The organism is Sphingomonas sp. PvP056, assembly GCF_040549155.1.
In the GTDB taxonomy this organism is placed as follows: domain Bacteria; phylum Pseudomonadota; class Alphaproteobacteria; order Sphingomonadales; family Sphingomonadaceae; genus Sphingomonas.
Genome location: NZ_JBEPST010000006.1, coordinates 114,690 through 170,128, shown reverse-complemented (window position 1 = coordinate 170,128; position 55,439 = coordinate 114,690). Strand labels below are relative to the sequence as shown.

General features: G+C 66.1%; 57 protein-coding genes and 1 tRNA gene (2 of these 58 cut by a window edge). 29 read left to right on the top strand and 29 right to left on the bottom strand.

Annotated elements, in window-relative coordinates; translation table 11 throughout:
• Positions 1-131: the 3' portion of a hypothetical protein gene (locus ABIC17_RS15145; protein WP_354283123.1), read on the top strand. Its footprint begins 136 nt before the window's first position; 131 of the gene's 267 nt are visible here — the last part of the coding sequence; the start codon falls outside the window, past its left edge; its stop codon occupies positions 129-131.
• Between the two features lie 90 nt (positions 132-221).
• On the opposite strand, the gene dprA is transcribed toward ABIC17_RS15145, so the two are convergent.
• Together dprA and plsY are read right to left on the bottom strand one after the other, a co-directional pair.
• Positions 222-1,319: a DNA-processing protein DprA gene (dprA, locus tag ABIC17_RS15140; protein WP_354283121.1), complete on the bottom strand. Its 1,098-nt coding sequence runs from the start codon at positions 1,317-1,319 to the stop codon at positions 222-224.
• Positions 1,312-1,917, bottom strand: a complete 606-nt coding sequence (plsY, locus tag ABIC17_RS15135; RefSeq protein WP_354283119.1) for a glycerol-3-phosphate 1-O-acyltransferase PlsY — start codon at positions 1,915-1,917, stop codon at positions 1,312-1,314. The genes dprA and plsY overlap by 8 nt, the downstream gene beginning before the upstream one ends.
• Before the next feature lie 112 nt (positions 1,918-2,029).
• On the opposite strand from plsY, the gene murI reads away from it, so the two are divergent.
• Positions 2,030-2,824, top strand: coding sequence for a glutamate racemase (murI, locus tag ABIC17_RS15130; RefSeq protein ID WP_354283117.1), 795 nt, complete (start codon positions 2,030-2,032; stop codon positions 2,822-2,824).
• Positions 2,825-2,895: 71 nt separating this feature from the next.
• Positions 2,896-4,137 (top strand): 5-aminolevulinate synthase, encoded by a 1,242-nt coding sequence (hemA, locus tag ABIC17_RS15125; RefSeq protein WP_354283376.1) that lies wholly within the window; start codon positions 2,896-2,898, stop codon positions 4,135-4,137.
• Between the two features lie 373 nt (positions 4,138-4,510).
• On the opposite strand, the gene ABIC17_RS15120 is transcribed toward hemA, so the two are convergent.
• From ABIC17_RS15120 to ABIC17_RS15095, 6 genes are all read right to left on the bottom strand, one after another.
• On the bottom strand, positions 4,511-4,963 hold the full coding sequence (locus ABIC17_RS15120; protein ID WP_354283115.1) for a DUF3429 domain-containing protein: 453 nt from the start codon (positions 4,961-4,963) through the stop codon (positions 4,511-4,513).
• Positions 4,964-4,973: 10 nt separating this feature from the next.
• Positions 4,974-5,597 (bottom strand): class I SAM-dependent methyltransferase, encoded by a 624-nt coding sequence (locus tag ABIC17_RS15115; RefSeq protein ID WP_354283374.1) that lies wholly within the window; start codon positions 5,595-5,597, stop codon positions 4,974-4,976.
• Between the two features lie 26 nt (positions 5,598-5,623).
• Positions 5,624-6,865 (bottom strand): BtaA family protein, encoded by a 1,242-nt coding sequence (locus tag ABIC17_RS15110; protein ID WP_354283113.1) that lies wholly within the window; start codon positions 6,863-6,865, stop codon positions 5,624-5,626.
• A gap of 265 nt (positions 6,866-7,130) precedes the next feature.
• The gene (locus ABIC17_RS15105) at positions 7,131-7,685 is read right to left on the bottom strand and encodes a fasciclin domain-containing protein (RefSeq protein ID WP_354283112.1); all 555 of its coding nucleotides are present in this window, start codon (positions 7,683-7,685) and stop codon (positions 7,131-7,133) included.
• Positions 7,686-7,794: 109 nt separating this feature from the next.
• Entirely contained in the window at positions 7,795-8,553 is a 759-nt protein-coding gene (locus tag ABIC17_RS15100) for an anti-sigma factor (RefSeq protein ID WP_354283110.1), read from the bottom strand.
• A complete protein-coding gene (locus ABIC17_RS15095) occupies positions 8,550-9,161 on the bottom strand; it encodes a sigma-70 family RNA polymerase sigma factor (RefSeq protein WP_354283108.1) in 612 nt (203 codons plus the stop codon). Before ABIC17_RS15095 ends, ABIC17_RS15100 begins: the two co-directional genes overlap by 4 nt.
• Positions 9,162-9,332: 171 nt before the next feature.
• Here ABIC17_RS15095 and rpiB point away from each other — a divergent pair, with 171 nt between their 5' ends.
• From rpiB to ABIC17_RS15070, 5 genes are all read left to right on the top strand, one after another.
• Positions 9,333-9,785, top strand: coding sequence for a ribose 5-phosphate isomerase B (gene rpiB, locus ABIC17_RS15090; protein ID WP_354283106.1), 453 nt, complete (start codon positions 9,333-9,335; stop codon positions 9,783-9,785).
• The gene (glyA, locus tag ABIC17_RS15085) at positions 9,782-11,098 is read left to right on the top strand and encodes a serine hydroxymethyltransferase (RefSeq protein WP_354283104.1); all 1,317 of its coding nucleotides are present in this window, start codon (positions 9,782-9,784) and stop codon (positions 11,096-11,098) included. Before rpiB ends, glyA begins: the two co-directional genes overlap by 4 nt.
• Entirely contained in the window at positions 11,099-11,569 is a 471-nt protein-coding gene (gene nrdR, locus ABIC17_RS15080) for a transcriptional regulator NrdR (protein WP_010219069.1), read from the top strand. It abuts the gene before it with no gap.
• 100 nt (positions 11,570-11,669) lie between these two features.
• Positions 11,670-12,812: a TrmH family RNA methyltransferase gene (locus ABIC17_RS15075; protein ID WP_354283102.1), complete on the top strand. Its 1,143-nt coding sequence runs from the start codon at positions 11,670-11,672 to the stop codon at positions 12,810-12,812.
• A 79-nt stretch (positions 12,813-12,891) separates the two neighbouring features.
• Positions 12,892-13,137 carry a hypothetical protein gene (locus tag ABIC17_RS15070; protein WP_354283100.1) on the top strand — a complete coding sequence of 82 codons (246 nt, stop codon included), beginning with the start codon at positions 12,892-12,894 and terminating at the stop codon, positions 13,135-13,137.
• A gap of 13 nt (positions 13,138-13,150) precedes the next feature.
• Here the strand turns inward: ABIC17_RS15070 and ABIC17_RS15065 are convergent, their stop codons facing one another.
• Positions 13,151-13,456 carry a chorismate mutase gene (locus tag ABIC17_RS15065; RefSeq protein ID WP_354283098.1) on the bottom strand — a complete coding sequence of 102 codons (306 nt, stop codon included), beginning with the start codon at positions 13,454-13,456 and terminating at the stop codon, positions 13,151-13,153.
• 213 nt (positions 13,457-13,669) lie between these two features.
• Here ABIC17_RS15065 and rpsD point away from each other — a divergent pair, with 213 nt between their 5' ends.
• Positions 13,670-14,284, top strand: a complete 615-nt coding sequence (gene rpsD / locus ABIC17_RS15060; protein ID WP_131532475.1) for a 30S ribosomal protein S4 — start codon at positions 13,670-13,672, stop codon at positions 14,282-14,284.
• A gap of 260 nt (positions 14,285-14,544) precedes the next feature.
• Here the strand turns inward: rpsD and ABIC17_RS15055 are convergent, their stop codons facing one another.
• Positions 14,545-16,521, bottom strand: coding sequence for an alpha/beta hydrolase family protein (locus ABIC17_RS15055; protein WP_354283095.1), 1,977 nt, complete (start codon positions 16,519-16,521; stop codon positions 14,545-14,547).
• A gap of 169 nt (positions 16,522-16,690) precedes the next feature.
• Between ABIC17_RS15055 and ABIC17_RS15050 the strand changes: the two genes are divergently transcribed.
• From ABIC17_RS15050 to ABIC17_RS15040, 3 genes are all read left to right on the top strand, one after another.
• A complete protein-coding gene (locus tag ABIC17_RS15050; protein ID WP_354283372.1) occupies positions 16,691-18,313 on the top strand; it encodes a M28 family metallopeptidase in 1,623 nt (540 codons plus the stop codon).
• A gap of 18 nt (positions 18,314-18,331) precedes the next feature.
• The gene (locus tag ABIC17_RS15045) at positions 18,332-19,306 is read left to right on the top strand and encodes an agmatine deiminase family protein (RefSeq protein ID WP_354283093.1); all 975 of its coding nucleotides are present in this window, start codon (positions 18,332-18,334) and stop codon (positions 19,304-19,306) included.
• Between the two features lie 107 nt (positions 19,307-19,413).
• Positions 19,414-20,493: a metallophosphoesterase gene (locus tag ABIC17_RS15040; protein WP_354283091.1), complete on the top strand. Its 1,080-nt coding sequence runs from the start codon at positions 19,414-19,416 to the stop codon at positions 20,491-20,493.
• A 176-nt stretch (positions 20,494-20,669) separates the two neighbouring features.
• On the opposite strand, the gene ABIC17_RS15035 is transcribed toward ABIC17_RS15040, so the two are convergent.
• Positions 20,670-21,068, bottom strand: coding sequence for a low affinity iron permease family protein (locus ABIC17_RS15035; RefSeq protein WP_354283089.1), 399 nt, complete (start codon positions 21,066-21,068; stop codon positions 20,670-20,672).
• Between the two features lie 49 nt (positions 21,069-21,117).
• On the opposite strand from ABIC17_RS15035, the gene aguB reads away from it, so the two are divergent.
• The gene (gene aguB, locus ABIC17_RS15030; RefSeq protein WP_354283087.1) at positions 21,118-21,969 is read left to right on the top strand and encodes an N-carbamoylputrescine amidase; all 852 of its coding nucleotides are present in this window, start codon (positions 21,118-21,120) and stop codon (positions 21,967-21,969) included.
• A 201-nt stretch (positions 21,970-22,170) separates the two neighbouring features.
• On the opposite strand, the gene ABIC17_RS15025 is transcribed toward aguB, so the two are convergent.
• Positions 22,171-22,839, bottom strand: coding sequence for a uracil-DNA glycosylase (locus ABIC17_RS15025; protein ID WP_354283085.1), 669 nt, complete (start codon positions 22,837-22,839; stop codon positions 22,171-22,173).
• 23 nt (positions 22,840-22,862) lie between these two features.
• Here ABIC17_RS15025 and folK point away from each other — a divergent pair, with 23 nt between their 5' ends.
• The gene (gene folK / locus ABIC17_RS15020) at positions 22,863-23,360 is read left to right on the top strand and encodes a 2-amino-4-hydroxy-6-hydroxymethyldihydropteridine diphosphokinase (protein ID WP_354283083.1); all 498 of its coding nucleotides are present in this window, start codon (positions 22,863-22,865) and stop codon (positions 23,358-23,360) included.
• Positions 23,361-23,377: 17 nt separating this feature from the next.
• Positions 23,378-23,453 (top strand) — tRNA-Lys (locus ABIC17_RS15015).
• Positions 23,454-23,500: 47 nt separating this feature from the next.
• Here ABIC17_RS15015 and ABIC17_RS15010 read toward each other — a convergent pair.
• The gene (locus ABIC17_RS15010; protein WP_502958473.1) at positions 23,501-24,841 is read right to left on the bottom strand and encodes a capsule polysaccharide biogenesis protein; all 1,341 of its coding nucleotides are present in this window, start codon (positions 24,839-24,841) and stop codon (positions 23,501-23,503) included.
• Positions 24,842-25,092: 251 nt separating this feature from the next.
• Between ABIC17_RS15010 and ABIC17_RS15005 the strand changes: the two genes are divergently transcribed.
• The gene (locus ABIC17_RS15005; protein ID WP_354283081.1) at positions 25,093-26,520 is read left to right on the top strand and encodes an LTA synthase family protein; all 1,428 of its coding nucleotides are present in this window, start codon (positions 25,093-25,095) and stop codon (positions 26,518-26,520) included.
• 1 nt (position 26,521) lies between these two features.
• On the opposite strand, the gene ABIC17_RS15000 is transcribed toward ABIC17_RS15005, so the two are convergent.
• A complete protein-coding gene (locus tag ABIC17_RS15000) occupies positions 26,522-27,298 on the bottom strand; it encodes an SDR family NAD(P)-dependent oxidoreductase (protein WP_354283079.1) in 777 nt (258 codons plus the stop codon).
• A 164-nt stretch (positions 27,299-27,462) separates the two neighbouring features.
• On the opposite strand from ABIC17_RS15000, the gene ABIC17_RS14995 reads away from it, so the two are divergent.
• On the top strand, positions 27,463-28,077 hold the full coding sequence (locus ABIC17_RS14995) for a sterol desaturase family protein (protein WP_354283077.1): 615 nt from the start codon (positions 27,463-27,465) through the stop codon (positions 28,075-28,077).
• Positions 28,078-28,103: 26 nt separating this feature from the next.
• Here the strand turns inward: ABIC17_RS14995 and ABIC17_RS14990 are convergent, their stop codons facing one another.
• The 5 genes from ABIC17_RS14990 to ABIC17_RS14970 are packed head-to-tail and all read right to left on the bottom strand — an operon-like array spanning position 28,104 to position 33,403.
• A complete protein-coding gene (locus tag ABIC17_RS14990) occupies positions 28,104-29,297 on the bottom strand; it encodes a glycosyltransferase family 4 protein (RefSeq protein WP_354283075.1) in 1,194 nt (397 codons plus the stop codon).
• Complete coding sequence (locus ABIC17_RS14985; RefSeq protein WP_354283073.1) at positions 29,294-30,931, bottom strand: capsular polysaccharide export protein, LipB/KpsS family; 1,638 nt, start codon at positions 30,929-30,931, stop codon at positions 29,294-29,296. The genes ABIC17_RS14990 and ABIC17_RS14985 overlap by 4 nt, the downstream gene beginning before the upstream one ends.
• On the bottom strand, positions 30,928-31,536 hold the full coding sequence (locus ABIC17_RS14980; protein WP_354283071.1) for a histidine phosphatase family protein: 609 nt from the start codon (positions 31,534-31,536) through the stop codon (positions 30,928-30,930). The genes ABIC17_RS14985 and ABIC17_RS14980 overlap by 4 nt, the downstream gene beginning before the upstream one ends.
• Positions 31,537-31,542: 6 nt before the next feature.
• Positions 31,543-32,406: a 3-deoxy-manno-octulosonate cytidylyltransferase gene (locus ABIC17_RS14975; RefSeq protein WP_354283368.1), complete on the bottom strand. Its 864-nt coding sequence runs from the start codon at positions 32,404-32,406 to the stop codon at positions 31,543-31,545.
• Between the two features lies 1 nt (position 32,407).
• Positions 32,408-33,403, bottom strand: coding sequence for a KpsF/GutQ family sugar-phosphate isomerase (locus ABIC17_RS14970; protein ID WP_354283069.1), 996 nt, complete (start codon positions 33,401-33,403; stop codon positions 32,408-32,410).
• A gap of 155 nt (positions 33,404-33,558) precedes the next feature.
• On the opposite strand from ABIC17_RS14970, the gene kdsA reads away from it, so the two are divergent.
• The 3 genes from kdsA to ABIC17_RS14955 all read left to right on the top strand — a co-directional run bounded on the left by kdsA (position 33,559) and on the right by ABIC17_RS14955 (position 37,094).
• Complete coding sequence (kdsA, locus tag ABIC17_RS14965; protein ID WP_354283067.1) at positions 33,559-34,407, top strand: 3-deoxy-8-phosphooctulonate synthase; 849 nt, start codon at positions 33,559-33,561, stop codon at positions 34,405-34,407.
• A 13-nt stretch (positions 34,408-34,420) separates the two neighbouring features.
• Positions 34,421-34,735, top strand: a complete 315-nt coding sequence (locus tag ABIC17_RS14960) for a hypothetical protein (RefSeq protein ID WP_354283065.1) — start codon at positions 34,421-34,423, stop codon at positions 34,733-34,735.
• Between the two features lie 175 nt (positions 34,736-34,910).
• On the top strand, positions 34,911-37,094 hold the full coding sequence (locus tag ABIC17_RS14955; RefSeq protein WP_354283063.1) for a TonB-dependent receptor: 2,184 nt from the start codon (positions 34,911-34,913) through the stop codon (positions 37,092-37,094).
• 143 nt (positions 37,095-37,237) lie between these two features.
• Here ABIC17_RS14955 and galE read toward each other — a convergent pair whose 3' ends face one another.
• Positions 37,238-38,233: a UDP-glucose 4-epimerase GalE gene (gene galE / locus ABIC17_RS14950; protein ID WP_354283061.1), complete on the bottom strand. Its 996-nt coding sequence runs from the start codon at positions 38,231-38,233 to the stop codon at positions 37,238-37,240.
• A 62-nt stretch (positions 38,234-38,295) separates the two neighbouring features.
• On the opposite strand from galE, the gene msrA reads away from it, so the two are divergent.
• Positions 38,296-38,838 (top strand): peptide-methionine (S)-S-oxide reductase MsrA, encoded by a 543-nt coding sequence (msrA, locus tag ABIC17_RS14945; RefSeq protein WP_354283059.1) that lies wholly within the window; start codon positions 38,296-38,298, stop codon positions 38,836-38,838.
• A gap of 217 nt (positions 38,839-39,055) precedes the next feature.
• On the opposite strand, the gene ABIC17_RS14940 is transcribed toward msrA, so the two are convergent.
• Positions 39,056-40,129, bottom strand: coding sequence for an L-threonylcarbamoyladenylate synthase (locus ABIC17_RS14940; protein ID WP_354283057.1), 1,074 nt, complete (start codon positions 40,127-40,129; stop codon positions 39,056-39,058).
• A gap of 38 nt (positions 40,130-40,167) precedes the next feature.
• Here ABIC17_RS14940 and ABIC17_RS14935 point away from each other — a divergent pair, with 38 nt between their 5' ends.
• Entirely contained in the window at positions 40,168-41,898 is a 1,731-nt protein-coding gene (locus ABIC17_RS14935) for an acyl-CoA dehydrogenase family protein (protein ID WP_354283055.1), read from the top strand.
• Entirely contained in the window at positions 41,895-42,731 is an 837-nt protein-coding gene (locus ABIC17_RS14930) for an arylamine N-acetyltransferase family protein (protein ID WP_354283053.1), read from the top strand. The genes ABIC17_RS14935 and ABIC17_RS14930 overlap by 4 nt, the downstream gene beginning before the upstream one ends.
• Before the next feature lie 160 nt (positions 42,732-42,891).
• Here ABIC17_RS14930 and ABIC17_RS14925 read toward each other — a convergent pair whose 3' ends face one another.
• Both ABIC17_RS14925 and ABIC17_RS14920 read right to left on the bottom strand, forming a co-directional pair.
• Entirely contained in the window at positions 42,892-43,248 is a 357-nt protein-coding gene (locus tag ABIC17_RS14925) for a GntR family transcriptional regulator (protein ID WP_242139790.1), read from the bottom strand.
• Positions 43,249-43,287: 39 nt separating this feature from the next.
• A complete protein-coding gene (locus tag ABIC17_RS14920; protein WP_354283050.1) occupies positions 43,288-43,866 on the bottom strand; it encodes a nitroreductase family protein in 579 nt (192 codons plus the stop codon).
• Positions 43,867-43,981: 115 nt separating this feature from the next.
• Between ABIC17_RS14920 and ABIC17_RS14915 the strand changes: the two genes are divergently transcribed.
• The 3 genes from ABIC17_RS14915 to ABIC17_RS14905 all read left to right on the top strand — a co-directional run bounded on the left by ABIC17_RS14915 (position 43,982) and on the right by ABIC17_RS14905 (position 47,387).
• The gene (locus ABIC17_RS14915) at positions 43,982-45,775 is read left to right on the top strand and encodes a peptide MFS transporter (RefSeq protein ID WP_354283048.1); all 1,794 of its coding nucleotides are present in this window, start codon (positions 43,982-43,984) and stop codon (positions 45,773-45,775) included.
• A 15-nt stretch (positions 45,776-45,790) separates the two neighbouring features.
• Positions 45,791-46,486, top strand: a complete 696-nt coding sequence (locus tag ABIC17_RS14910) for an NnrU family protein (RefSeq protein WP_354283046.1) — start codon at positions 45,791-45,793, stop codon at positions 46,484-46,486.
• A 64-nt stretch (positions 46,487-46,550) separates the two neighbouring features.
• A complete protein-coding gene (locus tag ABIC17_RS14905) occupies positions 46,551-47,387 on the top strand; it encodes a Rossmann-fold NAD(P)-binding domain-containing protein (protein ID WP_354283044.1) in 837 nt (278 codons plus the stop codon).
• Here the strand turns inward: ABIC17_RS14905 and ABIC17_RS14900 are convergent.
• The 4 genes from ABIC17_RS14900 to lepB all read right to left on the bottom strand — a co-directional run bounded on the left by ABIC17_RS14900 (position 47,297) and on the right by lepB (position 51,532).
• Positions 47,297-48,226, bottom strand: a complete 930-nt coding sequence (locus tag ABIC17_RS14900) for a DMT family transporter (RefSeq protein WP_354283042.1) — start codon at positions 48,224-48,226, stop codon at positions 47,297-47,299. The genes ABIC17_RS14905 and ABIC17_RS14900 overlap by 91 nt on opposite strands.
• Positions 48,223-49,224: a threonine aldolase family protein gene (locus ABIC17_RS14895; protein ID WP_354283040.1), complete on the bottom strand. Its 1,002-nt coding sequence runs from the start codon at positions 49,222-49,224 to the stop codon at positions 48,223-48,225. The genes ABIC17_RS14900 and ABIC17_RS14895 overlap by 4 nt, the downstream gene beginning before the upstream one ends.
• A 794-nt stretch (positions 49,225-50,018) precedes the next feature.
• Positions 50,019-50,684, bottom strand: coding sequence for a ribonuclease III (rnc, locus tag ABIC17_RS14890; protein WP_354283038.1), 666 nt, complete (start codon positions 50,682-50,684; stop codon positions 50,019-50,021).
• Positions 50,681-51,532 carry a signal peptidase I gene (lepB, locus tag ABIC17_RS14885; protein WP_354283036.1) on the bottom strand — a complete coding sequence of 284 codons (852 nt, stop codon included), beginning with the start codon at positions 51,530-51,532 and terminating at the stop codon, positions 50,681-50,683. Before lepB ends, rnc begins: the two co-directional genes overlap by 4 nt.
• A gap of 113 nt (positions 51,533-51,645) precedes the next feature.
• Between lepB and pgi the strand changes: the two genes are divergently transcribed.
• From pgi to gorA, 3 genes are all read left to right on the top strand, one after another.
• Entirely contained in the window at positions 51,646-53,136 is a 1,491-nt protein-coding gene (gene pgi / locus ABIC17_RS14880; protein ID WP_354283034.1) for a glucose-6-phosphate isomerase, read from the top strand.
• Positions 53,133-53,507 carry a DUF4174 domain-containing protein gene (locus tag ABIC17_RS14875; RefSeq protein ID WP_354283032.1) on the top strand — a complete coding sequence of 125 codons (375 nt, stop codon included), beginning with the start codon at positions 53,133-53,135 and terminating at the stop codon, positions 53,505-53,507. The genes pgi and ABIC17_RS14875 overlap by 4 nt, the downstream gene beginning before the upstream one ends.
• 90 nt (positions 53,508-53,597) lie before the next feature.
• Positions 53,598-54,947 carry a glutathione-disulfide reductase gene (gorA, locus tag ABIC17_RS14870; RefSeq protein WP_354283030.1) on the top strand — a complete coding sequence of 450 codons (1,350 nt, stop codon included), beginning with the start codon at positions 53,598-53,600 and terminating at the stop codon, positions 54,945-54,947.
• Positions 54,948-54,960: 13 nt separating this feature from the next.
• Here the strand turns inward: gorA and ABIC17_RS14865 are convergent, their stop codons facing one another.
• Together ABIC17_RS14865 and ABIC17_RS14860 are read right to left on the bottom strand one after the other, a co-directional pair.
• Entirely contained in the window at positions 54,961-55,251 is a 291-nt protein-coding gene (locus ABIC17_RS14865) for a type II toxin-antitoxin system RelE/ParE family toxin (RefSeq protein ID WP_354283028.1), read from the bottom strand.
• Positions 55,244-55,439, bottom strand: partial view of a ribbon-helix-helix domain-containing protein gene (locus ABIC17_RS14860; protein WP_354283026.1) — the 3' portion only. Its footprint extends 53 nt past the window's final position; only the last 196 of its 249 coding nucleotides appear in the window; the start codon falls outside the window, past its right edge; its stop codon occupies positions 55,244-55,246. The genes ABIC17_RS14865 and ABIC17_RS14860 overlap by 8 nt, the downstream gene beginning before the upstream one ends.

The following is a 55,439-nucleotide window of genomic DNA, read 5'->3' as shown; positions in this document are numbered from 1 at the left end:
ACTATCTCAAGGGCGAGATGGCGGTCTTGAAAAACGATATTGTGCGTTGGATGCTCGGGTCGCAGGTGATGCTCATCGTGGTGCTCGTTGCTCTTGCTAACTTCACGAAGCTGCTGGCCGCACATTCCTAAGGTTTGATGACAACACCCCACCTGTCCGTTTCGAGCGAAGTCCGAAACGGACGGGAAGGGGGAAGACGACCGCAGACGGGAATTCCCTGGTCAGGTTAGCGCCACCCTGCCCCCGGCATGCCGCTCCAGCCGCCCGGCCAATTCCAGTTCGAGCAGCACTGTTTGAACAATCGCGGGGGAGGCCCCCGATTGCCGGATCAGTTCGTCCATCGCCACTGGCACCGGCCCGAGCAAGCTGGCGATCACGCGCCGGTCGGTGTCGCTTGCATCCTCCGGCGGTGGCGCCCGGAAGGGGTCGCGCGAGCTTTGTACCATCCGCCCGTCGATCGGGCGGACCGTTTCCAGCACGTCGGCGGCGGATTGCACCAGCGTTGCGCCGTCGCGGATCAGCCCGTTGCATCCTTGTGCGCGTGGGTCGAGCGGGCTGCCCGGCACCGCCATCACTTCGCGGCCTAGTTCCCCCGCCAGCCGCGCGGTGATCAGCGAGCCGGACCTGGGGGCCGCCTCGACCACCACGGTTCCCAGCGAAAGCCCGGCGATGATGCGGTTTCGATAGGGGAAGTGCCGCGCGCGCGGTTCCGTGCCCGGCGGTTGTTCGGCGATCAGCAGCCCTTCGCGCGCGATCCGGTCCTGCAGGTTTGCGTTCTCGGGCGGGTATACCACGTCGATCCCGCCAGCGATGACGCCGATCGTGCCGGTATCGATCGACCCGACATGCGCCGCGGTATCGACGCCGCGCGCCAGCCCCGACACGACGACGACGCGCTCGCGCCCGAGTTCGGCGGCAAGCTGGCGGGCGAAGCGGCATGCAGCGGCCGAGGCATTGCGCGCGCCGACCATCGCGATCGGGGTGCGGGCGAGCAACCCGGTGTCGCCGCGGACGATCAGCGCGGGGGGCGCGTCGTCCAGTTGCGCGAGGAGATCGGGATAGTCGGGCTCGCCGAGGAACAGGTAGCGCGCGCCGAGACGGTGCACCGTGGCAAGTTCGCGTTCGACGAGCGCCACGGGGGCAACCGAGGGCGATTTTCCGCCGCCACGCGCGGCAAGCTGGGGCAGGGCAGCGATCGCGGCGTCGGCCGATCCGAACCGTGCGATCAACTGGGCGTAGGTGACGGGGCCGACCTGCGCGGTACGGATCAGGCGGAGCCGCGCGATCGCGTCGCCGCCGATCCGGCCCGGATCAGCCAACCTTTTGCCCGATCCTGGGTTCGGTGCCGCTCAACAGGCGATCGATATTGCCGCGATGCTTCCACAACACGAGCAGCGCGAGCGCGAGCAGCAGCAGCACGATGTCGAACCGTGAGAAATAGGCGGCACACAAGGGGGCGCTGACCGCGGCGACCATTCCGGCAAGCGACGAGATCCGCATCGACGCCAGCAGCGCGATCCACACCGCGGCATAGACCACTCCGATCGGCCAGTGCAGCGCGAGCACGATCCCGAGCAGGGTCGCGACCCCCTTGCCGCCGTTGAAGCGGAGCCACACCGGATAGAGATGCCCGAGGAACACCGCCGCCGCCGCGACCACGCCGTTGCCCCCCAGATACGCATCCGCGATCCACACTGCGACGAACCCCTTGGCGGCATCCAGGAACAGCGTTGCGGCGGCGAGGCCCTTGCGTCCGGTGCGCAGCACGTTGGTCGCGCCTATATTGCCCGAACCAACGGCGCGCAGGTCGCCCGCACCGGCCATTCGGGTCAGCAGGACGCCAAACGGAATCGATCCCAGCAGGTAGCCGATCACCAGCGCTGCCAAGGGAGCGATCCACAGATACTCAGTCTTCACTATCCGTACGCCCCCTCGTTTGCCCTATCGTATCAGCATGTGTGCCATGGCCCAACCCCGGCCTACGCGCCATGATTTTGTAATTCCGGACGGCGTCACTACAGACGATCCCATGGACGAAAGACCAGTTCTATTCTTCGATTCCGGCGTCGGCGGATTGTCGGTGCTGGCCGCGGCGCGCGCGCTGTTGCCGCGGATGCCCGCGGTGTACGTGGCGGATTCCGCAGGGTTTCCCTATGGCACCAAGAGCGAGGCCGAGATCGGCGCGCGCGTTCCCGCACTGCTCGGGCGGCTCGCCGAACGGTACCGTCCGCGGCTGATCGTGATCGCGTGCAACACCGCCTCGACGATCGCGCTGGCGGCGGTGCGCAGCGCGCTCGACCTGCCGGTGGTGGGCACGGTGCCCGCGATCAAGGTTGCCGCCGCGCACAGCCGAAGTCGCGTGATCGGCGTGCTGGGGACCGACGCGACGGTGCGCCAGCCCTATGTCGATGATCTCGCCGCGCAGTTCGCGAGCGACTGCCGCGTGTTGCGCCACGGGTCGGCCGAACTCGTCGCGCTCGCCGAGGCGCGACTGCGCGGCGATCCGGCCGATCCGTCGCGGTATCGGGCAATCCTCGCTGGCCTGTTCGACCAGCCGGGCGGCGACCGAATCGATACGATCGTCAACGCCTGCACGCATTTCCCGCTGGTCGAGCACGAATTGCGCGCCGCGGCACCGCATCCGGTGGCGTTCGTCGACGGATCTGCGGGGATCGCGCGGCGGATTGCGTTCCTGACGGAGGGGCAGGCGTGGCCGGTCATCGCCCCGCCGGGACTCGCGGTGTTTACCGGGGGCGTGTCCGACGCCGCGCGGCTTGGCGACGCGCTTGCAGGGCATGGCCTCACCACGGTCGAGACGCTGTGACGGGCCGGGTCGATCAGAGTGATCGCGCGAAGGTGCTGGAAATTGGCGGGGGCGAGGTCTATTTGGGCGGGATGGACATGGAAACATCCGCGCGCGGAGTCGATTACTCGCGCATCTTCGCGCAGGCGATCGACCGCCTCCATGTCGAGGGACGCTACCGCGTCTTCATCGACATTCTGCGCAACAAGGGTGCCTTCCCCAACGCACGCTGCTTCGCCGGGCATAACGGCCCCAAGCCGATCACCGTGTGGTGCTCGAACGACTATCTCGCGATGGGCCAGCATCCCGCGGTGATCGGCGCGATGGAAGAGGCGCTGCACGACGTAGGCGCGGGCTCGGGCGGCACGCGCAACATCGGCGGCAACACGCATTACCACGTCGATCTGGAGGGCGAACTCGCCGATCTCCACGGCAAGCAGGGCGCTTTGCTGTTCACCAGCGGCTATGTCTCGAACGAGGCGACGCTGGCGACGCTCGCCAAGATCCTGCCGGGCTGCATCATCTTCTCGGACGAACTCAACCACGCGTCGATGATCGCAGGCATCCGCAATTCGGGCTGCGAGAAGCACGTCTTCCGCCACAACGATCTCGCACATCTCGAGGAACTGCTCGCGTCGGTCGACCCGACCACGCCCAAGCTGATCGCTTTCGAGAGCGTCTATTCGATGGAAGGCGACATCGCGCCGATCGCCGAAATCTGCGACCTCGCGGACAAATACAGCGCGCTGACTTATCTCGATGAAGTCCATGCGGTCGGCATGTACGGCCCGCGCGGCGGCGGCATCTCGGACCGCGAGGGGCTCGCGGACCGGCTGACGATCATCGAAGGGACGCTCGGCAAGGCGTTCGGCGTGATGGGCGGCTATATCGCTGCGGACCAGACCATCGTCGACGTGATCCGCTCCTACGCGCCGGGGTTCATCTTCACGACATCGCTATCGCCGGTGCTGGTCGCGGGGGCGCTGGCAAGCGTGCGGCACCTGAAAGCATCGAGCGTCGAGCGCGAGGGGCAGCAGCGCGCTGCGGCAGGGCTCAAGGCGATGTTCGCAGGCGCCGGGTTGCCGGTGATGAACTCGACCACGCATATTGTTCCGCTGATGGTCGGCGATCCGGTGAAAGCCAAGAAGATCAGCGACATCCTGCTCGCCGAATATGGCGTGTACGTCCAGCCGATCAATTACCCGACCGTCCCGCGCGGCACCGAACGGCTGCGCTTCACGCCTGGCCCCGCGCACGACGAGGCGATGATGCGCGACTTGACCGATGCGCTGGTCGAGATCTGGAGCCGGCTGGAGTTGCGCAAGGCTGCGTGATTGATGGAGCGCTCGGGCGTCCTTGAACCCGGTTGCATCGCATCTTCGGTGACGTCTGCAAGCTGCGTTATTTCCCCCACCTGTTCGTCATCCCCGCAAAGGCGGAAATCCATACTGGCGGACTGCTATAATAGTCCTGCGCGGCATTAATGGATTCCCGCCTTCGCGGGAATGACGGATGCGGGAGGGGCTTGGTCCTGCGCCCCCAAAGGCGGATTGCCGTCGTGTAGTCGAACGGAACCCCTTTCTATTCAACCCGTTACGTTTCCGTCATCAAGGAGAAAGCGTGATGGGCAAGGGTTGTATTCTGTGGATGGTCGGCGTGCCGATCCCCGTCATCATCGTATTGTATCTGTTGTTCGGCCACTGAGGCTCAGCCAAGCGCCAACAACAGGGTGAGCCCGCCGAGCCCGAGCGACAGCGGCAGGCGCAGGCTCATCCACCACAGCGGCACCAGCCCGCGGCGTGCTAGCAGCAGATCCACCCCGAGCGCGCCGATCAGCGCAAGCCCCAGCAGGATCAGCGACGGCCCCGGCCACGGCGCGCCGACAGCCCAGGGCAGCGCGCTCCCCAGCGCCAAGAGCGACGGAACCACCGCGGCGACCCACAGCCATTCGGGCGAACGATCGGCGGAGGCCGCGACGCCCCACCACAGTCCCCCTAGGAAGCTCAAAATCAACGCAGCATAGGCATAACCCAGCGCGATCGCGGAAAAGTGCAGTGACGCGTCGCCGCCGAACACCACCGCGACTGCGGCGAGTTGCGGCAGCAACCCCGCCAGCCCGAGCCAGCGCGGAAAGACAGGCGGGGTCGTTTGCGTCGTCATCGTCTGCCCCTTATCCCCGGCTCAGCGAGGCGCTCCATGCATAGCCGCGCCGCAGCGATGCAAACCGGCCGGTCAAGCCATTGTCCCGTGCCGCCGCACGAACCGCCTCCGGCAGCGTCGCGCGCGGGGTAACGTCGAACTTCGCGAGCCACGCGAACAGCATCACCTGGAACGGGCGCGGCAACCCCTCCTGCTGCCCAAAATCGACGATATCGAGCCGCCCGCCCGGCGCAAGCTTGCTCGCCCCCTCACGCAACGCGCCCTGCCAGTCGGGGATCATCGACAGCGTATAGCTCTGGAACACGCGGTCGAATGCAGCCACGCCGAACAGTGCGGTCGAATTGAACGCGGTCGCATCGCCCTGCGCGAGCTCGATCCGGTGCGACAGTCCTGCCGCCGCGATCTTGGCGCGCGCGGTCTCCAGCATGGCGGCGGAAATATCGATCCCGAAATAGCGCGCATTCGGAAAAGCGCGCGCCGCCGCGATGAGGTTGCGCCCGGTGCCGCATCCGACCTCGAGCACGGTCCCGCCCGGGGGTGGCGCGATGCCCGCAATCAGCGCGTCTCGCCCGAGCAGGTAATATTTCCGCGTCAGGTCATAGATATGGCGCTGCGACCGATAGATCGCATCCATATGCCCCGCATGGCCGGACGACTGCGTCACGCCAGGACGTAGAGGTGAACGCCGCCGTAGATCGAGGAGCGATCGCGCTTGGTGTAATCGAGCGATTCTTCGGTGCGATAGTCCCACTTGTCGAGGATCGCGTCGGGGACGCGACCGGGCAGGATCGTCGCAACCCCGGCGGTGCGGAACAGCACGCGCGACCCCGGACGCGCGGTGCGCGTGATCTCGGTCCACAGGTCGGTGAGCTGCTCGTCGGTCATCCAGTCCTGCGCATCGAGCAGGATGTAGCGATCCTGCGAGGCATCGTCCTGCACGCGCAGATGCTCGGTGAAATTGACGTGGCGAACCTCGATCCGCTCGGCCCGGTCGACGATCTCGGCATAATGGTCGCGCTGGAGGTACGGCGGGAGCGGCGCGTTCTCGCCCTTGGCATAGCCACGGCCGAACGCCTGCCACGCGAAATAATTGTCCTTGATGTCGAAATCGCACGCGAGCTTCTCCAGCCGCGCGCGGAGCACCACGGCCATCTTCTCGTCGCCCGCCAGCGCGTCATATTGCGCGGGCGGAATGCCGAGGCCGAACAGTGATGCGGGGTGATCGGTGATCCACTTGACCACCGCCTTGTCGAAGAACGGCGCGAACTCGCGGTCGAAGATCTCGCGCTGTTCCTCGATCGACTTGGCTTCGAGCAGCACCTTGGGGTTCACCCCGTTCAACCGCGCGAGCAGATGCGCCACGCCGATGAAATTGCCGAGCAGCCCGCGCTTGTAGACGTTCTTGGAGAAGCCGCCGATCCGGCGTCGCCCGATCATGTCGCGGCCTTCCCAATAGGCCAGCGTCGTCTCGTCGAGATGCGGGCGGATATAGGTGCGATACGCCATGACGTTCGCGCGCGAATTGGCGGTCGCAAAGAAGCGGTGGAACGCCTCGTAGCTCGGCAGATGCCGCGCCGCGACGAGTTTCAGCTTGTTGAGCGCGATATGCGCGGTGTTGAGGTCGACCGCGGTGATCGCCTGCGGGTTAGCGGTCAAATACGACAGCACGTTGCACCCGCCCGACGCGATCGTAACGATGCGGCAATCGGGCGTGATTGCGAGTGCTTCCATGTCGACCTCGGGGTCTTCCCAGATCTGCGCATAGACCAGCCCGCGGAACGCAAAGGTAAAGGCGCGCTCGAGCAGGCCCTGCTTCGACAGATGGTCGTGCCGATGCACGGCACTGGCCACCGCGGTGTTCTTGGATGCGGTATTCTTGGGGGACCGAAGCGCGATGGCCATTTCAACACTCTCCTGCCGGATCGCACGCGGACACTGGGCGCTAGCGGCAGTGCTGCCGCTACGACGATCTGGTGACGCTTCCATGACGATATTGCGATGAGTTGGAAAGGACCTGCCGACAAAAGGGGGCCGGCAGGTCCCTTACAATCAACCATTCGCCGCAAAGGAGGGGATCCAGCGAACGGGTACACGCATCGGCACTGGGCCTAGCACGACCAGATACGAACGATCCGGATTTGGGATGCGTTGGAACGGCGCTATTTTTTTAAGGGAGCATTACCGTGTCGATCACGTGGATCACGCCGTTTGACTGCATCACATTGGCAATCGTGATCTTTCCGCTGTTACCCTTGGCATCGGTGATCGTGTAGCCCTTGCCCGATTTGGCGAAGGTCAGCGTGCCGCCCGCAACCGTGGTATAGGTCGCCTTGCCCATGTTGCCCTTGATCTTGGCGGCGATGTCCTGCGCGGTGACCGTGCCGGGAACGACATGATAGGTCAGCACCGTGGTCAGTTGCGCCCTGTTCTCGGGCTTGAGCAGCGTGTCGACCGTGCCCGCGGGGAGCTTGGCGAAGGCAGCGTTGGTCGGCGCGAAGACGGTGAACGGACCGGGGCCCGACAGCGTCTCGACCAGACCGGCGGCCTTGACCGCGGCGACCAGCGTGGTGTGGTCCTTTGAATTGACGGCATTCTCGACGATCGTCTTGTTCGCATACATCGCGGCGCCGCCGACCATCGGATTGGTTGCGGCGGCGGCGAGGGTGGTGCCGCTGACGGCGATGGCGGATGCGATGATTGCGGCACGGAAAGTGCGGTTCATGACGGCTCTCCTGTCTGCGCGCTCAGCTCGAGCGCGCCGGAGATACGCGATGCGGGAAAGCGCGGATGCACGGTACCGTTGCGGAATCGTAATTATTTCGGATGATCGGTCAGACCGGCGAAAGCGCACCCTTGGCGACCACCGGCCCCGTCGGCGCGCCGGTCTTTGACCCGCCGACCGGCTCGATCGACACGGCCAGCGTCGCACCCGCGGCGAGATAGGCGCGCACCGTCGGGTTGAGCGCAAGCGTCGTTCCACCCGTATCCTGCAACAGGCCCAGCGACCGCGGCGTGCCATCGCCTGGGATCACCCACAATTCGGCGCTGCGGTCGGCGCGGGCGAGCGTCGTCTCGGTCAGCCGCAACGTGCCGCTGCGCTGGTCGTAGACGACGGTCATCGGTGCCTGCTTGCCCTCGGGCTCGAGCGAGGCGACCAGCGTCGGCAGCGGGGCCGCGACCGGCGTTGCGGGCGCGCCCGATGGCGGCGGGACCGTCGGGAGCGACAGCGGCCGGACCAGCAGGATCACGAGCAGGCCCGCCGCCGCAATGCTCGAAAGCGCCGCGAGCGATGGCCACAGACGGCTGCCGCGCGGATGCGGTACGACGGCACCGGTCGTGTCGTTCAGCCGGTCGATCGAGCGTTCGATCCGCGGCAGGATGTCCGGCGCGGCGATCGCGGGCCACAGGTCGAACAGATGCGCGAGATAGCCGCGCCATTGCTCGACCGCGCGCGCGAACCCGGGCTCGGACAGAACGCGACGCACCGCCTGTGCGCGCTCCTCGCCTTCCAGCACGCCGAGAGCGAGCTCGGCGGCCGCCATGTCGGGGCCGGTGCCTTCGGGCGGATCGAGATGCCGTGCGTCGGTCATCGCTCGAGACACTCACGCAGGCGCGCGAGCCCGCGGCGGACCCAGCTTTTCATCGTGCCCAGCGGAACACTCTCCCGCTCGGCGAGATCGGCATAGGTTACGCCGTCGAAGAAGGCGGTGCGGATTGCACTGCGCTGCCGCTGTTCGAGCAGTTCGAGGCATTCGTGGAGCAGATGGCTCTCTTCGTCGTCGAGCAACGTCTGGCTGACCAGCGGCGCGGTGTCGAGGATCGGTGGTGCGTCCTCGATCGGGGTCGAGCGGCGGACCGTTTGCGCACGCTGCCAGTCGATCGCACGGTTCCGCGCGATCGTGGCAAGCCACGTGATCGGGCTGGCGCGCGAGGGTTCATACGCCCCGGCCCGCTTCCAGATCGTGAGGTATACGTCGTGCAACACGTCTTCCGCTGCCTGCCTTTCGCCGCAGATACGGTAGCAAATCCCGAAAAGCTTCGCCGACGTCAGCGCATACAGGTCCCGGAATGCGACACGGTCTTCGTCACCTGTGCGTACCAGTGCCTCGACCAGCCGTGCCCGAGCAATGGCTTCGGGGGATTCCCTGCCTGGCTTCGGGGCGGGGGCTGCTGCAGCATCGGGCGGGAAATCCGTCACAGTTAACGACGTAGCCGGGCAATCTGCGCGCGGCAATCGGTTGTCATGACGATTTGCGCGAATTGTTGCGGCAGTCGTGGTTCGCTGTGGCATTTTGGCGGCTGCCCCGGTAAAGGCGCGGTCATCCAACCCGCCCCGCATCGGGGCTCCTCATTGGGAGCGCGTGCCGCCTTGCGCATCGCCATCGCATCCGATCACGCCGCCTTTGCGCTCAAACAGGGGCTGGCCGGCTGGCTTGCCGACCTCGGCCATGACGTGCTCGACCTGGGCCCCGACAGCGACGCGCGCGTTGATTACCCCGATTACGGTTTCGCGCTCGCGGCCGCGGTCGCCGATGGACGTGTCGAACGCGGGATCGCGCTGTGTGGTTCGGGGATCGGGATCTCGATCGCGGTCAACCGCAACCCGGCGGTGCGCTGCGCTCTGGTGTCCGAACCGTTGTCCGCCGCGCTTGCGCGCGAGCATAACGATGCCGATGTTCTGGCCATGGGTGCCCGTCTCGTCGGCGAGGACATGGCGCGCGCGTGTATCTCCGCTTTTCTTTCCACCGATTTCGCCGGTGGCCGTCATCAACCGCGCGTCGAGAAACTCGGCGCCCCCGCTTTCCTGAGAGAACCGGCATGAGCACCAACCCGACCCAGCTCCACGACGTCCAGCCCGACGGCTTCTTCACGCAGACGCTTGCGGACAGCGACCCCGCAGTGTTCGGCGCGATCGACCACGAACTGACGCGTGAGCAGACCCAGATCGAGCTGATCGCGAGCGAGAACATCGTCTCCAAGGCGGTGTTGCAGGCACAAGGGTCGGTCTTCACCAATAAATATGCGGAAGGGTATCCCGGCAAGCGCTACTATCAGGGTTGCGCGCCCTCGGACGAAGTCGAGCAGCTTGCGATCGACCGCGCGAAGGCGCTGTTCGATTGCGCATACGTCAACGTCCAGCCGCATTCGGGCGCGCAGGCGAACGGCGCGGTGATGCTCGCTCTGGTCAAGCCGGGCGAGACGATCCTCGGCATGAGCCTCGATGCCGGCGGCCATCTGACGCACGGCGCAAAGGCGGCGATGTCGGGCAAATGGTTCAACGCGGTGCAGTACGGCGTCGATCCGGTCAGCCATCTGATCGATTTCGACGAAGTCGCGACGCTGGCGCGCGAGCACAATCCCAAGCTGATCATCGCGGGCGGCTCGGCCTATCCGCGCCAGATCGATTTCGCCAAGTTCCGCGCGATTGCGGACGAAGTGGGCGCGTATTTCATGGTCGACATGGCACATTTCTCGGGGCTGGTCGCCGCCGGGCTGCATCCCTCGCCGCTGCCGCATGCGCAGGTCGTTACCACGACGACGCACAAGACGCTGCGCGGCCCGCGCGGCGGGATGATCCTCAGCAATGACGAGGCGCTCGGCAAGAAGTTCAACTCGGCGGTGTTCCCGGGACTTCAGGGTGGCCCGCTGATGCACGTGATCGCAGCAAAGGCGGTCGCGTTCGGCGAGGCGCTCCAGCCCGGCTACAAGAGCTACATCGCCGCGGTGATCGAGAACGCCAAGATCCTCGCCGCGACGCTGAAAGAGCGCGGCGCGGAGGTCGTCTCGGGCGGGACCGACACGCATCTCGCGCTGATCGACCTGACGCCGCTGGGCGTGACCGGCAAGGACGCCGACGAGGCGCTCGAACGCGCTGGCATCACCTGCAACAAGAACGGCATCCCCAACGATCCGCTCCCGCCGACCAAGACCAGCGGGATCCGCGTCGGTTCGCCCGCCGGCACGACGCGCGGGTTCGGCCCGGCCGAGTTCCGCGAGATCGGCAACATGGTCGCGGACGTGCTGGGCGGTTTGCGCACCCACGGCGAGCATGGCGACCCGCAGGTCGAAGCCAATGTCCGCGAACGCGTCCGCACCTTGTGCGCGCGCTTCCCGATCTATCCCGAGGGCATGTGATTGCGCTGTCCGTTCTGCGGCCATGAAGACAGCCAGGTAAAGGATTCGCGCCCGACCGAAGATGCGGGCGCGATCCGGCGGCGGCGGCAATGCGAAGGCTGCGGCGCGCGCTTCACCACGTTCGAGCGGATCCAGCTGCGCGAGCTGACCGTGGTGAAGAGCGAGGGCGCTGGCCTGAAGCGCGAGCCGTTCGACCGCGAGAAGCTGCTCCGCTCGGTCTCGATCGCGGCGCGCAAGCGCCCGATCGAGGCGGTGCAGCTCGAGAAACTGGTGTCGGGAATCCAGCGCCAGCTCGAGACGCTCGGCGAGAACGAAGTGCGCTCGGGGCGGATCGGCGAGATGGTGATGGAGGGGCTGAAGGGCCTCGACTCGGTCGCCTACATCCGGTTTGCGAGCGTATACAAGGACTTCCGTGAGGCACGCGACTTTGAGGAGTTTGCGGGGAATGTGAGCGAGGTGGGGAAGGGGTAGGAGGCTACCGCTTTCCCCCCCCCCCGTTTTACACACCTCCGTTCGTCCCGAGTAGCCATCGAGCTTGTCGAGATGGCGTATCGAGGGATAGGGCTACGCAATGAGCTTTTGGGTCTACATCCTGCGCTGCGCCGATGGCAGCTATTACACCGGTCATACCGACAATCTCGAGCAGCGCATCGGGCAACACAATGCAGGCGCGATAGAGGGCTATACGCACAGCCGACGCCCCGTGACACTGATGTGGTCGCAGGATTTTCCGACGCGCCTGGAAGCGCTTGAGGGTGAGCGTCAGGTGAAAGACTGGTCGCGCAAGAAAAAGGAAGCGTTGTTCCGTAGCGACTGGGAGGCGCTTTCCGCAGCCGCCAAGAAGCCCGCGCGTTCAATGGTCCCTCGATACGGCGTCTCGACAAGCTCGACACCTACTCGGGACGAACGGGCAGGGGGTGTGCTGGCGGGACAGGAAGCGAACGGGGGGGAGGAGGATCTGGCAGATTTGGCGGAACCGTCGCAATGCGCTGAACCCGCCCCACCCCCCGTCCTAGTCCTCGTCCGCCCACAACTCGGCGAGAACATCGGCAAGGCCGCGCGCGCGATGCTCAATTTCGGGCTGACCGAACTCCGCCTCGTCTCCCCGCGCGACGGCTGGCCCAATCCCGGCGCGGGCCCCGCCGCCTCGGGCGCGGATATTGTGCTCGAACAGGCGCAGGTGTTCGACACCGTCGCCGACGCGATCGCGGATTGCGCGCATGTCTATGCCACCACCGTGCGCAAGCGCGGCATCACCAAGCCCGTCGTCACGCCGGAAGCCGCGGCGCAGGCGATCCACTCGACCCCTGGCCGGTCCGCAATCCTGTTCGGGCCCGAACGCTCGGGTCTCGAGACCGACGACGTCGCGGTCGCGCGCACGATCATCACCGTGCCGATCAACCCCGAGTTCGGCTCGCTCAACCTCGCGCAGGCGGTGATCCTGGTCGCCTACGAATGGTCGAAGGGCGTTGCGCTTGCGAGCCCGCCCGAAGTCGACATGCCGCTCCCCGCCCCGCAGGAGGAGCTCGACGGGATGATTGCACAGCTCGATGCGATGCTCGAGGAAAGCGACTTTTTCTTCCCGCCCGCACGAACGCCGGTGACCAGGCGGACCTTGCGGACGTTGCTCACCAAGCCCGGCTGGTCGACGCAGGAAGTGCGGACGATGCGCGGGGTGCTGAGTTCGCTTGCTGGCAAGAAACCGCGCGCATAGGTCTTGCTCCGACCGAGATAGTTGCGGTATCGTAACATCTCGATTTCGGGGGGTCTTCGTGAAAACACTTGCCTTGTTCTTGCTCCTGTCTGCGGCCAATGCCGTCCCTGCCATTGCGCAGCAGGCCGCGACCACGCCAGCCGGTGGTGCCGTCAAACCGACCGACAAGAAGGTGTGCCGCAGCGAGGAATCGACGGGGTCGGTATTCGTCAAGCGGATCTGCCACACGAGTACGGAGTGGAGCACGATCGACGCGCGGAACTCGGGCGAGTCGGCCCGCTTTCGTGATCAGCAGCGCAACGGGAGTGCCACGCTGATAAAATAGCGTTCCACAGGCGTCAGCGTCGATCGAACGCCGCAAGTTCATAAGCGATCGACGCCTCGACCAGTCGCTCCCACAGATCCGCCACCACCGCTTCGGGTACGCCAGCCGCGCGCGCCGCGGCGCAGGCGTTGCCGATGACCTGTGTCTTGCGTGCCTCGTCGCGGACCGCGCCGCGCTCGGGTTTGATCCGGGCGGCTGCATCCATATAGGCGAAGCGCCGGGCGAGCAGCGCGACGAGCTCGCGGTCGAGCGCATCGACGCCCGCGCGCACCTCGGTCATCGTCGTACAGTCGGGGCCGGGAAGGATCGGATCGGTCATGCGGACAGCCCTTGGCGCGGCATTGCCAGCCTGTCCAGCTTGACTCCTGCGCCATCCCCCGCTACCCGCCCGCCTTCGCAAAAGGCCCCGCACCCCGGTGAAGCGGTGGCCCCGACCAGACCCTCGGGTCAGGTGGAGCGATGACCGGGTATCGATCAGCAAAGCGTACCCCGCAGCGTTGGTCTTGTTATTGGCACTTGCAAGGAATTCATCATGTCGAAGCGTAGCAGCGCAAAGTACAAGCTCGATCGCCGGATGGGCGAGAACATCTGGGGTCGTCCCAAGTCGCCCGTCAACAAGCGTGAATACGGCCCCGGCCAGCACGGCCAGCGCCGCAAGGGCAAGGTTTCGGACTTCGGTATCCAGCTCCGCGCCAAGCAGAAGCTCAAGGGCTATTATGGCGACGTGACCGAGAAGCAGTTCCGCGCCTGCTACACCGAAGCAGCCCGCATGAAGGGCGACACCGGCCAGAACCTGATCGGCCTGCTCGAGCAGCGTCTCGACATGATCGTGTATCGCGCGAAGTTCGCACCGACCGTCTGGGCGGCGCGTCAGCTCGTTTCGCACGGCCACGTCCGCGTCAACGGCGTGAAGTGCAACATTGCGTCGCGTCGCTGCTTCGTCGGTGACGAGATCACGCTGGGCGACAAGGCCAAGGAAATGGCGCTGGTGCTCGAAGCGCAGCAGCTCGCCGAGCGCGAAGTCCCCGATTATGTCGCTCCGGACGGCGCAGCCAAGGTCACCTTCACGCGCGTTCCGTCGCTCGACGAAGTGCCCTATCCGGTGAAGATGGAACCGAACCTGGTCGTCGAATTCTACTCGCGCTGATCTTCTGATCTTTCGCGACGCAAAAAGGGCGGTCCCGTTGGGGCCGCCCTTTTTCGTTGTGCTGCCTTTCCCCCGCCCCGTTCGCCCCATTCCGTTCGTCCTGAGCGCAGTCGAAGGGCCGCCCGCAAACAGGCAAAGCCCGTGGGGAGAGGCGGCTTCGACTGCGCTCAGCCCGAACGGATTTGAGTTTGTTCAGATTAAACGGCCGCGACTTCGCTCAGCCCGAACGGAGTGAGGGTGGGTAGCGAGGACAAGATCCGCTACTGGATCCCCATCGTCGCGCGCAGGAACATGTCGCTGCGATCGAGCAGCGTCGTCCGCGCCTCGGTATCGTCGAGCGAATGCGCGAGGCCCTTGAACTCGACCAGTTCGACCTTCTTTCCCGCGCTGCGCAACCGGTTCGCCATCAGCCGCGATTCGCCGATGCCGACATTCTGGTCGAGGTCGCCGTGGAACATCAGGACGGGCACGGTGATCTTGTCGGCGTTCTGCGCGGGCGACCCCTGGCGGACGTGCGGTCCCTTGCCGATGAAGGCGTCGACGAGGGTAAAGTCCATGTAATTGTCGTGCTCGTGCCGCAGCGTATCGAGATCGGTCACCGGCGCGACCGCGACGATTGCCTTGAATAGCGTCGGATCGAGCACCGCGGACTGCAGCGCTGCATAGCCGCCATAGGACCAGCCAACGATCGCCAGCGTCGATGGCGCGGCGATCCCTTCCTTCACCAGCCAGCGCCCGCCGTCGTTGACGTCGCCGATCGCGGTGCGCCACGATTTGAAGCCGTTCTCGCTGAACCAGCCGTCCCCGTAGCCCGCCGATCCGCGGTAATTGGGCTGGAGCACCGCATAGCCGCGCGCGGCGAAGAATTGCGCGAGCCAGTCGAACCCCCATTCGTCTCGGGCGCTGGGGCCGCCATGCGGCATGACGATGGCGGGCAGGTTCTTCGCGACCGGACCGACCGGCAGCGTCAGATAGGCCGGGATCGGCGTACCGTCCGCCGCCGGGAAGGTGACCGCCTTGACCGGCGCGAGCGTGATGCCTTCGAGCGGCGGGCGCGACCGGAGCAGTTCGTCGAAGTGCCGGGTCTTCTTGTCAAACAGCGCATAGCCGCCCGGGTCGATGTCGCTCCCGGTCCATAGCAGCAGTTTCGATTCGTCCGCGCTCGCATCGACGAAGCGAACGAGCGGTTGTTTGGGCAGCGCCTTGGCGAGGCTCGCCTGGAGCTTCTTCAATTCGGGGTCGAAGAATTCGACCCGCCGGCGATCGGTGACATAGGTCGCGCCGACGACGCGGTGTTGCCGCCCGATCTGCACCAGCCCGGCGACATCGACATCGGGGCGTGCGAACACGAGGTCGCGCTTGAGGCTGCCATCGAGCGCGATCTTGAACAGCGCCTTGCGCCCGTCCTGCACGTCGAACCCGTAGGTGACGTTGAGCGTCGGATCGATCGCATAGGGATCGAAGCCCTGTTCGGTTTGCGAATCGCTCACCACGGTGCTGAGCGGAAGCCAGCCGTTCACGCCGGGCTTGCGATATTGGTAGACCATCTTGGCACCGCTATAGCCGGTGCTAGTCGTCGGCCGCAGGCCCATGATGCGGACGTGGCCTTGCCCGTCGGCGATATATTCGCGCGCGAACGATCGGGGTTTTTCCACGGTCTGGCGGCGGAGCGTGACCGGGTCGACCCGCTCCACGCCCATGCCTTGACCCTCTCCTGCAATATGTGTCCCGGTACCCTCGGTCTCGAGATATTGCCGGGTCATCAATACGGTATTGCCCGTCACGTCGCCCTGCCAGTCGATGATCCCGCCGCCATGCTGCATGATCCCGATCGAATTCATCGACGTCCGCGCGCTGAGCAGTTTCATGTCCTTGCCGTCCGCCCCGAGCGTGACGACGCGGTCGTAGCCGATCATGTCGCTGACGCGCCCGACAGTGACGCTGAACCCGCAGATCAGCCGCGTGTCGTTGGACCATTGGCAGTAATCGAGCTGTTCCTTGTCGCCGGTCGATCCGACCACCGTGGCCGGCGGCGTGGACGAGTCGATCGAGAAGACGACCGCGCGCGACCCACGTTTGGAATCGGTCAGCAACGCCACGAAGCGTTTTCCGTCCGGTGACAGGCTGATCTGCTGGACTTCCTCGCGCGCGCCGAATTTCTTCGCGGCATCGCTTGCCGCATGAAGTGGCATCGCGGTGCAAGCCAGCAACGCTGCCACGACAAAGTGTTTTCTCATCCCCGTATCTCCCCCGCGACGAATGATAGCAGGCAAATCCGGGCCGCCAAGGGACCCCGCGGGTCCGGTTGCACCCGGCGGGCGAGGCTGTCAGAACGGCGGGCGAGCAACAGGGGGTGACGTGCCGGTGAAGACCTTCGAAACACTAGGATTTGGCGTGGCGTTGGCGATGCTGCCGCAAGTGCTCGCGGCGCAGGCGACGAAGCCCGCCCCGACGATTTCGGTCGAGACGCTCAAGACCGTGACCAAGACCCTCTCCTCCGATGCGTTCGAGGGCCGCAAGCCGACCACGCCTGGCGAGACCAAGGCGACCGACTATATCGTCGAACGCTTCAAGGCGGCGGGGCTCAAGCCCGGCAACAACGGCAAGTGGTTCCAGGACGTGCCGCTGGTCGAGCTGACCGCGACCAACGTCACGCCGATGACGTTCAAGGGCGGCAAGACGCCCGTCAGCTTCGCCTATCGCAGCGACATGGTGCTCGCGACCTACCGCGTCACCCCTAAGATCGCGCTGGAGGACAGTCCGGTCGTGTTCGTCGGCTACGGCATCACCGCGCCAGAGCGCGGGTGGGACGATTATGCGGGCGTCGACGTGCGCGGCAAGACGGTCGTCATCCTGGTCAACGATCCTGACTGGCAGACCCCGACCAACACCGGCCTCTTCGAGGGCCGCGCGATGACCTATTATGGCCGCTGGACCTACAAGTTCGAGGAAGCCGCACGGCATGGTGCTGCGGGCGCGCTGATCGTCCACGAGACCGCGCCTGCGGCGTACGGCTGGGGCGTCGTCCAGTCGAGTTGGACCGGGCCGCAGCTCGAGCTCGACGAGAAGGGCGACCATGCCGACCAGAGCCAGGCGATCGGCTGGATCCAGCTCGACAAGGCGCGCGCGCTGTTCGCAAGCGCGGGGCAGGACTTCGATGCGCTCAACAAGGCCGCGAAGGTCAAGGGGTTCAAGGCAGTACCGCTCGGGCTGACCGCGTCGGCGTCGTTCGACAATAGGATCAAGCGGCAGGCGTCGAAGAACGTCGTCGGCATCCTGCCCGGCAAGCCCGTCGCACAGGGTGGGGCCCCTGGCGACTATGTCTTCTACACCGCGCATTGGGACCATCTCGGGCGGTGCGATCCGGTCGACGGCGACGACATCTGCAACGGTGCGCTCGATAATGCGAGCGGGATCGCCGGGCTGGTCGCGCTGGCCGAGGCGAACGTCAAGACGGGGCCAGCACGCCGGTCGGAAGTGTTCCTCGCGGTGACCTGCGAGGAATGCGGGCTGCTCGGCGCGCGTTATTATGCCGAGCATCCGATCTACCCGATGGCGCAGACCGTCGGGGGCGTGAACATGGACGGGCTCAACGTCGTCGGCCGCGCAAAGGACTTCGTCGTAACGGGCGCGGGCAAGTCCGAGCTCGAGGACATGATGAAGACGCTCGTCACCGCGCAGGACCGCGTGATCAAGCCCGAGCCCAACCCCGAGCGCGGCAGCTATTTCCGCTCGGACCATTTCGCGTTCGCGCGGGCCGGCGTGCCGATGTTCTACGGCGAATCGGGCGAGGATCTGCGCGTCGGCGGGACCGCGGCTGGCCATGCCGCGACCGAGGACTATATCGTCCATCGCTATCACAAGCCGCAGGACGAATATAATGCGGCGTGGGACTGGTCCGGTGCGGTCGAGGATCTGACGCTCTATTACGGTCTCGGCCGTGCATTGGCGGATGGGACGCGCTGGCCGAACTGGTACAGCACCGCCGAATTCCGCGCGATTCGCGACAAGAGCCGCGCGGGCAAGTAAACACAGGAAGCATCAGGAATGACACGCCTCGTCCCCCCCGCCGAATGGGCCCCGCATTCCGCCGTCTGGATCGGCTTCCCGAGCCATCCCGAACTATGGGTCGAAGACCTTGAGCCCGCGCGCACCGAGGTCGTCGCGTTTGCGCGCGCGGTCCACGCCGAGGGGCGCGGCGAACGTGTGCTGCTCGTCGCGGCGAACGACGAGGCGGCGACGGCGGCGGAGGCAATGGCGGGCGATTTCGCCGAGATCGTGGTCGAATCGTTCGGCGACATCTGGTTGCGTGATACCGCCCCAATCGTGTTGTCCGACGGCAGTGCGCGCGATTTCGGCTTCAACGGCTGGGGCGGGAAGTATGACCTGCCGGGCGACAGCGACATCGGGCAGCGGCTGGCGGTGGACCGCAAGCTTGCGGTCGAGCGTTGTGACTGGATCCTTGAGGGTGGCGCGATCGACGGCGATGGCACCGGCCTCGTCGTCACGACGGAGCAGTGCCTGCTCAACCCCAATCGCAACCCGGCGTTGAGCAAGACGCAGATCGAGCAGCGGCTGTGCAACGATCTCGGCTTTGCGCACATCCTGTGGCTTGGCGACGGGCTGATGCATGACCATACTGACGGCCATGTCGACAATCTCGCGCGCTTCGTCGCGCCGGGCGTGCTCGCGATTCCCGAGGCGGCGGAGAACGATCCCAACTGGCAGGTGTATCAACAAGCGGCCGCCGCGGCGACGGCGATGCCGGGGGTCGAACTGGTGCGCATTCCGTCGCCCGGCCGCGTGCTGCGCGACGAGGAGATCGTGCCGGCGAGCTACATGAACTTCTACATTGGCAATGCGGCGGTGGTCGTGCCGCTGTACGGCGCGCCCAACGATGCGGCGGCGGTCGCGGCGTTGCAGGCGCTGTTCCCGGGGCGCGAGGTGGTCGGTTTGCGCGCGGATGCGATCCTGACCGGGGGCGGGAGCTTCCACTGCATCTCGCAGCAAATCCCCGCATAGGGTTGGGGGGCGTCAATGCCCCCTGCCGCTGAAGCCCCGTCCCCGAGCGCCGGAAGGAACACCTGATCTTCCACCTGCTTTTCAGCCTGCCATGGCTGTTCGTCACGTTGCGCTTCATCCTGCCGCTCCCGTGGAACCCGGTGGCGAAGGTGATTCTCGCAGGCGTTCTGCTGGTCGGCTCGCAATTCCTGCTGTGGAGTCGGCTATCCTCGGGCTCGCCGTTCGCGCCGGAGATGCCGCGCGGCGTCGTGCTCGCGTTCAACGTCGCCTATGGCGCGATCCTGTTGCTCGCGGTGTTCCAGTTGGTGGTCGATCTCGCGCGCCTGCCTGCGCTTTTGATCGGGCAGGGTGGCTTCGCGGTACCGGTAGCGGTGCGCTACGCGATGGGGTTGATGGCGTTGTTCCTGACCGGCCTGGGGGTGGCGCAGGCGCAGCGGGTGCCGCCGGTGCGGGATATCGACGTCGTCATCCCCGGGCTGCCCAATGCGTTTGACGGCTATACGCTGGTCCAGCTGACCGACCTCCACATCAGCCGGCTGTTCCCGGCGCGCTGGACGCAAGCGGTGGTCGATCGCACCAATGCGCTCCACCCCGACCTGATCGTCGTGACCGGCGACTTCATCGACGGATCGCTCGCGATGCGCCGCGACGATGTCGAACCTTTGCGCGGGCTTCGAGCTGCCGACGGGATTTACGCAATTCCGGGCAACCACGAATATTTCTTCGAATATGACGCGTGGATGGCGCATTTCGCGGGGATGGGGATGCACCTGCTGCCCAACGCGCATGCGGTGTTGACGCGCGGGGACGGGCGGATCGTGCTCGCTGGCGTGACCGACCTGTCCGCGCGCGCAACCGGCCATCCCGCGCCCGATCTCGCCAGGGCGCTGGCAGGTGCCCCGGCGCGCGCGCCGATCATCCTGCTCGACCACCAGCCGCGCATGGCGCGCACTGCGGCGGCTCGGGGCGTGGCGCTGCAGCTGTCGGGGCATACGCATGGCGGGATGATCGTCGGGCTCGACCGGATCGTGGCACGTGCCAATGCCGGGTTCGTTTCGGGGCGCTACGACGTCGACGGGATGACGCTGTACGTCAACAACGGCACCGGGCTCTGGCCGGGCTTTGCGCTGCGGTTGGGTGTGCCCTCGGAGCTGACGCGGATTACGCTGCGGGCAGGGGCGCGTTAGACTGACCTCTTCCGTACGCCCTGAGCGCAGTCGAAGGGCCGCTTGCCGATCCGAGCGGAGCTTGTGGCGCGCGCGGGGCTTCGACTTCGCTCAGCCCGAACGGGTAGAGGGGATCCCATCGCAACGAACGCCACGCGCTTGAAACCGCGAGCGTGCTTGCGGAGGGGAACTGCGCCTCACAATCGCCCCAGCAACCGCTCGATCGAGTCATGGTGTGTCGTATCGTCGCCGCATTCGCGTTCGAGCACATGTTTGATCCGCTCGAGTTCGTCCTGCGTCATATGCTCGATCCCGATGAACTCGTTGCGGGCGGCGGTCGTTGCGCGGATGATCTCGTCGAGCTTGGCTTGGATCGCCGATGCGTCGCGATTCTGTGCATTCTGGATCAGGAACACCATCAGGAAGGTCACGATCGTCGTCGAGGTGTTGATGACGAGCTGCCACGTGTCCGAATAATGGAACACCGGCCCGGTCAGCCCCCACAGCAGCACCACCGTAAAGGCGGTGACGAACGCGATTGGTCGCCCCGCCCAATTGGCGACGCGTTGGGCAATCGTCTCGAACAACCGTTCCATCAGCGATATCCCGTTTGAATCTGGCGCGCGAACCACGATATGGCGGCGCATGACCGAAATCACCGTCGCCGCCCTGCAGCTCGCCTTCTCCAACGATATGGACGCGAATATCGAGCATGTCTCGGAACTCGTGCGCGAAGCCGCGAGCCGCGGCGCGCAGGTGATCCTGCCGCCCGAACTGTTCGAGGGCGAATATTTCTGCCGCGTCGAGGACGAGGGGCTGTTCTCCAACGCGAAACCGGTCGGCGAGCACAAGGCGGTGCTCGCGATGCAGGCGCTCGCCGAGGCGCTCAAGGTGACGATCCCGACGAGCTTCTTCGAGGCGGACGGACCGCATCACTACAACAGCCTCGCCATGATTGGCCCCGACGGCGAAGTGCAGGGCGTCTATCGCAAGAGCCATATCCCGGACGGCCCGGGCTATGAGGAGAAATTCTATTTCCGCCCCGGCAATACCGGCTTCAAGGTGTGGCCTGGTCCTGCGAAGACCACGCTCGGCGTCGGCGTATGCTGGGACCAATGGTACCCCGAGACCGCGCGCGCGATGATGCTGATGGGGGCGGACGTGCTGTTCTACCCCACCGCGATCGGCAGCGAGCCGCACGACACCTCGCTCGATACCGCACGACTGTGGCGGCGCGCGATGGTCGGCCATGCGGTGTCCAACGTCGTACCGATCGTCGCGGCGAACCGCGTCGGCACCGAGCACGACCAGACCTTCTACGGCACCAGCTTCATCGCGGACGAGCGCGGCGACATCATCGTTGAACTGGGGCGCGAGGAGGAAGGTGTGATCACCGCGACGTTCGACCTCGACCGTGTCAAGCGCCACCGGGCGGCGTTCGGCTTTTTCCGGGATCGTCGGCCCGAGCTGTACGGACGGCTGGTTCAGGATATCTGAGCGAGGCTTTGCGGGTCCGCGTGACCCGCGGAGGCGATCGGACTTGGGGGGAGGGCGAAAAGAATCGCCCGGCAGTCTCGATTGCCTCCGCGTATCGGTACGCTACGCTTCACGGCCGCAGCAACACTCCGCGTCAGCCACCGCTGTCATAGCGGAAGCTTCGACAAAGGTCCCTCATCCATTAGTTCAACGGATCCGCCGTTAAGATACCGGGGAATCACGTAGTTCTGCTGCGCGTGCGAACACCGCCTCGAACATCTCGGTCGTCAGGCGACCGGTATTCTGATTGTAGCGCGAACAATGGTAGCTATCGATCAGGATCCGCCCGTCGGGCATGCGATGTTCGGCAAGATGCCCGAACTTGCACTTGGGCAGTCGGCCACCGAGAGCCTTGACCGCGGACTGATGCGCGATCTGTCCTAGCGCCACGAACACGCGCGCCTTCGGAATCGCGGCGATCTGCCCTTCGAGGAACGGGCGACACGTGCGAATTTCTTCGGGCGTCGGCTTGTTCTGCGGCGGCAGGCATTTGACCGCATTGATGATCATCGCGCCCTGCAATTGCAGCGTATCGTCGGGCTTGGCCTCGAAGGTACCCGTCGCGAACCCGTATTTGGTAAGCGTATCGTACAGCAACACCCCCGCGAAATCGCCTGTGAACGGACGTCCGGTGCGATTCGCACCATGCTTGCCGGGGGCCAGCCCGATGATCCCGAGCCACGCCGCAGGGTCGCCGAACGCGTTTACGGGGGCATTCCACCAGGTCGGGAATTCCTCCCGCAATTCGTGGCGAAAGGCGACGAGGCGCGGACAGAGCGGACAATCATGCGGCGGCTCGGAGTCCGCGATCGGGCTGGGTGCGAAGTTCATGAAAAGCCGATAGGCGTGTTTGGGTGTCGATCTCAACCACCTACCCGTCTTATGCGATTGCGATCGGATCGAACCGACGCGGCCGTCATGGTCACCCTCGCGACGAAGTGCGTGCGGCGATCGCGGCATTGCCCGGTGTCGTGGCGGTTTCGCGACTGATCGAGACGGCACCGCTGGGGCCATCGCTGCGGCGTTTCACCAATGCGGCAGTGCTGTTGCACAGCGCCGAATCGCCCCCCGCGATGCTGGCGCGTCTCAAAGCGATCGAGCGCGACTTCGGCCGCCGCCGTGGACAGCGGTGGTCGGCGCGCGTGATCGACCTCGATATTGTGCTGTGGTCGGGCGGCGTCTGGCGCGATTCCGCATTGTGCGTGCCGCATGTGGCGTTCCGGACCCGCGACTTTGTGCTGCGACCGCTCGCGCAAATCGCGCCGCGCTGGCACGATCCGCTGACGGCGCGGACGATCCGGCAACTGGCGACGCGCTTGGACAAGGTTGACCGAACGGCGATCCGCTCCTAACGCGCATCGGCGTGTGTGGGCTCGTAGCTCAGTCGGTAGAGCAACGGACTTTTAATCTGTAGGTCCCGGGTTCGAATCCCGGCGAGCCCACCACGCGATCCCCTCGGCCAACCAGTGAGCGAGCGGAACGCGCGGCTCCGTCAATTCGACAGGATCGCCTGCGTCGATTGCGCGAGCGCAGGGCGTGCCGGTGGGGCATGCAGCAGCGGACTTGCCGCCTCGATCTTCGCGATGATCCCGCTCGTAAGTTTGTCGAGCGCTTCTTCCGAGAAAAAACCGCCCGGGACGAGGCAGCGCTCGATCAGTACGCGGCGAAATGCATCGAACGTCGCGGCGTCCGGCTTCCCGGGGTTCGCCCAGAAATCGTTCAACCGCCCCTGGAAGGTGATGTCCTCGATATCATAGACCGCCTGGCCGAGCGCGATCACCGGGATCCCCTGTGCGAGCGCGAGCGTGCCGCTGGTGCTGTTGATCGTCACCATGCCGCGCGACGCGAGCGAGATCGGTACGATGTCGCCGCCCTCGAGATAGTCGATCCGGTCGGTCACGCCGTGCAGCGCGGCAAGCGTCTTGGTTTCCAGCCGCCAGTCGCGGACGCCATTGTCGAGCGGGTGTTCCTTGATCACGAGGCGCAATTCGCGCGGCGCATGGCTGGCGAACGACGTGATCACCATTCGCAGCGCGTCGGCGATCCCCGCGAACGACGAGTGCAACCGGATCTGCGCGTCCGAGTCGAGCTGCAATGGGAACAGGATATACGGCGCGTTGCGCCGCACCATCGCAGCCTGGACCGCCTGGGCGCGTTGTGCTGCCGCCTTGCGTCGCGTCAGTCGGCGGACCCACCCCATGCCCTCGACCAGCGGATGCCACGGGCGGTGGTTTTCCCAATGCGGATAATGTGACCGGCTGAGCACGTCGGCGGTATTGTAGATCAGCGCCTCGGTCGCGCGGCGTCGGAAGGATGACGGGACGGGTGCATGTTGCGGTACCGGCGGCAGCAGCGCCGCCTGCGCGCGGTACCATGCGGGGTCGCGCGGCAAGGTCGAGTGGCCGTTGACCCCGCCGAGCTCGAGCGTGACCCAGTCGGGCCGGATATAGCCTTCCTCGAAGACATGGACGGGGACGTGCATGTCGCGACAGACCGCAATCGCGGCCATGTGGATCGGGCGGCAGTCGCCGAACAGCAGCACGTCGGTAATCGCCCGGTCGGTGATAATCTGGCGCAGCATCGCGGGCCAATCCTCGAGGCTGCCGCGATAGTCGATGCCGTTGGGCAGGCGCCAGAACAGCCGGTCACCGCCGTTGAAATTGACCTTGTGGACACCGTAGCCGTCCTGTCGCAGGACCTGGCCCAGTCGCCGGAACAACGGGCCCATCAGGCCCTGCAGGAGCAGGATGTTGCGCTCCGCGAGCGGTTGTACCACCGCCGCCGACGCCGTCCGCGGCTGGGTGACGGATTCGTTGGCGATCATGTCCGCCATCCGTAATTCCTTTTGTTTCTCAATGGTGCGGCCCATCGGATCGCACTGGCTTTGTTCGTCCATAGAACTGCACCAGTGATTTTCCAAGCAGCCGAAACCAAACGCCGGGGTCCGCTGCCGGGGTCGTGACAGTTTCGTGGCCGGGGGTTATAGGCGACCGCGTTTCTCTTCTGCCGGACCGATCGTTTCCGTTTCGGCGCTACAGGGATGCAACCCATTCTGTGGCGAACGGCGTGATCCCTTTTCTGACAATGCTGCTTCTTTCGGTGGTGCTCGACGCAGCAGCGCGGCCACGGGCGCGTACGGGGCGCGACTGGCGTGGCGTGGCGCTCCACCTGATGGTCATGACGGGCGTCTTTGGCCTGATCCTCGCGGGCACGGGGAACCCGGCGATTGCGGCGCTGGTGAGTGTCGCGCTCGTGGCGTTGTTCATGGTCGCCTCCAACGCCAAGCGCAAAATGCTCGGTGAGCCGTTGGTCTTTTCCGATCTGGCGTTGCTGGTGGGCGTGGTGCGACACCCGCGTTTCTATTTCTCCGCGCTTTCGGTGGCGCAGCGCTGGATGCTGGGGATCGGTGCGGGGATCGCGGTCATCGCGATCGCACTCTTGTCGTCCGGCGCGGTGCGCCCGCATCTGACCGGGGTGGCGCTTGCCGTGGGAGCCGGCCTCGCGGTTGCGCTGCTATTGCGCAGCCGGGCCCTCGACGGGCTTGCGGCGACTCCCGACCTCGAGGCCGATTTCGCGCGGCTGGGCATGATGGCCTCCTTGCTGCTGTACTGGTGGCGGTGGTGCGGATCGTCGGATCCACAACCGTGCCCTGCGGTAGCGCAACAACCCGAGGCCGACCTGCCCGAACTCGTCGTGATCGTGCAGTGCGAATCGTTTTGCGATCCCGTCGAACTCACCGGCAACCCGCGGGATGCCTTTCCAGGGCTGGAGGCGGCGCGGAAGGCGGCATGGCAATGGGGTACGCTCGATGTCAGCGGGTTTGGCGCCTATACGATGCGGACCGAATATGGCGTGCTGTTCGGACGCAGCGAGGACGCGCTCGGCTTCCGACGCTATGACCCGTTCCTGACGGCAGCGGGCGACGCGACGCACGCGCTGTCCGCGCGATTGCGTGGCGCGGGATATCGCAGCCTGTTCGTCCACCCGCATGATCTGCGTTTCTACAGTCGGGACCGGTTGATGCCCCAGGTCGGCTTCGCCGCGATGATTGGGGAGGAAGGCTTTCCGCCGCGCGGTGCCGGGGCGGGGCGCTACGTCGATGACCGGATGCTCGGTGCCTCGGTGATCGGAATGATCGAGGCAGCCACCGAACCGACGATGATCTACACCGTCACGATGGAAAACCACGGGCCGTGGGACAGCGACACTGCGCGCGATGCCGCCGGGCGGCGCGACGCATATCTCCGCCATGCACGCAGCAGCGACGCGATGCTGCAGGATCTGACGGCGTATTTCGCGCGCGCGGGGAAGTCGGCGCTGCTCGTTTTTTTCGGCGATCACCGCCCGAGTATTCCAGGGGTTACCGCCCCCGGTGGTGCGCGGCATACCCCCTATGTCCTGTTGCGCTTCGGCTCGGACGGGGTGATTGCCCCTGGTACAAGCGGTCCGACCAGTCTCACCCCGGCCGAATTGCACCACACCATTTTGCGCTGCGTGACGGCGCTCCGCTAGGTTATTCGCCGCGCGGGATGAGTGCGGTGAGCAGACGATCGCGCAGCGCCGGCGGCAGCAACCGATCGAACCAGCGCAACACCACGAACGGCCAGGGAAAGATCACATGGCCTTGCCCGCGCGCCGCCGCTGCGGCGATGCGCGCGGCGGCATCGGCTGGCTGGATCTCGAACGGGCGGGGCCCCGCGTTGCTGCGACTCGCTGGGGTATCAATGAAACCGGGGGAAACGACCGTCACGCGCACGCCGTGTTGGCGCACGCTCAACCGCAACGCCTCGCCGAAGCGCAGCAATCCGGCCTTCGACCCGGCATATCCCGCGGCGAAGGGCAGCGCGTGGAAGGCTGCGGCGGACCCGACCAGCACGATTCCCCCGCCCCCGCGCTGCGCCATGCGCCGCGCAAGCGCCGCCGCGATCGCGCTTGGTGCAACGAAATTGACAAGGCCAAGTCGTGCGATCTGGTGTGCATCCTCGACCAGGTCGCCTGCGGCACGCACGTCCCCGGCCCCGGCAACCAACAGCGCCAAGGTGATCGCCCCCGCGTCGTCCTCCTCCTCTACCGCCGCAATCGCAGCCTTGCAGTCGGTCAGTTCGAGCTGACGCAGAACGACTGCGGCACCCGCCTGGCGGCACGTGCTCGCAACCGCCCCCAGGCGCGCGGCATCACGCCCCCACAGGACGAGCGTCCGCCCCGGCGCGGCGTAATGGCGTGCCAATGCGGCCCCCAGACTGCCGGATGCCCCGGTAATGAGGATGCGGTCCGGTGATGGTTTGTTCATAAGTGGCTTTTACTGCTGCAATGATCATAAGGAACGCTGGCTCCGATCCGAGCGACACGTCGCGGCACTCTGCCGCATTGCGGGTTGACAGGAGGGGGCCGGGTCTGACCATAGCAACCTCCATATTTGCGTATTGGACTGTGAATTTGCGAGGCCTGCCTATGATGAATAACAGGTCCGATGTTACCCGCATTCGGCTGTTTCGGAATGATTTCCTAGAACGGTTCACGTTGATTTCGCCGGCGGCCTTCGCCGTCACCTGGACGATCTTTCTCGGTTTTGCGATCTACGCCAGTTGGGGCGTGACGAGCTTCGGCATGTCGATCGCGCTGGTTGCGCTCGGCGTGCTGATCTGGACGCTGTTCGAATACATCATGCATCGCTTCGTCTTCCATCTGAAGTTCACTTCGGAATGGGGGCGCGGGCTGATCTTCATTGCGCATGGCAACCATCATTCGATGCCTGGCGATCCGTATCGCAACATCATGCCGCCGGTCGTCAGCGTGTTGATCTCGTGCGGGGTGTGGTTCCTGTTTGTCCAGATGATCGGCGACGCTGGGTCGGTGCTCTTCGTCGGGTTCGGGATCGGCTACGTCGTTTATGACGTGACGCACTATGCCTGCCATCAGTTTCCGATGCGCGGCCGGATCCTGGGGGCGTTGCGTCAGCATCACATCCGGCACCATTATGCCAAGCAGGAAGGCAATTTCGCGATCACGGCGATCCTGTGGGATCGCGTGTTCGGGACGTATATCCCCAAGAAAAAGAAGCGCGCGTAAACGATCGGGCCAGCGGCCCGGTCCGTTCACCGCTGTAGCGCGTCGATCGCCGCGATGACGATGTCCACATGCTGCGCCCATGTTGGGGGACGATAGGCGGGGATCCGCTCCAGTTGCGCAGCATGCATTGGCCCGGCGTTGAAATGGTCGAAAATGGTCCGCCGCCAGGCCGGCCCATCGAGCGGATCCAGATAGTCCGGCGCCGATCCTCCCGCTTCGCGCAGCGCGGGCAGGTCGCTGCAGATGACCGGCGTGCCGACGGCGAGCGCCTCGGCGACCGGCATGCCGTACCCCTCGGCGAACGACGGCAGCACCAGCGCGCGGGCGCCGCGCAGCAACGCATCGAGATGCTGATCCGAACAGCCGTTGCGCTCCTCGACATGGCCACGGAGCGACGGGCAGCGTTCGAGCATGTCGATCACCTGTTCATTCTCCCACCCGCGCCGACCGACGATGATCAACCGTGGGATCTCGTTTTGCGGCAACGTCTCAGCGAAGGTCCGCCACAGGTTGAGCAGCAGCAGGTGATTCTTGCGCGGCTCGATCGTGCCGACGCAGAGGAAGTAGGGCACATCGGGCACCGCGATCGGCGTGGCGGTCGTGGGCATGACCTGCGTGCCGAGCAGCGCGACGTGGATCGCGACATCGCGTCCGCTCCGCGCGATCCACGGACGCATCGAATCGCCCGTCGCCGCCGAATTGACGATCACGCCATCGGCATAAGCGGCGATCGTCTCGATTCGCCGTTGATGCAGGCTGGCACCGTCGGGGCGCGCATATTCGGGATATTCGATCGGAATCAGATCATGCACCAGGCACAGAAATTGTGCCTGCTCGCGCGCGAGGATGCGCTGGACGAGCGCGGGCCGGGTCAGGTGATGTGGCGACGCCTGGACATAGACGCCGCCGGGAGTCGCGCGACCGGGCTTGGGGAGCAGCGTCATCAACAACGGCACGGTTTCGCGCAGCGAGCGCTGCTCGACCCCGCCGCCTTCCGAATCCCAGCGGCGTTCGAGCAGGTCGAGGTAGCGCAGCGCGGTCTCGGACGGCAGCCGGCCATAGCCTGCCAGCGGATGGACCGCGGCGAAATCGAGCCGGTCGCCGAGCCGGTCGTGCAACCCGCGGGCATAGGCCATCTCGACCCGGTCGACGCCCGAGGGAGTGTGATGCCGCGCACGCGAGATCAGGCGCGAAATATCGAGAATCACGCGCTTCGTCACGATGTCTTCGCTCCCATCAGGCGTCCTTGCGCCTGGCGCAGTCGGCTGACCCAGCCGAGTCGGTTGTGTGTGGCCCCTTGCCCCATGCGGCCGATCAGCACTTCGGGCGAGCAGGGCAGGCTCGTCGCCGGATCGAGGTAGCGCGGATAAGCGATCAGGACCGCAGCGATCAGGTCCAGCACGCTCAACGTGCGACCACGGCGATCGGGAATATGGCCAAGGTCGCACGTAACCCCCCAGCCCGCATAGAAAGGCGTACCGTGGCAGGTGACGTCGCGACCGCGCAACAGCGCCTCGAACCCGGTCAGCGAGGTGAGCACGTGGACGCCGTCGACCAGATCGAGCAGGGGTGCCATCCCGCCGCCGACGACGACGCGGTCGGCATAGTGCAGTGCATCCGACTCGGCGACGACGCCGACGCGGTGGCCTGCGGTGACGTCGGGGTGGGGGCGGAACCAGATTTCGGCGTCGGGTTCGCGCGCGCGGGTGCGGCGCAGCAATTCGAGATTGCTCGCCAGTCCGCCGCCGCCGAGCCGCACCGACATGTCGTCCTCGACCTGCCCCGGGACCAGCACCAGCCGGCGTCCGGGTTGACGATCCGGGAAGCAATGCGCTGTATCGCTGCCATATTTGCTGATCCCCGCCGCCAGGATCGTGTCGCGCAACCGTGCCGCGCGCGCGAGCATCTCGGGCGGGAAGTCGGCGGTCGCGAGCAGGGTCTCGAGGTCGCTCGCGCGGCTGGGGTCGTAATGAATCCCGCGCCAGTCGACCGTAACCGACGACGGCGGCACCAGATTACTGCCGAGTCCGACCGACCGGACGAACCCGTCCTCGACGCGCACCAGCGGCACTCCGTCGGCGTCGGCCTGCGCGACCATCGCGTCGGAAACGCGCGACGGCCAGATCGCGACCGCACCGCCGGTGCGCGCGGCCCACGCCAAAGCACGCCGTTCGGAGCGGAAAAAACGCAATCCGTGTTCGGGCGTGAACAGGAATCGCGCGATTTCATGCCGCTTCCACCAGCTAAAACCACACCCGGCGACGATGTTGCGGTTTCCCGCGAACGTCTGTCGCCAATCGCCGAGGGTGGCGATCGTTGCGGTCAGGTCGGTCGGTTCGCCAGTGAACGGATCGCGGTAGCGCGTACCCGCCAAATGCTGCGCAACGGTCCGCCGCAACGTCCCGACATCGTCGCCAGGCGCCCCGAAGCGTCCCGCGGACAGCAGATGCACCCGCACCCCCGCGATCGCGGCGAGCGCGATCCATTCGTCGTCGCCGTGCGCGACCAAGGCGGTCATGCCGGGGAGCAGTGACCACGGATCGGTCGGCGACTCGCTTCGACGCGGGGTGGCCGCGATGCGCTGCGCGGTCGCCTGTTCGGGGGCGGGCAACAGCGCGCGCGCCGCTGCATCTTCGCTGGGCTTGCGGGTGCGTAGCACGACCGCGATCGGGTCGGGCGAAGGCGTGCCCCAGAAGCATCCGCCAACCCGCGCCGTGCGGATCGATGCGAACAGATGGTCGATCGCCGCGTGCGACAAATCCGGCGCGCGGTCGGCACCGTCGCGCGTGACGGACACGCCGCCGTCGGGGAAGGGGGACGCGCGCAACAGTGGCGGCAAGGCGGCGCCGCTCATGGCCGCTGGTCCCAGGCGGCAAGGCGAAGCCCGTGCCCGTCGCGCTCGATCACGCCATAGGCGCCGGTCCGCAGCTTGAGCGTCGGCAGCGCGCTGGCCTGACGCTGAAGACCCTCGTCCGCCAGCAGCGCGAACCGTGCCGCGCCGTTGCTCGTCACGATCAGGATGCGCCCTTGCGCGGTTGCAAACAGATCGCGCCATCCCGCGATCCGGCGATCTGCATCGACGATCCAGCCTTCGGGTGCTTCCGCCGCATGGTCCCACCGCGCGAGTGCGGCTTCGCCGATCCGGTCGATCACCTCGGGTTCCAGCTTTGCCTCGTCAGGACCGTGGTCGATTTCGGTCAGCCAGTCCGCGGGCTCGACCTGCAGCGCGGCGGGCTGATGCGCGAGGATCCCCGCGATCGTCGATCGCGTCCGCCGCAGCGGCGCCGCCAGCGCGCGGTCGAAGCCGATCCCGGCTCGCGCAAATGCAAGGCCCAACGCTTCCGCCTGCGCGACTCCGCTCTCGACGAGGGCAAGATCGGTCGCCGCACCGATCCGGCGCGCGGGTTCCCCCGGCGCGAACGTATTGCCATGCCGGACGATGAAGACGCTCAGACCCATAAACGCTCAGATCCACGAAGACTGGGGTTCGCCGTATTCCGCAATCAGCCGCTCCGCCATCGCGAGATCGGCAGGCGTGTCGATCCCCGACATGGTGTGCGGCATCGCATCCGCCGCGACCGTCAGGATCGGCTCGCCCGTTTCGAGGAAGCGCAGTTGCTCGAGCCCCTCGAGTCGTTCGTACAGCGTGGGCGGCGTCGCCTCGAACCGCCGCAGCGCATCGAAGCGGTACGCGTACAGCCCAATATGGCGGAACACGGGCGACAGCGGCTCGCGCTCGCGCAACCGCTGCTCGTCGCGGATCGCGGGGATCACGGTCTTCGAGAACCACAGCGCGCGCCCGTCCTCGCGGCGGGTGCAGGTCGTGCCGCTGAACGGCGATACGGTCTTGTGCTGGCGCAACGTATCGAGCGCGGGCCAGGGAAGCTGGACGACCGGGGTGGCGACCGAGCAGGACGATTCACGCAGAGCAGCGATCAGCGCCTCGATCAGCGCGGGCTGGACGAACGGCGCGTCGCCCTGGAGGTTGACGACGATCGGCGGGGCGACGGCGCGGTCGCGCGCGACCGCCCAGGCGCGGCCCGAGCCCGACGAGATATCCGGATCGGTCATCACCGCCGCGCAGCCGAGCGCTTGCGCATGATCGTGGATTCGCTGGTCGTCGGTCGCGACGACGACGTCGACGTTCCCGGCGCGCGCAGCCCCTTCGCGCGCGATCGCGACGACGCGCGACAGGAGCGTTCGGCCAGCAATCTCGATCAGGGGTTTCCCCGGCAAGCGGCTCGACCCGAAGCGGGCCGGGACGACGATGAGGTCGGCCGGGATCGGGTTGGCGGGGATCGGGTTGGTGGGGGTCAAGTCGCGCGAAATCTCAGACAACGCCTGCCCGCAGGATGTCGTGCAGGTGGATCACGCCGACCGGTCGCGAATCCTCGCATACGAACAGCACCGAGACGGCATTGTCGTTGAGGATTCGCAACGCATCCGACGTCAGTGTGTCGGGCGTGACCGTGATCGGCGTCGGCGTCATATGCTCGCCGATATCGTCGGCGAGCCGTTCGCTTGCAAAGCTGCGCCGCAGATCGCCATCGGTGAAGACCCCGACCAGCCGGTCGTGATGATCGACCACCGCGGTGCAGCCGTACCGCTTGCGGCTCATTTCCATCGTCGCGTCGAGCAGCGTCGCGCCGAGCCGGACCTTGGGCACTTCGCTCGATTCGGCCATCAATTGCACGACCGTGGTCAATTGCGCGCCAAGACGTCCGCCCGGGTGGAAAACGAAGAAGTCCGACCGTGAGAAGCCGCGCTGCTCGGTCAGCGCCACCGCGAGCGCGTCGCCCAGCACCGCCTGGACGACGGTCGAGGAGGTCGGCGCGAGTTCGTTGGGGCAGGCTTCGCGGACTTTCGGCAATGCCAGGCAGACGTCGGCGGCGCGCCCGGCGGTGCTCTCCGGGTGCGCGGTCGCGACGATCAGCGTGACCCCGAAACGACGGCAATAGGTGATGATCGCGCCGAGTTCGGCGGTCTCCCCCGACCAGCTCAGCGCCAGCACGACGTCGCCGGCGCTGATCATGCCGAGGTCGCCGTGGCTCGCTTCGCTGGAATGGAGGAACAACGCCGGGGTCCCGGTGGAGGCCATCGTCGCGGCAATCTTGCGCCCGACCAGCCCGCTCTTGCCGACGCCGGTGACAATCAGGCGGCCGGACAATTTGCTGAGGATCGCCACGGTCTCCAGAAAGCTGTCGCGGAGTGGCGCAACCCGCAATGCCTCGGACAGCGACTGGAGAGCGTCCATCTCGATCCGCGTCGTGCGGAGTGCGGACAGCAAGCCCGAATCGTCCAAGACCTTTGCAGCGATTGCTTGCATATGTTCCTCGCAGTTCCAGGCGACAGGGTAATATCGACCTACAACTAAAGTGTTATCGCGTTGACATCCAGCCAAACGACGCCACAGATCGCCGCACTGCGGCAAAGCGCATTGCTAGAGAGACAGGTTCCGCGCGTGGCAAGGGAAAAAGCATAATGCAGTTGTGTGGGCGTGAAATCGGGCCGGCCGAGCCGATCTTCTTCATCGTCGGCCCGTGCGTCATCGAAAGCGAGTCGTTCGCGCTTTCCACCGCGACGCAGCTTCGCAAGATCGCCGACCGGCTGGGCGTCCTGCTGATCTACAAGAGCTCGTTCGACAAGGCCAACCGCAGCTCCGGCGCGTCGTTCCGCGGCCCGGGAATCGAGGAGGGGCTGCGCATCCTGGAGAAGGTCCGCACCGAAACCGGGCTGCCGATCCTGACCGACGTCCATAGCGAGGATCAGGTCAAGATGGTCGCAGACGTCGTCGATGTGCTGCAGACCCCGGCGTTCCTCGCGCGCCAGACCGATTTCATCGCGGCGGTCGCGGCATCGGGCAAGCCCGCCAATATCAAGAAGGGCCAGTTCCTTGCCCCCGGCGACATGCGGCATGTCGCGGACAAGGCACGCGCGGCGGCGGCGGCGGCAGGGGTGCCGACCGACAATTTCATGATGTGCGAACGCGGCGCGAGCTTTGGCTACAACAACCTCGTGTCCGACATGCGCAGCCTCGCGATCATGCGCGATACCGGGTGCCCGGTGGTGTATGACGCGACGCATTCGGTGCAATTGCCGGGCGGGCAGGGCGACCGATCGGGCGGGCAGCGCGAGTTCGTGCCGGTGCTGGCGCGCGCGGCGGTCGCGGCGGGGGTGTCGGGGCTGTTCATCGAATCGCATCCCGATCCTGACCAGGCATTGTCCGATGGCCCCAACAGCTGGCCGCTCGACCGGCTGGAAGCGCTGCTCGAGCAGCTCGTCGGGATCGATGCGCTGGTGAAGGCCGGCGGGCTCGACGCGGTCGCCTGAGGGCGCCGGCGCGATGCTGGCGCATGTTCCCGTGGCGATCGGGGTTCAGCTGCTGTGCTGGGTCATCGCGCGCGCACTGGGCGCGCCGACGCGCGCGTCGGTGTGGACCGGCTGTTTCGCGGGAAGCGCGGTGTGCATCATGCGGGAGATCACCCAGCGCGAATATCAGTGGATCGAGCAATTCGGTGCCGGGCGGCGGGCGAACATGCCGGGCTATGCCGGACTCGAGGTGTGGCAGTGGAACAGCCATTCGCTCACCGAGACCGCCGTCGCGATCGCGGCTTCGGTGGCGCTGGCCGCAGCGGTCACCTTCGGAAGGGGGCGGTAAGCCACCCCGTTCATCCCCCCGCAAGGTGGCTCCCGCCACGCAGGTTGCGCATGGCGGGAGCGTCAGGGCCGAATCGTTCCGGGAGACGATGACTCGGCCTTGATACTTTATCTCATCACATGTACCGGGCCGTCATAGCACCCGACCAAGATGTTCTAAAAAGGCCGTCTCCCGCATGAACCGATTCCTTCTGCTGTCCAGCGTCGCCGCGTCCTTTGCCTTTCCCGCCGCCGCTTTCGCCGCCGAGCCTGCGCAGCAGGTCGACCCGGCACCAGCGCCGACCACTGCGGCGTCGCCTGCCGATACCGCGGCGAACAAGGCCGGGGGCCCCGACATCGTCGTCACCGGTCGTCTCGATGCGGCGCGCGCGTCGATCCAGCCGAGCTTGGGCGCGACGACCTATTCGATCACCGCGGCGCAGATCAAGGCGCTCCCCGGTGGCGACAATCTCCCGCTGAACCAGATCCTGCTGCAATTGCCGGGGGTTGTGCAGGACGGCGGTGGGCAGTTCCATGTGCGCGACGATCACAACAATCTGCAATATCGCATCAACGGCACGATCCTGCCCGAAGGCGTCTCGGTGTTCGGCCAGACGCTCAGCCCGCGCATCGTCGAGCGGTTCGACCTGCGCACCGGCGCGCTTCCCGCGCAATATGGTCTGCGCACCGCAGGCATCATCGACATCACCACCAAGAGCCATTTCGACAATAGCGGCGTCGCGCAAATCTACGGCGGGACCAACGACACGATCCAGCCGAGCATCGAATATGGCGGCTCGACCGGCCAGACGAATTACTTCGTCACCGGCAGCTACAAGCACAGCAACAACGGGATCGACCCGGTCGATTCCGGGCGCACCCCGCTGCACGACAAGACCGACCAATATCAGGGCTTCGTCTATCTCGACCACACGCTGGATGTGAACAACCGCGTATCGCTGATCGGCGGCTATGCCGACCAGAGCTACCAGATCCCCAATCCACGCGGGCTTCGCCCCGACAGCGGCTATAGCGTCGGCGGCGTCAGCGATTTCCTGAGCAACGACCTCGACGAGCGCCAGCACGAACAGACCGCCTTCGCGCTCGCCAGCCTGCTCCACGATTCCGGGCCGCTGACGCTCCAGGCCTCACTGTTCGCGCGCTATTCGGCGCTGCGCTACACCCCCGACGTGCTCGGCGAATTGCTGTTCAACGGGCTCGCGCAGAATGCGTACAAGCGCGACTTCACCTTCGGCGGGCAGATCGAGGGGGCCTATCGGCTGAGCCCCGCGCACACGTTGCGCGGCGGCGTGATCATCGCACGCGACCGCAACAACAGCCGTACCTCGACCCAGGTATTTCAGGTCGACGACGCGGGTGCGCAGCTTGGCGAGCCGGTGACGGTGATCGATAACGGTAGCGCGACCGAGATGACCTACAGCGTCTATCTGCAGGACGAATGGAAGATCGCCGACCCGCTGATCGTCAACTTTGGCGGCCGGTTCGATCATTATAACGGCTACCGCGCCGAGAGCGCCTTCTCTCCGCGCGTCAACGCGGTGCTGACCCCGGTCGAGGGGCTTGCGCTCCACGCCGGTTATTCGCGCTATTTCTCGCCGCCGCCGTTCAGCAACGTCGCCACCACCAGCGTGCTCAAGTTCCGCGGCACCAGCGCGCAGGCCCCCGGCGACGACGGCGTCTCCCCGCCGCTGACCGACACCCCTTATGCCGAGAAGCAGGACTATTTCGATGTGGGCGGGCAGTGGAAGCTGTCGCCTACGGTGACGGTCGGGCTCGATGGCTATTATCGCAAGTCTTACAATCTGCTCGACGAAGGCCAGTTCGGCGCGCCGATCATCCTGACGCCGTTCAATTATGCGCGCGGGACGATCAAGGGGGTCGAGGGCAATATCAGCTACGCCGCGCACGGCCTGTCGCTGTACGGCAACCTTGCCTATGCCAAGGCGCAGGGGACCAACATCGTCTCCTCGCAGTTCAACTTCGACCCCGCCGATCTGGCGACGATCGCCAGCCGGTCGATCTATCTCGACCACGACCAGACGTGGACCGCCTCGGCGGGTGCGTCCTACCGGATCGAGCAGGGCTTCCTGCGCGATACGCGGGTCGGGGCGTCGATGCTCTACGGATCGGGGCTGCGTCGCGATGGCGATGTCCCCAATGGCGCCAAGCTGCCGCCCTTTGCGGTGGTCAATTTGACCGCGAGCCACAATTTCGCCGGCCCGGGGATCGAGATCCGCGCGGACATCATCAACGTCGGCGACCATGTGTACCAGATCCGCGACGGATCCGGCGTCGGGGTGGGCGCACCGCAGTTCGGCGCGCGGCGCGGGTTCCTGTTCGGGATCAGCAAGACGATCTGAGCGGCGATATACCCATGCTGCTTCCCCGGCGAAGGCCGGGGCCCAGTCGAAGTGGTCGAGGTAACGAAGCGCAGTGCTTCGACGTCCACCGTTTCGCTCCTGGGCCCCGGCCTTCGCCGGGGAAGCGGTAACAATGGCGGTGCCTACTCCCGCTCGCTCAGCTTGCGTTCCCATGCCAGCGCATCGCGCACGATCACGTCCAGGTCGGCGCGCTGCGGCGTCCAGTCGAGCGTCGCCAGGATCGCGCGATTGTCCGCGACGAGTTCCCCCGCGTCGCCCGCGCGGCGACCCTCCACCACGCGCTCGAGCTTGCGGTTGGTCACCCGGTCGACCGCATCGAGCACCTCGAGCACCGAGAACCCCTTGCCATAGCCCGCGTTGAGCGTGTGGCTGCGGGTCGGTTCGGCGATCAGCACGTCGAGCGCCGCGACATGCGCCGCCGCGAGATCGCTGACATGGATATAGTCGCGCACCCCGGTGCCGTCGGGGGTGGCGTAATCGGTGCCATAGACCCCGACCGTCGCACGCTTGCCGAGTGCCGCCTCGACCGCGATCTTGATCAGGTGCGTCGCGCCGATCGTCGACTGGCCGGTGCGCCCCGCCGGGTCCGCGCCAGCGACGTTGAAATAGCGCAGCGCCGCGTAATTCATCGGATGCGCCGCCGCGACGTCGCGCAGCATCGCCTCGGTCATCAGCTTGGAGGTGCCGTACGGGTTGATCGGCACGGTCGGGTCGCCTTCCGCGACCGGCACGCGCTCGGGCGTACCATAGGTCGCCGCGGTCGAGGAGAAGATGAAGTGCTTCACGTCCGAAACGACCGCGCTCTCGATCAGCGCGCGGCTCGCGACCGTGTTGTTGCGGTAATATTTGAGCGGGTCGCTCACCGATTCGGGGACGATGATCGACCCCGCGAAATGCATCACCGCGCGGACACCGTGATCGCGCATCGTCGCGCGGACCAGCATGTCGTCCTCGATCTCGCCCCGCACGAGCGTTGCGCGCGGATCGACCAGCCAGTCGAACCCGGTCGTCAGATTGTCGTAGACGACGACCTTGTGCCCCGCATCGAGCAGCGCCAGTACCGCATGGCTACCGATATAGCCTGCGCCCCCCGTCACCAGCACCGAACCGTCAAGCATCGCCGTCCCCTTTTGTCGCCTGCCGCCGTACCTATCTTAGACCCCTAAACAAGGAGCGAATGATGGCAAGCGAAGTCGCAACGCTGGCAGGCGGGTGTTTCTGGTGCACCGAAGCGGTGTTCAAGGACGTGATCGGCGTCGAAAGCGTCGAGAGCGGATATATTGGCGGGAAGGTCGCCAACCCGACCTACAAGCAGGTGAGCGGCGGCGATACCGGCCATGCCGAGGCGATCCGCGTGACCTTCGACAGCGATCAGGTGCGCTATGGCGACATCCTCGACATGTTCTTCGCAACGCATGACCCGACGACGCTCAACCGCCAGGGCAATGACGTCGGCACGCAATATCGCTCGGCGATCTTCCCGCATTCGGACGAGCAGGCCGCCGAAGCGCGTGCGGCGATGGAGCGTGCGGCAAAGGACTGGCCCGCGCCGATCGTCACGACGATCGAACCGCTGACGGAGTGGTATGAGGCCGAGGACTATCACCAGGATTATTGGGACAGCGAAGGCCAGCGCAATCCGTACTGCATGGCGGTGATTCCGCCCAAGCTGGCAAAGCTGCGCAAGAGCTTTGCGGAACGGTCGAAGACGGTCTCGGCGTAACGCGGTGTGGGGGCGGGGGGCAGGCGATCGTCGATTGCCTGCCCCCTCTGCGTTTTCGCGCTTCCCCGGCGAAGGCCGGGGCCCAGGAGCGGGCCGGTCGGAAGAGAGCGCAGCACGTGCTTGCCGACCGCCTTCGACTGGGCCCCGGCCTTCGCCGGGGAAGCGCACTCGGGTATTGTGGGACTCTGCCCGTCACCGGTCTTGCGACCGGTGACGGCTAGTCCCGATGCGCGGCGCGGCGCAGGCGGTCGTTGATGGCGGTGCCGATGCCATCCGACGGGATCGGTGCGATCGCGATGCGCGCGCGGTCGGAAGCGTCGGCGCGGTGGAGCGCGTCGAACAAGGCAGCGGCGGCGTCCGTCAGGTCGCCATGCGCCGATAGCGTAGTGTCGCCCGCGACTTCGCCGAACCCGATGAGATATTCGGAAGCCTCCGCCTCGGTCGCGTTCAACCGGAGTGGCTTGTTCGGTGCGTAATGGCTGGCGAGCTGGCCGGGGGCGGTGATGATTGCCGCTTCCCCGTCTTCTCCTTGCTTCCCCGGCGAAGGCCGGGGCCCAGGAGTGGCCGGGTCGGAAGAGAGCGCAGTACTCGCTTGCACATCGCCCTCGACTGGGCCCCGGCCTTCGCCGGGGAAGTGCAATGGGGGGGCGGGGGGAATATCCCCGAACCGCGCTAGATCCTCTGCCGTCACCGGCCCAGGCCGCAACACCTGCAACCCGTAAACGATCGTAGACTCCACCCCAGCCTCGGTCGCGCCATCATCCACCACCAGCGCGATTCGCCCACCCAGCGACGCCACAACATGCGCCGCGCGCGTGGGGCTGATCGCGCCGCTCGCATTGGCGGACGGCGCAGCGAGGGGCACCCCAGCCGCTTCGATCAGCGCGCGCATCGCCCGGTGCGCAGGCACCCGGATCGCAACGGTCGCAAGCCCCGCGGTCACCAGCGACGCAATCCCCGCATCGGTACGCACCGGCAACACCAGCGTCAGCGGCCCCGGCCAGAACGCCGCCGCCAAGGCGCGCGCGGTTGAATCGAACACCGCGATCCGCTCCGCCGCCGCGAGATCGAGCACATGGACGATCAGCGGGTTGAAACTCGGCCGCCCCTTGGCCGCATAGATCCTCGCAACCGCCCCCGAGTCGGTCGCGTCGGCGGCGAGTCCGTAGACCGTCTCGCTCGGGATCGCGACCGGCTGCCCTGCGCGAATCAGCGCGGCGGCCTCGGCGATCGCTACGGCACCGTAGGGTAAGGTTCGCGTCTGCATCGGCGGGTTTGGCGCGGTCATCATGCGGCGCTATAGCCCGCACAAACCTGCGCGATAAGAGGATGCCGCCCGTGTTCACTCCAGCCACCGCCGACCAGCGTTTCGTGCTCGACCATATCGTCGGGATTGCCGATCTCGCCGCGACCGAACGCTTCGCCGCCGCGAGCGACGATGTCGTCGATGCGGTGCTCGAAGGTGTTGGGCAGTTGGCGGTCGGCGAATGGGCGCCATTGCTCCGCACCGGCGACACGGTCGGCGCGAAATGGACCCCGGAAGGCGTCGTCATGCCCGACGGGTTCATCAAGGCGTATCACGATTACGTCGAGGGCGGCTGGGGCACGATCGGCGTTCCCGAGGAATTCGGCGGGCAGGGGCTCCCCTTCGCGATCCAGACCGCGGTGCTCGATACGCTGGGCGCGGCCAACATGGGCTTCGCGCTCGCCCCCACGCTGACGGTTGGCGCGATCGAAGCGCTCGCGCATCATGGCTCGCCGGAACAGCAGGCGCTGTATCTCCCCCACCTCGCGACCGGCGAATGGACCGGCACGATGAACCTGACCGAACCGCAGGCGGGCTCCGACGTGGGGGCACTCCGCACCACCGCCACCCCGCGGGGAGACGGCACGTTCCTGATCAAGGGTACCAAGATCTACATCTCGTTCGGCGATCACGACATGGCGCCCAACATCGTCCACCTCGTCCTCGCGCGCACCCCCGGTGCGCCCGCTGGGACCAAAGGGATCTCGCTGTTCCTGGTCCCCAAATACCGCCTCGACGCGGACGGAAACCCCGGTGATTTCAACGACGTCCGCGTCGTCTCGATCGAGCACAAGATGGGCCTCCACGCGTCTCCGACTTGCGTGCTGAGCTTCGGCGACCAGGACGATTGCGTCGGCGAGCTGATCGGTGCCGAGTTCGGCGGCATCCGTGCGATGTTCACGATGATGAACAACGCGCGCCTCAACGTCGGCCTCCAGGGCGTTCAGGTCGCCGAGGCAGCGACTCAGGCGGCGGTCGGCTATGCGCTCGACCGCGTCCAGTCGGCGCGCGCGGGCTCGGGCAATGCAGCCCCCGTCCGCATCGTCGAGCATCCCGACGTCCGCCGCATGCTGCTCCGCATGAAGGCGCAGACCCAAGCGGCGCGTGCTTTGGTCTATTACGCCGCGGCGCAGGTCGATCGCGCGACGCTCGGCGAAGCTGGCGGGCAGGAGCGGCTCGATATCCTGACCCCGCTCGCCAAGGCGCATGGCACCGATCTCGGCAATGAAGTCGCGAGCCTCGGCATCCAGATCCACGGCGGGATGGGCTATGTCGAGGAAACGGGTGCGGCGCAGTTCTTCCGCGATGCGCGCATCACCCCGATTTACGAGGGTACCAACGGGATCCAGGCCGCCGATCTAGTCGGGCGCAAGCTATCGATGGACAATGGCGGCGTCTTCGCCCGCCTGATCGCCGATATGCGCGCCGAGGCGCAGGACAGCGGGCTGAACGCGCTGATCGACGCCTGCGACGAGGTGGGGCGGCGGCTGGCGACGCTCGACGCCGACGACAAGCTCGCGGCGAGCTATCCGTTCCTGACGATGCTGTCGGTCGCGGTGTGCGGCTGGCTGATGGAGCGGCAGGGCCGGATCGCAGCGGACGCCGAGGGCGACCGCGACTTCCTCGCCATGAAAGTCGCCGCCGCGCGCTTCTACGTCGCGCAGATCGTCCCCGAGGCGATGGGATTGAAGGCCGCCGCGATGGCGGATGCGAGCGTGCTCTATTCGATCGCGCCCGAGGCGTTCGCCGCATGAACGACGCTGTGTTCGACCTCGACGCCTATTTCGCGCGCGTTCACCTCCCCGCACGGCCCTCGGTCGATCATCTTGGCCTTGGCGTGCTGCAACGCGCGCACCGGTTGGCGATCCCGTTCGAGAATCTCGACGTGCGGCTGGGGCGCGCGATCGCGATCGACAGTGCGTCGGTCTTCGCCAAGCTGGTGGGTGCGGCGCGCGGAGGATATTGTTTCGAGCACAACCGGCTTTTCCTCGATGCGCTGCACGCGCTCGGGTTCGACGCGCGCCCGTTGCTGGCGCGCGTCTGGCTCGGCGCGAGCGATGTGCCCGCCCTGACCCATACGCTCAGCCTGGTGACGCTCGGAGAAGAGCAGTGGATCGCCGATCCCGGTTTCGGCGGCAGCTACACCCCGCCGATGCCGCTGATCGACGGCGCACAGGCGACCGCGCCCGACGGCGCCTTGTTCCGGCTCGACCGGGCGGGCGAGCATGGCTGGATGCTGTTGCGCGACGGCGATGCCGCGACCACCGACGGGCGCGGGGCGGGGGCGGGATTCCAGCCGCAGTACAGTTTCGATACGCGGCTGGTGTACGATGCCGACCTCGCGCTGAGCAACCACTGGACCTCGACCGCGCCCGGCGGCCGCTTCCGCCAGGCACGGATCGTCAGCATCGTCCTGCCCAACGGCTTCGCCTCGTTGACTGACTCGACCTATCGGCGTCGGGCGGGCGCGGATTCGACCGAGGCGGTCATCACCGACCCGCGCGTGTACCGGCTGCGGTTGAGCATGATGTTCGGGATCACGCTGTCGGCGGAGGAGGTTGCGGCACTCGGGGTGGTTGCGGAGTAGGGAAAGGGGGACTCCCTTCCTTCCTCACTCGCTTCTTCCCCGGCGAAGGCCGGGGCCCAGGAGCGGTGGCCGAGGTAACGGCGCACATCCGCCAGCAATCCTTCGTTCCTCGACTGGGCCCCGGCCTTCGCCGGGGAAGCGTATTGTATCCGATGCTTCCTTACGCCTTCTCGCGCTCCAGCAGATCCGCCACATCGAGCCCGAGCAGGTCGATATGCGCGGCAATCCGCGGCCAGCTCGTCTCAAGGAAATGCGTGCGTTCGGCGGCGCGCAGTTTTTCCGCCGCGCCGGGCAGGACGAACATCCCGACGCCACGCCGAACCTCGACATAGCCGTCGTCCTGAAAGCTTTGATACGCCTTGGCGACGGTCAGCGGATTGGCACCATGTTCGGCGGCAAGCGCGCGGACCGAGGGAAGCTGATCCCCCGCGCGGAATTGGCCGCGCAGGATCGCGGCCGAAATCGTCCCGCGCAGCTTGATGTACACGGGCGAGTCTTCGCTGTTCAGGGCTGTCATGCTGATATAATACAGCACAGGCCTGTCATGTCCAGTCTTTTAATGGTTCCACTTTGTAACAATGTTTTCCAGAATGGGACGTGGACGCTCGTCTAATTGCCGTGAGGGCGTTCCAAGGAACATGAACCCGGCGATCCGTTCCGGATCTGCGCCGAACGCATCGCGGACCGCACTCGAATAGCTCGGCCAGCCGGTCAACCACCCGCCGGCATAGCCAAGCGCATGCGCTGCGTGCAGCAGGTTCATGCACGCAGCGCCCGCCGACATTTCCTGTTCCCACAGTGGAATGTGGCTTTCGGTCTTGGGCGAGGACAGCACGACCACCAGAGTGGGCGCCTGTTCCGCGAACTGCACCAGCGAAGAAAGCTCGGTCGCGCCAGCCTGTGGACGCTCGGCGCGATAGGCGGTGGTAATCACTTCGGCCAGCTTTGCGCGCTGCTCGGGTGCGACCACGACGAAGCGCCACGGCGCAAGCTTGCCGTGATCCGGCGTGCGCGCGGCGATCGTCAGGATCGTCTCGAGCTCGGCGGCGTCGGGCCCAGGCGCGACCAGATCGCGCGGCTTGCCCGAGCGGCGGGTGGCGAGGAGCGAGAGCGGGGTTGTGCGATCATTGAACATGCTTTGCCCTTAACGCGGTACGCCGCATATTTACACACTTGCGATTGACGTTAGTCTCGCCCGCAACCAAACGCGCCACAATCGCCGGCGCCACGACATTTTCAGGAGTTTGTACATGGTGGACACCCCGACCGCGGATACCCCGCGCGAGCCGGATATTTCCCATGTCAATCCGGCAGCGGGCGAGACGTGGTTCGGTCATCCGCGCCAGCTCGCGCGGATGTTCACCACCGAAATGTGGGAGCGCTTCGGCTATTACGGCATGCGCGCGTTGCTCACGCTGTATCTCACCAAGCATTTCATCTTCGGCGACCGCGCCGCGACTGGCCTCTACGGCGGGTTCACCGCGCTGGTGTATCTGACCCCGCTCGTCGGCGGGTATCTCGCGGACCAGTATCTCGGCTCGAAGCGCTCGGTAAAGTTCGGCGCGATCATGATGGCGGTGGGGTATTTCACGCTCTGCTTCGGCGGGCAGACCGCGGTGCCGTTCGCGACGATCGACGGGCAGCGCTACAACGTCACGGTCGAAACCAACGCCGGGACCGAGCAGCGCTTCATCACCGACCAGGGCAAGCGCCTGCAGGTGAAGGGCAATGACGACGGCACCGTCTCGCTGCTCGGCGCCGACGGCAGCACCGCGCGGACGATCGCAAAGGACGGCTTCAAGTCGGACGCCGAGCGCAGCCCGCTGTTCGTCACGATCATGCTGATCGCACTCAGCCTCGTTTCGGTCGGCAACGGCTTCTTCAAGCCCAACATCTCGACCATGGTCGGTGAACTTTACGCGCAAGGCGATCGACGACGCGATTCCGGGTTCACGATCTTCTACATGGGGATCAACGTCGGGTCGCTCGGGTCGCAGATCCTGTGCCCGATCCTCGCGGCGACGTTCGGCTGGTGGGCGGGCTTCGGGCTTGCGGCGATCGGGATGCTGATTTCGTTCACGCTGATCCAGTTCGATGGCGGCAAGCTCAACGGGTATGGCGAACCCCCGGTCCGCACCGGACCCGACCGGACGATCCCGATCTTCATCGGTGCGCTGATCGCGGTGCCGGTGCTGTATTTCCTGTTCGTCAATCTCATGAACGCGGTGCCGCCGGTGCCGGGGTCGGGCTTCGTCGGCTATCTCGCGTCGTTGTCGCTGATGGGCAAATTGCTGTTCGGGACCTTCCTGATCGGGATCCCCGCGATCCTGATCTGGTCGTTCGTGATCGGCGACAAGCGCGAGTTCCAGATGATGCTCGCGGCGATGGTGCTGATCGTGTTCAACGTCGTGTTCTGGACGCTGTTCGAACAGGCGGGCTCGTCGTTGACGCTGTTCGCCGACCGTAACACCGATCTGCGGCTGTTCGGCGATTTCGCGATCTCCGCGCCGCAGACGCAGTTCTTCAACGCCTTCTTCATCGTCACTTTCGCGCCGATCATGAGCATCCTGTGGACGACGCTCGCCAAGCGCGGGATCGAGCCGTCGATCCCGGTCAAGTTCGGGATCGCGCTGATCGGCGTGGGGCTGGGCTTCCTGTTCCTGGTGCTGGGCGCCGGCTATGCCGGTCCGGGGTTCCAAGTCGGTGTCTGGTGGCTCGCGGGGCTCTACCTGATCCACTCGCTGGCGGAATTGTGCATCTCGCCGGTCGGCCTGTCGATGATCACCAAGCTGTCGATCGCGCGGATCGTCGGGCTGATGATGGGCGTGTGGTTCCTGTCGATCAGCTGCGCGCAATATGTCGCCGGGATCGTCGCGCAGTTCGCCAGCGTCGACACGGTCGGCGGGCAGGTCACCAACCTCAAGGTCAGCCTCGACACCTATACCGGCACCTTCACGACGATTGCACAGGTCGCGATCGCGCTGGGCGTGGTATTGCTGGTCCTGTCGTGGCCGCTCAAGAAGTGGATGCACGGGGTCAAATAACCGGGGGGTAGGGGCATGGACGGCACGGCAGTGGTTCTCGTGAGTGCGGCGGCATTCGTCGGCTCGCACTTCGTGCTCTCCCATCCACTCCGTGCGCCGATCGTCAGGGCGGTCGGCGCGAACGGGTTTCTCGGGATCTACTCGCTGGTCGCCTTCGCCACGCTCGGCTGGCTCGCGCACGCTTACCGGACCGCCCCCGCCACCGCGCCGTTATGGGCGGTAGGCGAGGGCATCTGGGGGCCGGTGACGCTGGTGATGCTGGTCGCGAGCGTCCTGCTGATGGGGTCGCTGCTCGGCAATCCGGCGCTGCCGGGCAACCCGGGTACCACCGCACCGGCGGCGGCGCGCGGGGTGTTCAGTATCACCCGCCATCCGATGATGTGGGCGTTCGCTTTGTGGGGGCTGTGCCACATCGCGGTCTATCCGATCGCGGCCAACATCATCGTCGCGGTCGCGATCATCGTGCTCGCGCTGGTCGGCGCGGCGCTGCAGGACGCCAAGAAGGAATCGCTCCAGCCCGACTTGTGGCGCGACTGGGAACGCAAGACGAGCTACTGGCCGTTCGTTGCGATCGCACAGCGCCGCGCGAAGTTCGGCGGGTTCCGCCCGCATGACATCGCGGGGGGCGTAGTGATCTGGCTCGTCGCGACCTGGGCGCATTTGCCGCTTGCGGGGATCGCGGCGGGGGTGTGGCACTGGATCTATCGCTAGGGTTGGCGCGTCTGTGGGGTTCGGGCTACCGCGCCACCTTCCGCCACCCACGAAAGACGTCGTCATGCGCTTGTTGATTTTTGGACTGGGTTACACGGCACAGGCGCTTGCCGACCGGCTGCGCGGCGACGGCTGGAGCGTCGTCGGCACCAGCCGCGACGGGCGCGCTGGCACGATCCGCTTCGATGATGCCGACGCGGTACGGCGTGAGATCAGGGTGGCGAGCCACATCCTGTCGTCGGTTCCTCCGGCAGACGAGACCGACCCCGTCCTGACGACCTATGGCGCGGACCTGCTGCGCGCGGACGCATGGCGTGGCTACCTCTCTTCGACCGGCGTCTATGGCGACGTCGGCGGCGCGTGGATCGACGAGACCGCCCCGACCGGCACCGGCCGCCGCAGCGCGCGGGCGGAGGCGGATGCGGCGTGGCTCGCGTCGGGCGCGCATGTGTTTCGTCTACCGGGCATTTACGGACCGGGGCGGTCCCCGCTCGACCGCGTGGCGCGCGGGAGCTCGCACCGCGTCGACGTGCCCGGGCAAGTGTTCAGCCGCTGCCACGTCGAGGATATCGTATCGGGCGTGATCGCGGGGATGAACGGCCCGGCGGGGGCGTATAATCTGGCGGACGAAGTTCCCGCCAGCCCCAACGACGTCGTCGCTTTTGCCGCCCGGCTGCTAGGGATGGAACCGCCACCGTTCGTCGCGCTCGAAACGCTGTCGCCGATGGCGCAGGGATTTTACGCCGAGAACCGCCGCATCTCTAACTTCAAAGCAAAACGCGTGCTGTACTGGACCCCGCGCTACCCGGATTATCGCGTGGGTCTGCGTGCCTTGAGCGCGATGACGAGCCCGCCGATGACCAGCGCCGCGCCAGCACCCGCCAGCGCCGACCAACGATAGCCCTCGAACAGCGTCGACAGGCACATCGCGATCACCGGCACCATCACGCCCGAATAGGCCGCTTTCGCGGGGCCGATCACGCGGAGCACGCCGAAATAGAGCGGGAACGCGACCGCGGACGCGAACACGCCGAGGTAGAGCGTTGCCGCGACATAGGACAAGGTCGGCTCGAACACCGGCGGCCCGGTGGTGATCCAGGCGAACGCGCCGTCGAACAGAGCGCCGAGCAGCATCGCGACAGCCAGCATCGGGATCATCGGATAGGCGCGCGCGGTCTGTGTCCCCTGCATCACGTTGGCCGTCGAGGCCGAGAAGATCGCGAGCACCGTAAAGCCGATCCCAATCAGCACTTCGGTCGGCCCGTGCGGGTCGACGCGCGTCTCGCGCAGGAACAGCAGGGTTACCCCCGCCATCGCGACGCCCATCCCGACGATCAGCTGCCGCCCGAGCTGCTGCCCGAGGAAGATCCGCCCGAACACCGCATTGGGGAGCAGCATCAACGCGAACACGACCGCGACCAGTCCCGAGGTGATGTGCATCTCCGCGCGATAGACGAAATTGAAGTTGAGGCAGAATTGCGCGAGGCCCAACAGGACCGCGAAGCGCAATCCGCGCGCGTCCAGCTTGATCCGTTCCCCGCGCGCCAATGCGTAGATCGCCATCACGATGCCGGCGACGAGGAAGCGATAGGTCACCGACCAGCTTGCCGGCACGACGCCCAATTGCCCGCGGATCACCAGCCAGGTCGATCCCCAGATCAGCGTCACGATTCCGAACGGGATCAGGATCGCGAGTTGGCTCGACCGGGGTGGCCAGGCGCCGGGGGGCGCGGAACTCAAAGCGCGGCGATCGCGTCGGCGAGCGGGCGGATGTCCTCCGGCTGCTGGTCCCAAGAAACGACCAGCCGCGCCTCGCCGGGGCCCCAGTCGTAGAAATCGAACCCGAGGCCGCGGAGTTTCGCGGCTTCTTCGGCGGTGACGCGGATGAACACCTCGTTCGCCTCGGTCGGGTGGATCAGCCGGTCGCCCGCACCCTGTGCAAGCAGCGCCGCGCCCGCATTGGCGTTCCGCGCGAGATCGAGCCACAGATCGCCCTCGAGCATCGCGAGCAACTGCGCAGCGAGGAAGCGCCCCTTGCACAGCAGCATCCCGGCGCGCTTGCGGCGGTAGAGTGTCGCGTCGGCGAGGTCGGTGTCGAAGAACACCAAAGCCTCGGCGTTCATTCCGCCGTTCTTGATGAACCCGAAGCTCAGCGCAGTGACGCCCGCGCGCCACGTCATGTCGGCGAGCGAGCAGTCGACCGAGGCGATGGCGTTTGCAAAGCGCGCGCCGTCCATGTGCAACCCGAGCTTGCGCGCCTTGGCGATCTCGCCGATCGCGGCGACCTCGGCGGGGGAATAGACCCGGCCATATTCGGTCGCATTGGTGATCGAGATCGCGTGCGGCTGGGTCTGGTGGACGTCGTAGCGGGTCGCGTCGAGCACCGCGGTGATCGTTTCCGGGGTCAGCTTCGCACCGTCGCCGTCCGCGAGGAACAGCTTTGCGCCATGGGTGTAGAATTCGGGCGCGCCGCATTCGTCGTTCTGGATATGCGCGTCGCGGTGGCAGATGATGCTGCCGTGCGGCGGGCACATCGCGGCGAGCGCAAGGCAGTTCGCCGCAGTGCCCGAGGGTACCCAGAGCGCGCGCACCTGTGTCTCGAACACTTCGGAGAAACGCGCATCGAGCTGTTTGCTCCAGCGGTCACCATCATAGGCGGTGTCGAGCGTGTTGGCGTCGGCCATCGCGGCGAACAGGGCGGGGTGCACCGGGGCGGCATTGTCTGAGAAGAAACGCATGGGGCGTGCCTACGCGCGCGGTCGCGGGGGCGTCAACCAAAGGGAGGAGGGGCTAGGGGCGCTTCCGTGCTTACAGACGCTTATTCATTATCTGCTTCCCCGGCGAAGGCCGGGGCCCAGTCGTGATGGCGGAGGTAACTGCGCGCATCCGCCAGCAATCTTCTGTTGCTCGACTGGGCCCCGGCCTTCGCCGGGGAAGCGGGACGGCGTGAAATTGTGAGATTGGCGCCGTTTCTTCAACAGCACCTGCGCCTCGTTCGTAGCGTGGATCATCTACCAAATGCGCTTCCCCGGCGAAGGCCGGGGCCCAGTCGTGATGGCCGAGGTAACTGCGCGCAGTCGCCAGCATCTTCTGTTTCTCGACTGGGCCCCGGCCTTCGCCGGGGAAGCGGGACGGCGTAAAATTGTGAGATTGGTGCCGTTTCTCCAACAGCACCTGCGCTTCGTTCGTAGCGTGGATCATCTCCCAGATGCGCTTCCCCGTCGAAGGCCGGGGCCCAGTCGTGATGGCGGAGGTAACTACGCGCAGTCGCCAGCAATCTTCTGTTCCTCGACTGGGCCCCGGCCTTCGCCGGGGAAGCGGGACGGCGTGAAATTGTGAGATTGGCGCCGTTTCTTCAACAGCACCTGCGCCTCGTTTGTAGCGTGGATCATCTACCAAATGCGCTTCCCCGGCGAAGGCCGGGGCCCAGGAGCGATGGCCGAGGTAACTGCGCGCATCCGCCAGCAATTTTCTGTTCCGCGACTGGGCCCCGGCCTTCGCCGGGGAAGCGGGACGGCGTGAAATTGCGAAGTTAGCGCAGCTTCTCGAGCAGCGCGGTCGCCGCCGCCGTCTCGGCTTCCTGCTTCGAGCTCCCCTCCGCCTCGGCCTCCGCAAACCCGCCGAGCGCGGCCTTCATGCGAAAACGGGGCGCATGATGCGGACCGGAGCGCTCCAGCACTTCATAGGTCGGGGCCTTGCGGTTGTGCGCCGCGGCCCATTCCTGGAGCGCGGATTTGGGATGCTGCGGTGCTGCGAGCTGCCGGCTTGCGCGATCCTGCCAGCAGGTGCGGACGGCATGGCGCGCACCCTCCAGCCCGGCTTCCAGATAGACCGCGCCGATGAGCGCCTCCATTACGTCGCCCAGCACATTGTCGCTGTCCGACGCGCCATCGTCGCGCGCCTGCTTGCCGAGCTTGAGATACGGCACCACGCCAATCGAGCGCGCGACATCGGCGCAGATCGCGCCCGTCACCAGCGCGTTCAACCGCTTCGACAGCGCCCCCTCGGGCTCTTTCGGGAACAGCTCGAACAGCCATTCCGCCATCACCAGCCCGAGCACGCGGTCGCCGAGAAACTCGAGCCGCTCGTAATTGGCCGCCGCCTGGCTGCCATGCGTCAATGCGCGTTCGAACGGGACGAGGTCGATCGGGCGGTGGCCGAACGTCTCGGCCACCCAGTCCTGCAAGGCTACGCTCAAAAACCTTCCCCGACCCGCGACCAGCGCGCCGCGCTGAACCAGGTCCACGGCAGCAGCCAGCTGGCCGAGCCATCGGTCGAGAAGAACGACACGACCGCCTTGCCCTCGATCCGCTCCATCGGCACGAACCCCATGCCCTGCGGCGGGTCGAACCGGCTGTCGCCGCTGTCGTCGCGGTTGTCGCCCATCACGAAGACATGGCCCGCGGGCACCTTGTACACTGCGGTATCATCGGCGCTCGGCATCTCGCCACGGTCGAGCACGGCGTAGCTCTTGCCGTTCGGGAGCGTCTCACGGAACTGGCGATAGCGGCAGATCGGCGTGCCTGCGGCGTCGGAATCCATGAATTCGCCAGGGCATTCGGTCCCGCCCGGATAATTGGGCGACAGCGGGATGGTGAAGTCGGGCATCCGCACCTTGGGGATCGCCTTGTCGTTGAGGAACACCTGACCCCCGCGCATCTGCACGCTGTCGCCGGGCAGGCCGATCACGCGCTTGATCACGTCATGGTCCTCGCCCGGAGGGCCGCGGAACACGACGACGTCGCCGCGCGTCGGGTCACGCGGCAGGATCCGACCGGGGATCAGCGGCACGCCCCACGGCAGCGACCAGCGCGAATAGCCGTAGTTCCACTTGGACACGAACAGGTAATCGCCGATGTACAGCCGCGGCAGCATCGATTGCGACGGGATGCTGAACGGCGCAAAGATGAAGCTGCGGAACACGAACACGACGATCGCGAGCTTCAGGAAGAAGCTCAGCGTTTCGCGCGTTTCCGACTGGCGGGGCTTGGTCTTGCGAGGGACCGCTTGGCCAAGCGGAACGGGCGCGGGTTCGATGTCGGGCATAGCGCGCGGTTTGCGGGCGGCGGAGCGTGTCGTCAAGCTGGCGGTTGTAACTGGGCGCCGTTAGGGCGATCTACACCGGGATTCGATCCACCCCTACAAGCAACGAGGTACTCATGGCAGCCGACTGGACCGCGATCGAGGGGCTTCCCAGCCCCCGGCTTGAAACCCTGTTCGCCGACGATGCCGAGCGGCTCGCGCGCTTCACCGTCGACGTCGCGGGGATTCATTTCGACTGGTCGAAGACGCATCTGACCGAACAGGCGGTTACTGCCTTCGAGGCGCTCGCCAAGGCGCAGGACCTGCACGGCAAGCGTGAGGCGCTGTTCTCGGGCAAGGTCATCAACACCACCGAAGGCCGCGCCGTGACGCATGTCGCCGAGCGTGGCGAGGGTTCCGAGGACGATGTCGCCGCCGCACGCATCCTGCATGCGCGGATGCGCGCGTTGATCGACGCGATCGAGGGCGGTGCGCTTGGCGAGATTCGCCATGTGCTCCACGTCGGCATCGGTGGCTCGGCGCTTGGCCCCGATCTGCTCGTCGATGCGCTAGGGCGCGAGTCCGGCCGCTACGATGTCGCAATCGTCTCCAACGTCGACGGCTGCGCGCTCGAGGAAGCGTTCGCCAAGTTCGATCCGACCGCGACGTTGCTGGTCGTCGCGTCCAAGACCTTCACCACCAAGGAGACCATGCTCAACGCCGAATCGGTGTTGCAGTGGATGGGCGAAGGCGGCGTCGACGACGTGTACGGCAAGGTCATCGCGCTGACCGCCGACCCCGACAAGGCGGTCGAATGGGGTGTCGACGAAACGCGCGTGCTGCCGTTCGCCGAGAGTGTCGGGGGCCGGTACTCGCTGTGGTCGTCGATCGGCTTCCCCGCGGCGCTCGCGCTCGGCTGGGACGATTTTTCGGACATGCTCGAGGGTGCCGGCGAGATGGACCGGCATTTCCGCCAGACTTCGCTCGCGCACAATGCGCCGGTGCTCGCGGCGTTTGCCGACCTCTATTACACGCACAACCGCCACGCCGAGACGCGCGCGACCTTCGCTTATGACGAGCGGTTGCGGTTGCTCCCGTCCTATCTCCAGCAGCTCGAGATGGAATCGAACGGCAAGGGCGTGACGATCGACGGCGAGCCGCTCAAGGGCCCGTCCGCGCCGATCACCTGGGGTGGCGTGGGCACCGATGCGCAGCATGCGGTGTTCCAGCTGCTCCACCAGGGCACGCACCTCGTGCCGGTCGAGTTCGTCGCAGTGATCGAGGCGGGCGATACGCTGGCGGAGGATCATCATCGCCAGTTGCTGCTCAACGCGTTCGCGCAAGGGGCCGCGCTGATGAAGGGCCGCCCGAACGACGACGCCGCGCGCAGCTATTCGGGCGATCGCCCGTCGTCGACGATCCTCCTCGACGATCTCGACGCGCGGACGCTGGGTGCGCTGATCGCTTTCTACGAACAGCGCGTGTTCGTGAATGCGGTGCTGATCGGGATCAACCCGTTCGACCAGTTCGGCGTCGAGCTCGGCAAGGAAATGGCCAAGGCTGCGGATGCGGGTGGTCAGGAATTCGACGTGTCGACCACCGACCTGATCAAGCGCGCGTTCGGATGATCGTGCTGGCGGCGATGATGGCTTCGATGACGGTGGCGGACATGCGCCACCAGCGCCGGGTGCTGATCGTCGCCGCTCCAAGCGCGGCGGATGCGCGCAGGGTCGCGCAGGACGCCGCACTGGCGGGGATGACCAAGGACCTCGCCGATCGCGACGTCACGGTGGTAGCGCTGACCGGGGACACGGTGCGCGGCGCTGCCGACACTGCCGCGGCTTTGCGCGAACGGTGGCGTTTGCCCAAGGCGGCGTTCGGCGTGGTGCTGGTCGGCAAGGATGGCCACGCCGCGCTGCGCCGCTCCGAGCCGATCGACGCGTCCACGTTGGTCGCGACGATCGACGCGATGCCGATGCGCCGGGCGGGGCAGCGCTAGGATAAGTGGCCTACCCTTATCCCCGTTTGGGGGGCAGTGACTAACCAGGATTTACGGGCCGCGTGTTTTGCGGCTGCAGAAGGACAAGACATGGCTGAGTATGACTACGACCTTTTCGTCATCGGTGCGGGCTCGGGCGGTACGCGCGCGTCGCGCGTTGCGGCGGCGCATGGCGCGAAGGTCGCGGTGGCCGAGGAATATCGCGTCGGCGGCACCTGCGTCATTCGCGGCTGCGTGCCCAAGAAGCTGCTCGTCTATGGCGCGCATTTCGCGGAGGATCTGAAGGACGCGAAGCGGTTCGGCTGGGACGTGCCCGATAATCTCGGGTTCGACTGGGTCCGGCTGCGCGACAATGTGATGGAGGAGGTCGACCGGATCAACGGCGCCTATACCGACACGCTCAACAACAACGGGGTCGACATCATCCTCGATCGCGCGGTCGTGACCGGGCCGCATTCGGTCCGGCTCGGTGACGGGCGCGAAGTGACCGCGGGCAAGATTCTGATCGCGGTGGGCGCAACGCCGGTCGTGCCCGACTGCCCGGGGAACGAACACGGCATCACCTCGAACGAAGTGTTCCATCTCGACGCGCTCCCCAAGCGCATCCTGATCGCGGGCGCTGGCTATATCGCCAATGAGTTCGCGGGGATCTTCAACGAATTCGGCAGCAAGGTGACGCTGATCAACCGCACCGACGTGATCCTGCGCGGCTATGACGAATCGATCCGCGATCGCCTGCTCCAGATCTCGATGATGAAGGGGCTCGAATTCCGCTTCAACGCCGCTTTCCAGGGGATCGAGAAGCAGGGCGACGGGTGTCTCCGCGTCTCGATGACCGGCCATGAGCCGATCGACGTGGATTGCGTGCTGTTCGCGACCGGGCGGTCGCCCAACACCGAAGGGCTGGGGCTCGACAGCGCGGGCGTCGAGATGGACGACAAGGGCGCGATCGTGGTCGACGAGGACAACAAGTCGACCTGCGACAGCATCTATGCGGTCGGCGACGTCACCAACCGCGTCCAGCTCACCCCCGTCGCGATCCGCGAGGGGCAGGCGTTTGCGGACACGATGTACGGCAACAAGCCGCACCGGGTGGATTATGAGAACATCCCCTCGGCGGTGTTCAGCCATCCCCCGATGGCGGGCGTCGGGCTGACCGAGGCGCAGGCGAAGAACAAGTTCGGTTCGGTCAAGGTCTACATGTCCGACTTCCGCCCGATGAAGAACGTGCTCGCGGGCCGCAACGAGCGCGCCCTGTACAAGATGGTGTGCAACCCAGAGACCGGTCAGGTGCTCGGGCTCCACATGATCGGCCCGGACTCGCCTGAGATTTTGCAGGCGGCGGCGGTCGCGGTGAAGGCGGGGCTGACCAAGGACGACTTCGACCAGACCGTAGCGCTGCATCCGTCGATGGCGGAGGAACTGGTGCTGCTGCGGTAAGGTCTGCTGGCCGTTACAACCGACCCCGCGTGCGCATCGCCCGATGCAGCACGCGGCGGACGGTCAGAAGATCCCCTGTGCGATCGTAGAAGATGCGATGGCTCCCTGCCATGGCGAACCGGGTCGGCGGCGTGATGTCCGGCGCGATCGCACCGGACTCGGGGTATTCGCGCAGCCGCAAGATCGCGTGTTCGAGCATGTCGAAGTATTTCGCGGCGACATCCTCGCCAAAAGTCTCGATACTGAAACGCAGAATCTCGTCGAGATCGGCCGACGCCTCGGCAGCGACCTTGAGATCAAGCATTCCTTGGCAAGTGTTTGGCTCGGATATCGGCGAATATCTGGTGGACCGGCCGGGGATCGATCCCCGAGGCAAAGCCCTTCGCGACTTCCGCCTGAAGCCAGGCAAGCCCAGCCGCGGCATCGAGATCCCGCTGCATCAAGTCGCGAACATAAGCACTGGTATTTACAAAATCGCCTTCGGCGACCCGT

What these genes read in the sequence shown, in the direction of transcription:
- ABIC17_RS15055 (WP_354283095.1), bottom strand. Translation starts at nt 16,521, where the DNA reads ATGAGAAAACACTTTGTCGTGGCAGCGTTGCTGGCTTGCACCGCGATG.
- pgi (WP_354283034.1), top strand. Translation starts at nt 51,646, where the DNA reads ATGGCAGCCGACTGGACCGCGATCGAGGGGCTTCCCAGCCCCCGGCTT.
- ABIC17_RS15115 (WP_354283374.1), bottom strand. Translation starts at nt 5,597, where the DNA reads ATGGATGCGATCTATCGGTCGCAGCGCCATATCTATGACCTGACGCGG.
- aguB (WP_354283087.1), top strand. Translation starts at nt 21,118, where the DNA reads ATGACCGAAATCACCGTCGCCGCCCTGCAGCTCGCCTTCTCCAACGAT.
- galE (WP_354283061.1), bottom strand. Translation starts at nt 38,233, where the DNA reads ATGCTTGACGGTTCGGTGCTGGTGACGGGGGGCGCAGGCTATATCGGT.
- ABIC17_RS15075 (WP_354283102.1), top strand. Translation starts at nt 11,670, where the DNA reads ATGAGCTTTTGGGTCTACATCCTGCGCTGCGCCGATGGCAGCTATTAC.
- ABIC17_RS14980 (WP_354283071.1), bottom strand. Translation starts at nt 31,536, where the DNA reads ATGGGTCTGAGCGTCTTCATCGTCCGGCATGGCAATACGTTCGCGCCG.
- ABIC17_RS14925 (WP_242139790.1), bottom strand. Translation starts at nt 43,248, where the DNA reads ATGACAGCCCTGAACAGCGAAGACTCGCCCGTGTACATCAAGCTGCGC.
- ABIC17_RS14930 (WP_354283053.1), top strand. Translation starts at nt 41,895, where the DNA reads ATGAACGACGCTGTGTTCGACCTCGACGCCTATTTCGCGCGCGTTCAC.
- lepB (WP_354283036.1), bottom strand. Translation starts at nt 51,532, where the DNA reads ATGCCCGACATCGAACCCGCGCCCGTTCCGCTTGGCCAAGCGGTCCCT.
- ABIC17_RS14995 (WP_354283077.1), top strand. Translation starts at nt 27,463, where the DNA reads ATGAATAACAGGTCCGATGTTACCCGCATTCGGCTGTTTCGGAATGAT.
- kdsA (WP_354283067.1), top strand. Translation starts at nt 33,559, where the DNA reads ATGCAGTTGTGTGGGCGTGAAATCGGGCCGGCCGAGCCGATCTTCTTC.
- ABIC17_RS14970 (WP_354283069.1), bottom strand. Translation starts at nt 33,403, where the DNA reads ATGCAAGCAATCGCTGCAAAGGTCTTGGACGATTCGGGCTTGCTGTCC.
- ABIC17_RS15110 (WP_354283113.1), bottom strand. Translation starts at nt 6,865, where the DNA reads ATGGCCATCGCGCTTCGGTCCCCCAAGAATACCGCATCCAAGAACACC.
- ABIC17_RS14960 (WP_354283065.1), top strand. Translation starts at nt 34,421, where the DNA reads ATGCTGGCGCATGTTCCCGTGGCGATCGGGGTTCAGCTGCTGTGCTGG.
- ABIC17_RS15100 (WP_354283110.1), bottom strand. Translation starts at nt 8,553, where the DNA reads ATGACCGACGCACGGCATCTCGATCCGCCCGAAGGCACCGGCCCCGAC.
- ABIC17_RS14985 (WP_354283073.1), bottom strand. Translation starts at nt 30,931, where the DNA reads ATGAGCGGCGCCGCCTTGCCGCCACTGTTGCGCGCGTCCCCCTTCCCC.
- murI (WP_354283117.1), top strand. Translation starts at nt 2,030, where the DNA reads ATGGACGAAAGACCAGTTCTATTCTTCGATTCCGGCGTCGGCGGATTG.
- hemA (WP_354283376.1), top strand. Translation starts at nt 2,896, where the DNA reads ATGGACATGGAAACATCCGCGCGCGGAGTCGATTACTCGCGCATCTTC.
- ABIC17_RS15120 (WP_354283115.1), bottom strand. Translation starts at nt 4,963, where the DNA reads ATGACGACGCAAACGACCCCGCCTGTCTTTCCGCGCTGGCTCGGGCTG.
- ABIC17_RS15005 (WP_354283081.1), top strand. Translation starts at nt 25,093, where the DNA reads ATGCTGCTTCTTTCGGTGGTGCTCGACGCAGCAGCGCGGCCACGGGCG.
- ABIC17_RS15010 (WP_502958473.1), bottom strand. Translation starts at nt 24,841, where the DNA reads ATGGCGGACATGATCGCCAACGAATCCGTCACCCAGCCGCGGACGGCG.
- ABIC17_RS14865 (WP_354283028.1), bottom strand. Translation starts at nt 55,251, where the DNA reads ATGCTTGATCTCAAGGTCGCTGCCGAGGCGTCGGCCGATCTCGACGAG.
- ABIC17_RS14905 (WP_354283044.1), top strand. Translation starts at nt 46,551, where the DNA reads ATGCGCTTGTTGATTTTTGGACTGGGTTACACGGCACAGGCGCTTGCC.
- ABIC17_RS15035 (WP_354283089.1), bottom strand. Translation starts at nt 21,068, where the DNA reads ATGGAACGGTTGTTCGAGACGATTGCCCAACGCGTCGCCAATTGGGCG.
- ABIC17_RS14915 (WP_354283048.1), top strand. Translation starts at nt 43,982, where the DNA reads ATGGTGGACACCCCGACCGCGGATACCCCGCGCGAGCCGGATATTTCC.
- rpsD (WP_131532475.1), top strand. Translation starts at nt 13,670, where the DNA reads ATGTCGAAGCGTAGCAGCGCAAAGTACAAGCTCGATCGCCGGATGGGC.
- ABIC17_RS15025 (WP_354283085.1), bottom strand. Translation starts at nt 22,839, where the DNA reads ATGAACTTCGCACCCAGCCCGATCGCGGACTCCGAGCCGCCGCATGAT.
- ABIC17_RS14895 (WP_354283040.1), bottom strand. Translation starts at nt 49,224, where the DNA reads ATGCGTTTCTTCTCAGACAATGCCGCCCCGGTGCACCCCGCCCTGTTC.
- ABIC17_RS14940 (WP_354283057.1), bottom strand. Translation starts at nt 40,129, where the DNA reads ATGATGACCGCGCCAAACCCGCCGATGCAGACGCGAACCTTACCCTAC.
- ABIC17_RS14875 (WP_354283032.1), top strand. Translation starts at nt 53,133, where the DNA reads ATGATCGTGCTGGCGGCGATGATGGCTTCGATGACGGTGGCGGACATG.
- ABIC17_RS15105 (WP_354283112.1), bottom strand. Translation starts at nt 7,685, where the DNA reads ATGAACCGCACTTTCCGTGCCGCAATCATCGCATCCGCCATCGCCGTC.
- msrA (WP_354283059.1), top strand. Translation starts at nt 38,296, where the DNA reads ATGGCAAGCGAAGTCGCAACGCTGGCAGGCGGGTGTTTCTGGTGCACC.
- ABIC17_RS15000 (WP_354283079.1), bottom strand. Translation starts at nt 27,298, where the DNA reads ATGAACAAACCATCACCGGACCGCATCCTCATTACCGGGGCATCCGGC.
- ABIC17_RS14920 (WP_354283050.1), bottom strand. Translation starts at nt 43,866, where the DNA reads ATGTTCAATGATCGCACAACCCCGCTCTCGCTCCTCGCCACCCGCCGC.
- ABIC17_RS14955 (WP_354283063.1), top strand. Translation starts at nt 34,911, where the DNA reads ATGAACCGATTCCTTCTGCTGTCCAGCGTCGCCGCGTCCTTTGCCTTT.
- ABIC17_RS15045 (WP_354283093.1), top strand. Translation starts at nt 18,332, where the DNA reads ATGACACGCCTCGTCCCCCCCGCCGAATGGGCCCCGCATTCCGCCGTC.
- glyA (WP_354283104.1), top strand. Translation starts at nt 9,782, where the DNA reads ATGAGCACCAACCCGACCCAGCTCCACGACGTCCAGCCCGACGGCTTC.
- ABIC17_RS14910 (WP_354283046.1), top strand. Translation starts at nt 45,791, where the DNA reads ATGGACGGCACGGCAGTGGTTCTCGTGAGTGCGGCGGCATTCGTCGGC.
- ABIC17_RS15065 (WP_354283098.1), bottom strand. Translation starts at nt 13,456, where the DNA reads ATGACCGATCCGATCCTTCCCGGCCCCGACTGTACGACGATGACCGAG.
- ABIC17_RS14935 (WP_354283055.1), top strand. Translation starts at nt 40,168, where the DNA reads ATGCCGCCCGTGTTCACTCCAGCCACCGCCGACCAGCGTTTCGTGCTC.
- gorA (WP_354283030.1), top strand. Translation starts at nt 53,598, where the DNA reads ATGGCTGAGTATGACTACGACCTTTTCGTCATCGGTGCGGGCTCGGGC.
- ABIC17_RS15050 (WP_354283372.1), top strand. Translation starts at nt 16,691, where the DNA reads ATGCTGCCGCAAGTGCTCGCGGCGCAGGCGACGAAGCCCGCCCCGACG.